Origin of the sequence: Haemophilus sp. SZY H8, from assembly GCF_018829755.1 — a bacterium.
Lineage (GTDB): Bacteria > Pseudomonadota > Gammaproteobacteria > Enterobacterales > Pasteurellaceae > Haemophilus > Haemophilus haemolyticus_K.
The window spans coordinates 173,015-230,685 of sequence record NZ_JAHKJY010000001.1 but is presented as its reverse complement, the minus strand read 5'-3'; the positions used below and the strand labels follow the sequence as shown (position 1 = coordinate 230,685).

54 protein-coding genes and 1 riboswitch (1 of these 55 cut by a window edge) are annotated in these 57,671 nt (G+C 36.6%); of the genes, 36 read left to right on the top strand and 18 right to left on the bottom strand.

From position 1 onward, the window contains the following. The 11 genes from KKW16_RS01075 to fdhF form a co-directional block, all read left to right on the top strand. Positions 1 to 870, top strand: the 3' portion of a protein-coding gene (locus KKW16_RS01075) for a 2-hydroxyacid dehydrogenase (protein WP_215767800.1). It extends 78 nt beyond the left edge of the window; 870 of the gene's 948 nt are visible here — the last part of the coding sequence; the start codon falls outside the window, past its left edge; it ends in the stop codon at positions 868 to 870. Continuing rightward, positions 870 to 2,051 (top strand): lipoprotein-releasing ABC transporter permease subunit, encoded by a 1,182-nt coding sequence (locus tag KKW16_RS01070; protein WP_215767799.1) that lies wholly within the window; start codon positions 870 to 872, stop codon positions 2,049 to 2,051. Before KKW16_RS01075 ends, KKW16_RS01070 begins: the two co-directional genes overlap by 1 nt. 21 nt (positions 2,052 to 2,072) lie before the next feature. After that, complete coding sequence (bioA, locus tag KKW16_RS01065; RefSeq protein ID WP_215767904.1) at positions 2,073 to 3,362, top strand: adenosylmethionine--8-amino-7-oxononanoate transaminase; 1,290 nt, start codon at positions 2,073 to 2,075, stop codon at positions 3,360 to 3,362. Between the two features lie 8 nt (positions 3,363 to 3,370). After that, positions 3,371 to 4,513, top strand: a complete 1,143-nt coding sequence (gene bioF, locus KKW16_RS01060; protein WP_215767798.1) for an 8-amino-7-oxononanoate synthase — start codon at positions 3,371 to 3,373, stop codon at positions 4,511 to 4,513. Between the two features lie 9 nt (positions 4,514 to 4,522). After that, positions 4,523 to 5,170 carry a pimeloyl-ACP methyl esterase BioG family protein gene (locus KKW16_RS01055; RefSeq protein ID WP_215767797.1) on the top strand — a complete coding sequence of 216 codons (648 nt, stop codon included), beginning with the start codon at positions 4,523 to 4,525 and terminating at the stop codon, positions 5,168 to 5,170. Further along, positions 5,158 to 5,937 (top strand): malonyl-ACP O-methyltransferase BioC, encoded by a 780-nt coding sequence (bioC, locus tag KKW16_RS01050; protein ID WP_215767796.1) that lies wholly within the window; start codon positions 5,158 to 5,160, stop codon positions 5,935 to 5,937. Before KKW16_RS01055 ends, bioC begins: the two co-directional genes overlap by 13 nt. A 12-nt stretch (positions 5,938 to 5,949) precedes the next feature. Beyond that, positions 5,950 to 6,591 carry a dethiobiotin synthase gene (gene bioD / locus KKW16_RS01045; protein ID WP_215767795.1) on the top strand — a complete coding sequence of 214 codons (642 nt, stop codon included), beginning with the start codon at positions 5,950 to 5,952 and terminating at the stop codon, positions 6,589 to 6,591. Between the two features lie 81 nt (positions 6,592 to 6,672). Then, positions 6,673 to 7,356, top strand: coding sequence for a lipoprotein-releasing ABC transporter ATP-binding protein LolD (gene lolD, locus KKW16_RS01040; RefSeq protein WP_215767794.1), 684 nt, complete (start codon positions 6,673 to 6,675; stop codon positions 7,354 to 7,356). Next, positions 7,356 to 8,606 carry a lipoprotein-releasing ABC transporter permease subunit LolE gene (gene lolE, locus KKW16_RS01035; protein WP_215767793.1) on the top strand — a complete coding sequence of 417 codons (1,251 nt, stop codon included), beginning with the start codon at positions 7,356 to 7,358 and terminating at the stop codon, positions 8,604 to 8,606. Before lolD ends, lolE begins: the two co-directional genes overlap by 1 nt. 193 nt (positions 8,607 to 8,799) lie before the next feature. Beyond that, the gene (locus KKW16_RS01030) at positions 8,800 to 9,945 is read left to right on the top strand and encodes a 5-methyltetrahydropteroyltriglutamate--homocysteine S-methyltransferase (RefSeq protein WP_140518806.1); all 1,146 of its coding nucleotides are present in this window, start codon (positions 8,800 to 8,802) and stop codon (positions 9,943 to 9,945) included. A gap of 205 nt (positions 9,946 to 10,150) precedes the next feature. After that, positions 10,151 to 12,310 carry a formate dehydrogenase subunit alpha gene (gene fdhF / locus KKW16_RS01020; RefSeq protein WP_252347856.1) on the top strand — a complete coding sequence of 720 codons (2,160 nt, stop codon included), beginning with the start codon at positions 10,151 to 10,153 and terminating at the stop codon, positions 12,308 to 12,310. Positions 12,311 to 12,411: 101 nt separating this feature from the next. On the opposite strand, the gene hypA is transcribed toward fdhF, so the two are convergent. The 5 genes from hypA to htrB form a co-directional block, all read right to left on the bottom strand. Further along, the gene (gene hypA / locus KKW16_RS01015; protein ID WP_005633520.1) at positions 12,412 to 12,753 is read right to left on the bottom strand and encodes a hydrogenase maturation nickel metallochaperone HypA; all 342 of its coding nucleotides are present in this window, start codon (positions 12,751 to 12,753) and stop codon (positions 12,412 to 12,414) included. A 94-nt stretch (positions 12,754 to 12,847) separates the two neighbouring features. After that, on the bottom strand, positions 12,848 to 14,062 hold the full coding sequence (gltS, locus tag KKW16_RS01010; RefSeq protein ID WP_118854990.1) for a sodium/glutamate symporter: 1,215 nt from the start codon (positions 14,060 to 14,062) through the stop codon (positions 12,848 to 12,850). A 29-nt stretch (positions 14,063 to 14,091) separates the two neighbouring features. Further along, positions 14,092 to 16,347 (bottom strand): DNA topoisomerase IV subunit A, encoded by a 2,256-nt coding sequence (gene parC / locus KKW16_RS01005; protein ID WP_215767792.1) that lies wholly within the window; start codon positions 16,345 to 16,347, stop codon positions 14,092 to 14,094. A gap of 67 nt (positions 16,348 to 16,414) precedes the next feature. Continuing rightward, on the bottom strand, positions 16,415 to 18,313 hold the full coding sequence (gene parE / locus KKW16_RS01000; RefSeq protein WP_215767791.1) for a DNA topoisomerase IV subunit B: 1,899 nt from the start codon (positions 18,311 to 18,313) through the stop codon (positions 16,415 to 16,417). A 73-nt stretch (positions 18,314 to 18,386) separates the two neighbouring features. Further along, positions 18,387 to 19,322, bottom strand: coding sequence for a lipid A biosynthesis lauroyl acyltransferase HtrB (htrB, locus tag KKW16_RS00995; protein WP_215767790.1), 936 nt, complete (start codon positions 19,320 to 19,322; stop codon positions 18,387 to 18,389). A 96-nt stretch (positions 19,323 to 19,418) separates the two neighbouring features. Between htrB and hldE the strand changes: the two genes are divergently transcribed. From hldE to rpsO, 3 genes are all read left to right on the top strand, one after another. Further along, positions 19,419 to 20,849 carry a bifunctional D-glycero-beta-D-manno-heptose-7-phosphate kinase/D-glycero-beta-D-manno-heptose 1-phosphate adenylyltransferase HldE gene (hldE, locus tag KKW16_RS00990; protein ID WP_215767789.1) on the top strand — a complete coding sequence of 477 codons (1,431 nt, stop codon included), beginning with the start codon at positions 19,419 to 19,421 and terminating at the stop codon, positions 20,847 to 20,849. A gap of 124 nt (positions 20,850 to 20,973) precedes the next feature. Continuing rightward, on the top strand, positions 20,974 to 21,819 hold the full coding sequence (modD, locus tag KKW16_RS00985) for a ModD protein (protein ID WP_215767788.1): 846 nt from the start codon (positions 20,974 to 20,976) through the stop codon (positions 21,817 to 21,819). A 135-nt stretch (positions 21,820 to 21,954) separates the two neighbouring features. Next, the gene (rpsO, locus tag KKW16_RS00980; RefSeq protein WP_005628925.1) at positions 21,955 to 22,224 is read left to right on the top strand and encodes a 30S ribosomal protein S15; all 270 of its coding nucleotides are present in this window, start codon (positions 21,955 to 21,957) and stop codon (positions 22,222 to 22,224) included. Positions 22,225 to 22,279: 55 nt separating this feature from the next. Here the strand turns inward: rpsO and KKW16_RS00975 are convergent, their stop codons facing one another. Then, positions 22,280 to 22,942: an NAD(P)H-dependent oxidoreductase gene (locus KKW16_RS00975; protein WP_215767787.1), complete on the bottom strand. Its 663-nt coding sequence runs from the start codon at positions 22,940 to 22,942 to the stop codon at positions 22,280 to 22,282. A 109-nt stretch (positions 22,943 to 23,051) separates the two neighbouring features. Between KKW16_RS00975 and siaB the strand changes: the two genes are divergently transcribed. Beyond that, positions 23,052 to 23,726: a 5-acetyl neuraminic acid cytidyl-transferase gene (gene siaB, locus KKW16_RS00970; RefSeq protein WP_065264726.1), complete on the top strand. Its 675-nt coding sequence runs from the start codon at positions 23,052 to 23,054 to the stop codon at positions 23,724 to 23,726. Positions 23,727 to 23,763: 37 nt separating this feature from the next. Here siaB and KKW16_RS00965 read toward each other — a convergent pair whose 3' ends face one another. Then, positions 23,764 to 24,498, bottom strand: coding sequence for a YdcF family protein (locus KKW16_RS00965; protein ID WP_215767786.1), 735 nt, complete (start codon positions 24,496 to 24,498; stop codon positions 23,764 to 23,766). A 133-nt stretch (positions 24,499 to 24,631) separates the two neighbouring features. Here KKW16_RS00965 and lsgA point away from each other — a divergent pair, with 133 nt between their 5' ends. Genes lsgA through KKW16_RS00930 form a run of 7 tightly spaced genes read left to right on the top strand, consistent with a single transcriptional unit; the run spans position 24,632 to position 31,405 of the window. Next, positions 24,632 to 25,837: a lipooligosaccharide flippase LsgA gene (gene lsgA, locus KKW16_RS00960; RefSeq protein WP_215767785.1), complete on the top strand. Its 1,206-nt coding sequence runs from the start codon at positions 24,632 to 24,634 to the stop codon at positions 25,835 to 25,837. Beyond that, positions 25,834 to 26,748, top strand: a complete 915-nt coding sequence (gene lsgB / locus KKW16_RS00955; RefSeq protein WP_215767784.1) for a lipooligosaccharide biosynthesis sialyltransferase LsgB — start codon at positions 25,834 to 25,836, stop codon at positions 26,746 to 26,748. Before lsgA ends, lsgB begins: the two co-directional genes overlap by 4 nt. Before the next feature lies 1 nt (position 26,749). Beyond that, entirely contained in the window at positions 26,750 to 27,811 is a 1,062-nt protein-coding gene (lsgC, locus tag KKW16_RS00950) for a lipooligosaccharide biosynthesis family 4 glycosyltransferase LsgC (protein WP_215767783.1), read from the top strand. 11 nt (positions 27,812 to 27,822) lie between these two features. Then, a complete protein-coding gene (gene lsgD / locus KKW16_RS00945) occupies positions 27,823 to 28,596 on the top strand; it encodes a lipooligosaccharide biosynthesis galactosyltransferase LsgD (protein WP_215767782.1) in 774 nt (257 codons plus the stop codon). 11 nt (positions 28,597 to 28,607) lie between these two features. Further along, positions 28,608 to 29,489, top strand: coding sequence for a lipooligosaccharide biosynthesis N-acetyl-glucosamine transferase LsgE (gene lsgE, locus KKW16_RS00940; protein ID WP_215767781.1), 882 nt, complete (start codon positions 28,608 to 28,610; stop codon positions 29,487 to 29,489). 9 nt (positions 29,490 to 29,498) lie between these two features. Then, positions 29,499 to 30,302: a lipooligosaccharide biosynthesis galactosyltransferase LsgF gene (gene lsgF / locus KKW16_RS00935; protein ID WP_215767780.1), complete on the top strand. Its 804-nt coding sequence runs from the start codon at positions 29,499 to 29,501 to the stop codon at positions 30,300 to 30,302. Positions 30,303 to 30,310: 8 nt separating this feature from the next. Further along, entirely contained in the window at positions 30,311 to 31,405 is a 1,095-nt protein-coding gene (locus tag KKW16_RS00930) for a lytic murein transglycosylase (protein WP_215767779.1), read from the top strand. 273 nt (positions 31,406 to 31,678) lie between these two features. Here KKW16_RS00930 and KKW16_RS00925 read toward each other — a convergent pair whose 3' ends face one another. Next, positions 31,679 to 32,815 (bottom strand): IS1595 family transposase, encoded by a 1,137-nt coding sequence (locus KKW16_RS00925; RefSeq protein ID WP_215767778.1) that lies wholly within the window; start codon positions 32,813 to 32,815, stop codon positions 31,679 to 31,681. 479 nt (positions 32,816 to 33,294) lie between these two features. On the opposite strand from KKW16_RS00925, the gene KKW16_RS00920 reads away from it, so the two are divergent. The 3 genes from KKW16_RS00920 to KKW16_RS00910 are packed head-to-tail and all read left to right on the top strand — an operon-like array spanning position 33,295 to position 37,200. After that, positions 33,295 to 34,269, top strand: coding sequence for a nucleoid-associated protein (locus KKW16_RS00920; RefSeq protein ID WP_049381850.1), 975 nt, complete (start codon positions 33,295 to 33,297; stop codon positions 34,267 to 34,269). Next, on the top strand, positions 34,266 to 35,435 hold the full coding sequence (locus KKW16_RS00915) for a hypothetical protein (protein ID WP_049363920.1): 1,170 nt from the start codon (positions 34,266 to 34,268) through the stop codon (positions 35,433 to 35,435). Before KKW16_RS00920 ends, KKW16_RS00915 begins: the two co-directional genes overlap by 4 nt. A gap of 13 nt (positions 35,436 to 35,448) precedes the next feature. Then, a complete protein-coding gene (locus KKW16_RS00910) occupies positions 35,449 to 37,200 on the top strand; it encodes a restriction endonuclease FokI recognition domain-containing protein (protein ID WP_049381851.1) in 1,752 nt (583 codons plus the stop codon). Here KKW16_RS00910 and KKW16_RS00905 read toward each other — a convergent pair. Together KKW16_RS00905 and KKW16_RS00900 are read right to left on the bottom strand one after the other, a co-directional pair. After that, on the bottom strand, positions 37,197 to 39,134 hold the full coding sequence (locus tag KKW16_RS00905; protein ID WP_215767777.1) for a Dam family site-specific DNA-(adenine-N6)-methyltransferase: 1,938 nt from the start codon (positions 39,132 to 39,134) through the stop codon (positions 37,197 to 37,199). The two genes, KKW16_RS00910 and KKW16_RS00905, sit on opposite strands and share 4 nt — an antisense overlap. A gap of 204 nt (positions 39,135 to 39,338) precedes the next feature. Then, positions 39,339 to 39,674, bottom strand: coding sequence for a helix-turn-helix domain-containing protein (locus KKW16_RS00900; protein ID WP_005629088.1), 336 nt, complete (start codon positions 39,672 to 39,674; stop codon positions 39,339 to 39,341). 106 nt (positions 39,675 to 39,780) lie between these two features. On the opposite strand from KKW16_RS00900, the gene KKW16_RS00895 reads away from it, so the two are divergent. Continuing rightward, positions 39,781 to 40,818, top strand: coding sequence for an IS1595 family transposase (locus KKW16_RS00895; protein ID WP_049381853.1), 1,038 nt, complete (start codon positions 39,781 to 39,783; stop codon positions 40,816 to 40,818). A gap of 4 nt (positions 40,819 to 40,822) precedes the next feature. Continuing rightward, positions 40,823 to 41,245: a hypothetical protein gene (locus KKW16_RS00890; protein WP_049381854.1), complete on the top strand. Its 423-nt coding sequence runs from the start codon at positions 40,823 to 40,825 to the stop codon at positions 41,243 to 41,245. 21 nt (positions 41,246 to 41,266) lie between these two features. Here the strand turns inward: KKW16_RS00890 and KKW16_RS00885 are convergent, their stop codons facing one another. The 4 genes from KKW16_RS00885 to KKW16_RS00870 all read right to left on the bottom strand — a co-directional run bounded on the left by KKW16_RS00885 (position 41,267) and on the right by KKW16_RS00870 (position 44,451). Further along, positions 41,267 to 41,731, bottom strand: coding sequence for a hypothetical protein (locus KKW16_RS00885; RefSeq protein WP_049381855.1), 465 nt, complete (start codon positions 41,729 to 41,731; stop codon positions 41,267 to 41,269). 110 nt (positions 41,732 to 41,841) lie between these two features. Next, positions 41,842 to 43,140, bottom strand: coding sequence for a 3-phosphoshikimate 1-carboxyvinyltransferase (gene aroA / locus KKW16_RS00880; RefSeq protein ID WP_215767776.1), 1,299 nt, complete (start codon positions 43,138 to 43,140; stop codon positions 41,842 to 41,844). Next, positions 43,140 to 43,976 (bottom strand): formyltetrahydrofolate deformylase, encoded by an 837-nt coding sequence (purU, locus tag KKW16_RS00875; protein ID WP_215767775.1) that lies wholly within the window; start codon positions 43,974 to 43,976, stop codon positions 43,140 to 43,142. The genes aroA and purU overlap by 1 nt, the downstream gene beginning before the upstream one ends. A 70-nt stretch (positions 43,977 to 44,046) precedes the next feature. Continuing rightward, entirely contained in the window at positions 44,047 to 44,451 is a 405-nt protein-coding gene (locus KKW16_RS00870; protein WP_048952598.1) for an H-NS family histone-like protein, read from the bottom strand. A 224-nt stretch (positions 44,452 to 44,675) separates the two neighbouring features. Then, positions 44,676 to 44,853, top strand: a riboswitch (Lysine riboswitch). A 57-nt stretch (positions 44,854 to 44,910) separates the two neighbouring features. Here KKW16_RS00870 and KKW16_RS00865 point away from each other — a divergent pair. The 3 genes from KKW16_RS00865 (at position 44,911) to ilvN (ending at position 48,911) form a co-directional block, all read left to right on the top strand. Further along, complete coding sequence (locus KKW16_RS00865) at positions 44,911 to 46,431, top strand: Na+/H+ antiporter NhaC family protein (RefSeq protein WP_215767774.1); 1,521 nt, start codon at positions 44,911 to 44,913, stop codon at positions 46,429 to 46,431. A 267-nt stretch (positions 46,432 to 46,698) separates the two neighbouring features. Then, on the top strand, positions 46,699 to 48,420 hold the full coding sequence (locus tag KKW16_RS00860; protein WP_065264739.1) for an acetolactate synthase 3 large subunit: 1,722 nt from the start codon (positions 46,699 to 46,701) through the stop codon (positions 48,418 to 48,420). Beyond that, positions 48,420 to 48,911 (top strand): acetolactate synthase small subunit, encoded by a 492-nt coding sequence (gene ilvN, locus KKW16_RS00855; protein ID WP_048952595.1) that lies wholly within the window; start codon positions 48,420 to 48,422, stop codon positions 48,909 to 48,911. Before KKW16_RS00860 ends, ilvN begins: the two co-directional genes overlap by 1 nt. Positions 48,912 to 48,960: 49 nt before the next feature. Here ilvN and cmoB read toward each other — a convergent pair whose 3' ends face one another. Both cmoB and putP read right to left on the bottom strand, forming a co-directional pair. After that, the gene (gene cmoB, locus KKW16_RS00850) at positions 48,961 to 49,926 is read right to left on the bottom strand and encodes a tRNA 5-methoxyuridine(34)/uridine 5-oxyacetic acid(34) synthase CmoB (protein ID WP_215767773.1); all 966 of its coding nucleotides are present in this window, start codon (positions 49,924 to 49,926) and stop codon (positions 48,961 to 48,963) included. Continuing rightward, positions 49,923 to 51,437 (bottom strand): sodium/proline symporter PutP, encoded by a 1,515-nt coding sequence (putP, locus tag KKW16_RS00845; RefSeq protein ID WP_215767772.1) that lies wholly within the window; start codon positions 51,435 to 51,437, stop codon positions 49,923 to 49,925. The genes cmoB and putP overlap by 4 nt, the downstream gene beginning before the upstream one ends. A gap of 115 nt (positions 51,438 to 51,552) precedes the next feature. Here putP and rng point away from each other — a divergent pair, with 115 nt between their 5' ends. Continuing rightward, a complete protein-coding gene (gene rng, locus KKW16_RS00840; protein WP_215767771.1) occupies positions 51,553 to 53,028 on the top strand; it encodes a ribonuclease G in 1,476 nt (491 codons plus the stop codon). Between the two features lie 66 nt (positions 53,029 to 53,094). Here the strand turns inward: rng and KKW16_RS00835 are convergent, their stop codons facing one another. Continuing rightward, the gene (locus KKW16_RS00835) at positions 53,095 to 53,412 is read right to left on the bottom strand and encodes a hypothetical protein (protein WP_215767770.1); all 318 of its coding nucleotides are present in this window, start codon (positions 53,410 to 53,412) and stop codon (positions 53,095 to 53,097) included. Positions 53,413 to 53,522: 110 nt separating this feature from the next. On the opposite strand from KKW16_RS00835, the gene KKW16_RS00830 reads away from it, so the two are divergent. Further along, complete coding sequence (locus KKW16_RS00830; protein ID WP_106013269.1) at positions 53,523 to 54,068, top strand: sigma-70 family RNA polymerase sigma factor; 546 nt, start codon at positions 53,523 to 53,525, stop codon at positions 54,066 to 54,068. A 9-nt stretch (positions 54,069 to 54,077) separates the two neighbouring features. Further along, positions 54,078 to 54,251, top strand: coding sequence for a zf-HC2 domain-containing protein (locus KKW16_RS00825; RefSeq protein ID WP_005636028.1), 174 nt, complete (start codon positions 54,078 to 54,080; stop codon positions 54,249 to 54,251). Between the two features lie 101 nt (positions 54,252 to 54,352). Here the strand turns inward: KKW16_RS00825 and KKW16_RS00820 are convergent, their stop codons facing one another. Further along, the gene (locus tag KKW16_RS00820; RefSeq protein WP_215767769.1) at positions 54,353 to 55,216 is read right to left on the bottom strand and encodes a DMT family transporter; all 864 of its coding nucleotides are present in this window, start codon (positions 55,214 to 55,216) and stop codon (positions 54,353 to 54,355) included. A 178-nt stretch (positions 55,217 to 55,394) separates the two neighbouring features. Between KKW16_RS00820 and msrAB the strand changes: the two genes are divergently transcribed. From msrAB to KKW16_RS00805, 3 genes are read left to right on the top strand one after another with little or no spacing between them, the layout of a single operon-like run. Next, a complete protein-coding gene (msrAB, locus tag KKW16_RS00815; RefSeq protein WP_215767768.1) occupies positions 55,395 to 56,453 on the top strand; it encodes a bifunctional peptide-methionine (S)-S-oxide reductase MsrA/peptide-methionine (R)-S-oxide reductase MsrB in 1,059 nt (352 codons plus the stop codon). 11 nt (positions 56,454 to 56,464) lie between these two features. After that, the gene (locus KKW16_RS00810; RefSeq protein ID WP_005628783.1) at positions 56,465 to 57,106 is read left to right on the top strand and encodes a cytochrome c biogenesis protein CcdA; all 642 of its coding nucleotides are present in this window, start codon (positions 56,465 to 56,467) and stop codon (positions 57,104 to 57,106) included. Between the two features lie 41 nt (positions 57,107 to 57,147). Next, a complete protein-coding gene (locus tag KKW16_RS00805; protein WP_065264747.1) occupies positions 57,148 to 57,618 on the top strand; it encodes a redoxin family protein in 471 nt (156 codons plus the stop codon). Positions 57,619 to 57,671 lie beyond the last annotated feature (53 nt).

Here is a 57,671-nt window from a genome sequence, read left to right as displayed (position 1 = left end):
ACTGAATATGAGCATACTTCTTCTGCTGAAACGATTGAACGATCGAAAGATGCTGATATTGTTATTACGAGCAAAGTCATTTTTGATCGAGAAACGTTAAAACAATTACCTAAGTTAAAGTTGATTGCGATTACTGCAACCGGTACCAATAATGTTGATCTTGTGGCTGCAAAAGAAATGGGCATCGCCGTGCGTAATGTGACAGGTTATTCCAGCACAACCGTGCCAGAACACGTAATCGGTCTGATTTTTTCTTTAAAACACAGCTTTGCAGGTTGGTTACGCGATCAATTGGAAGCAAAATGGCCTAAAAGCAAACAATTTTGTTATTTTGATTACCCAATTACAGATGTGCGCGGTTCAACATTAGGCGTATTTGGTAAAGGTTGCTTAGGGACAGAAGTGGGGCGTTTGGCGAATGCCGTGGGAATGAAAGTGCTTTATGCAGAACATAAAGATGCCGCTGTTTGCCGTGAAGGTTATACGCCTTTTGATGAAGTATTAAGACAAGCGGATATTGTGACATTGCATTGTCCATTAACTGAAACAACAAAGAATTTAATGAATGCAGAAACCTTATCCAAAATGAAAAAAGGTGCATTTTTGATTAATACAGGGCGTGGACCTTTGATTGATGAACTTGCATTAATTGATGCGTTAAAAACGGGGCATTTAGGCGGAGCAGCTTTGGATGTAATGGTAAAAGAGCCGCCAGAAAAAGATAATCCGTTAATTTTAGCTGCAAAAACGATGCCTAATTTAATTATCACCCCGCATATTGCTTGGGCGAGTGATAGTGCAGTGACAACATTAGTTGGCAAAGTAATGCAAAACATCGAAGAATTTGTACAACAATTAAATCAAAAATAATGAATTTTCCTATTTCTCTTTATATTGCACTACGTTATTGGCGTGCGAAAAGTGCGGATCGTTTTGGACGATTAGTGACTAATCTTGCAAGCATAGGGATTGTGCTAGGTGTGATGGCATTGATTATCGTGCTTTCTGTGATGAATGGATTAGAAGGTTATCAAAAACAACAGGTGCTATCTTCCATTCCTCACGCGATTGTGAGTGAAGAACAGTCCATTTCTACAGAAAAAACATTAGAAAATTTACCACACTTTGTCCAAAAAGCCGTGCCGATTAATACAACAAATGTGATTTATCAAACGACAAAAGGCGTGAGCGCAGGACAAATCATTGGTATTCAATCATTTTCTGATGATCCTTTGGTTGAATCTTTTGATCAGACTAAATTTAATGAAATTTTACCGACTGGTGAATTTAAACTGGTCATTGGTGATCAACTGGCGCAAAAATTGGGCGTGAATGTTGGAGATAAAATCCGTTTGATGATTACGGAAAATAGCCAATATACACCATTCGGTCGCGTGCCAATGCAGCGTTTATTTACGGTTAGCGATATTTATTATGATTATGGCGAAGCATCGGGTTACGAAGCCTTTGCTAATATTACAGATATTGGTCGCTTAATGCGTATTCAACCACAGCAAGCGCAAGGTTATCGTTTATTTTTGAATGATCCGTTCCAAATTACAGAACTCCCACAACATTTCCCAACACAAAAAATCACGGATTGGCGTGTCCAAAAAGGTGAATTTTTCCAAGCGGTGAGAATGGAAAAAAATATGATGGGATTGTTGATTAGTTTGATCATTGTCGTGGCGATTTCCAATATTGTCACCTCATTAAGTTTAATGGTGGTGGATAAGCAAGGGGAAATAGCGATCTTGCAAACTCAGGGCTTAACAAAATCTCAAGTGCGTTCAGTATTTATTTATCAAGGATTACTGGTGGGATTTGTTGGCACATTGCTTGGTGCTATTTTAGGCGTTTTAGTCACCTTGAACTTAACGGATATTGTAAGTGCGGTAAATCCACAAGGTGTTTTTTTACCGACAGAATTGTCATTTATTCAAATGATTTTTGTCATTGGATTTTCCTTGTTGCTTTCTTTGCTTTCTACCCTTTATCCCGCTTATCGAGCAGCGAAAGTCGAACCTGCCGCTGCCTTGCGATACGAATAAGTTTTTAATGGTAAATAAATGATGGATGAACAATCACTTTTAGCTTTTGATACACAACATATTTGGCATCCTTATTCTTCAGTTTCTTCTGATATGCCACTTTATGCGGTAGAACGTGCTGATGGCGTGATAATAACCTTAAAAGATGGTAGTCGTTTGATTGATGGCATGTCTTCTTGGTGGGCAGCGTTGCATGGTTATAATCATCCTCGTTTAAATGCAGCGGCACAGAATCAGTTGGCAAAAATGAGCCATATTATGTTTGGCGGTTTTACCCATGAACCCGCGGTGGAATTAGCTCAATTATTGATACAAATTTTGCCAAATAGCTTAGATAAGATCTTTTTTGCTGATAGTGGTTCTGTTGCTGTGGAAGTGGCGATGAAAATGGCTATTCAATATCAGCACGCTCAAGGGGAAGTAAAACGGCAAAAATTCGCTACCATCCGTTCTGGTTACCATGGCGATACTTGGAATGCGATGTCGGTGTGTGATCCAACCACTGGGATGCATCATTTATTTCATCATAGCCTGCCCGTACAATATTTTCTTCCTCAACCCAATATTCCATTTAATGAGTCTTGGAATGGTCGTGCCATTGAACCTTTAGCTGATTTACTTAAGGAAAAAGGTAGCGAAATCGCCGCACTTATTTTAGAGCCTGTCGTGCAAGGTGCGGGCGGTATGTATTTTTATTCGCCAACTTATTTAGTGAAAGCGCAAGCGCTTTGTAAACAATATGGTGTATTGCTAATTTTTGATGAAATTGCCACGGGTTTTGGCCGTACAGGGAAATTATTTGCAGCCGAGCATGCTGGGATCTCGCCAGATATTATGTGCATCGGTAAAGCCTTAACAGGTGGTTATTTAACTTTATCTGCAACCATTACGACCACTGAAATTGCGCAAACTATTTGTCGCGGTGAGGCTAAATGCTTTATGCACGGACCCACTTTTATGGCAAATCCGTTGGCCTGTGCAATTGCGGTAGAATCTATCCGTTTATTGTTGGAAAGCCCTTGGCAGCAAAATATTCAGCGAATTGAGTCTTCCTTAAAACAACAGCTTTCGCCTTTAGCTGAAAAAGATTACGTCAAAGAAGTTCGCGTATTAGGGGCGATTGGGGTGGTCGAAATGAAAAGTGCGGTAAATATGAAAACTTTAGTCCCACGTTTTGTGGAACAAGGTGTTTGGATTCGACCTTTCGGAAAATTGGTTTATGTGATGCCACCATTTGTGATTAAAGATAATGAACTTCAGAAATTAACGGAAGGCATGATTCTGGCTCTAACGCAGGAATATGAACATTAGGATGAAAAATGGATGCTTTTAAACAGCAACTGGAAAAGCTTAGCGCACAAAATCAATATCGTTCAATTCCTGATTTAGTTCATCAAGGGCGATATATTACGCGAGAAAATCGCAAAATGCTTAATATGTCATCTAATGATTATTTGGGTTTGGCATCAAATGAAAATTTGCGCCAGTCTTTTTTACAGCAATATGGCGATAATTTTCCCTCTTTTACCAGTTCATCGTCTCGTTTATTAACGGGAAATTTTCCTATTTATACCGATCTTGAACAGCTCATTGCTCAACGTTTCCAACGAGAAAGCGCTTTATTATTTAACAGTGGCTATCACGCCAATCTTGGTATTTTACCGGCGTTGACGACAACAAAAAGTTTAATTTTGGCAGATAAATTAGTGCATGCCAGTATAATTGATGGTATTCGTTTAAGCCAATGTGAGTTCTTTCGTTATCGTCATAATGATTATGAACATCTAAAGAGTCTGCTCGAAAAAAATTCTGGAAAATTTGACCGCACTTTTATTGTGACAGAGTCCGTTTTTAGTATGGATGGCGATGTAGCTGATTTGAACTATCTTGTTCAATTAAAAAAACAGTTTCTCAATACTTATCTTTATGTGGATGAAGCCCATGCAATAGGCGTTTACGGTAAAAACGGATTAGGTATTGCCGAACGAGCTAATGTGATAGCTGATATAGATTTATTGGTTGGCACTTTTGGCAAAGCCTTAGCTTCAATGGGGGCTTATGTAGTCTGTGATCAAATATTAAAAGAGTGTTTGATTAATCAAATGCGCCCATTGATTTTTTCAACCGCACTTCCGCCGTTTAATGTGGCTTGGACTCATTTTATTTTTGAACGATTGCCACAACTTTCAAAAGAAAGAACGCATCTTGAGCAGTTAAGTGCATTTTTACGCCAAGAAGTGGGGTATAGAACCCAAATAATGCCAAGCCAAACTTGCATCGTTCCCTATATTTTAGGCGGGAATGAAGCCACCCTTGCCAAAGCGGAATACCTGCAAAGGCAGGGTTATTATTGCCTGCCCATCAGACCGCCGACAGTACCCAAAAATACATCCAGAATCCGCCTGTCTTTAACGGCAGATATGACAATGGATGAAGTAAAACAGTTTGTGGCATGCTTATAAGGAAATAATGTGAAAACGAAATTTTATGATCATCAAGGTGAGCATTTAATAGTTTATTTTGCTGGTTGGGGGACACCTCTTGATGCGGTAGCTCATTTGATTTTGCCAACAAATCACAATTTATTAATTTGCTACGATTATCAAGATTTGAAGTTAGATTTTGATTTTTCAGTCTATCAGCAAATTCGTGTAGTAGCATGGTCAATGGGTGTTTGGGTGGCAGAGCGAGTGTTACAAGGAATCACCTTACAATCAGCAACAGCAGTGAATGGTACAGGTTTACCTTGTGATGATAGCTTCGGTATTCCCTACGCTATTTTTAAAGGTACGCTAGATAATCTCGCAGAAAATACCCGTACAAAGTTTGAACGTAGAATCTGTGGTGATAAAGTATCTTTTGAACATTATCAACAATTTTCTGCGCGACCATTTAACGAAATTCATCAAGAACTCACCGCACTTTTTGCGATGATTCAGCAGGATAAACGCACAGATCTTATTCACTGGACAAATGCATGGGTTAGTTCTCGCGATAAAATTTTTATACCAGCTAATCAGCACCAATATTGGGCATCCCGTTGTGCCGTTCAGGAAATAGAGGGTGAGCATTATGTGTTTTCAAGATTTACCCACTGGTCGGCATTATGGAATCATTAACTTCCGTAAATAAATCGCGCATTCAACAAGCCTTCCAAAAAGCCTTAAATAGCTATGATGAACATGCGTTAATTCAACAAAAAATGAATATTAAGTTAATGATGCATTTGCAAGACTATTTACCAAATGGGTCACTAGATAGCGTTTTGGAACTTGGTTGCGGTTCTGGTATGTTGAGTACGTTGTTGCAAAAACAGATTTCAGCGAATTATTGGTTATTGAATGATTTGTGTGATGTGCGCGCTCTACTAACTGAAAAGCTGATTCAACCCTTTGATTTTTATTGTGGTGATGCGGAAAACTTTCCTTTTCAACGACAATTTGACTTGATTGCAAGTGCATCAGCCGTGCAGTGGTTCCATCATCCTGACAATTTTATTTCTCATTGTAAAACAGGATTGAAACCTAATGGGTTATTAGCGATTACGAGCTTTGGTGAAGATAATTTAAAAGAGATTCGCCAAATGACTAATGTGGGGTTAAGTTATCCAAATTTATCTCAATGGCAAAATTGGTTAGCCAATGATTTTGAGCTTTTATGGCATGACGATGTTAATGTAATACTAGACTTTGATACGCCATTGGATGTACTCAAACATCTGAAATATACAGGTGTAACAGCGACTAACCAGAAAAATTGGACAAGAAAAAATCTCAACAAATTTATTGATGATTACTTACAGGCTTTTAGGTTGCCATCGGGTAAAGTGCGGTTAACTTATCATCCATTGTTTTTTATCGCACGTTATTCTCGTGCTGGAAATTAGTAAGGCGTATTTATGGGCAAGGTTATTTTTGTATCGGGCATTGATACCGATGTAGGTAAAACGGTTGCAACAGGCATTTATGCTAAAAAGTTGATGGAACAAGGCTTTTCCGTTATTACACAAAAAATGATTCAAACAGGCTGTAAAAATATTGCTGATGATTTGCTTGTACATCGAAAGATTCAAGGCATGGATTTGACGGAAGAAGATTTACAAGGTAAAACCTGCCCTTATCTTTTTGAATACCCTTGTTCTCCTCATTTAGCTGCAAAGCTTGAAGGGCGAAAAATTAATGAAAAAATTATTGAAAAATCCACCGCACTTTTGGCAGAAAAATATGATTATGTATTGCTGGAGGGAGCGGGTGGGTTAATGGTGCCTTATTGCGAAGAGGCGACGACGTTAGATTATATCCAGTCAAACAATTACCCTTTGATTTTAGTCACATCGGGAAAATTAGGTAGCATCAACCACACATTATTAAGTTTAGAGGCTTGTCGTTCTCATGGTGTGTCAGTGCTAAGTGTAATGTATAACGGTTATCCTGAATACGATCCTATTATTAGTCAAGAGACACAAGGTTATTTAAAGGGTTATCTTAAAAAATATTTTCCTGAAACGGGGTTTGAATACTTTGAGCGCATTGAAATTTAAGCTCAGGGAAAAGTGTGATAGACTCGCGAAAGTTTTTAATGAGATGATTTGCTGCTAAAGTACGGTTAAAACGAGTAAAAAATGAATAACTATTTATTAAAATGCGAAAACATCAATAAATTTTATCAAGAAGGTGAAAATCAAACGCAAGTATTAAAAGGCGTTTCTTTTTCTATGGAACCTGCAGAGTTGGTTGCGATTGTGGGAAGCTCTGGTTCAGGGAAAAGTACTTTATTGCATACTTTGGGTGGCTTAGATCAGCCAAGTAGTGGGGAAGTGTTTATTAATGGACAATCCTTGCAAAAAGCATCTGCTAATGAATTAGCTGCTTTGCGTAATCGTTATTTAGGATTTGTGTATCAATTCCATCATTTAATGGCGGACTTTACCGCACTTGAAAATGTGATGATGCCGATGTTAATTGGACGTCAAAATAAAACAGAAGTGAAAGATCGTGCCGAAAAAATGCTAAGTGCGGTGGGATTAAGTCATAGAATTACGCATCGTCCATCAGCGCTTTCTGGTGGGGAACGTCAGCGTGTGGCGATTGCGCGGGCTTTAGTGAATAATCCATCGTTAGTTTTAGCGGATGAGCCCACAGGGAATCTCGATCATAAGGCCACAGAAAGCATTTTTGAACTCATTCAACAACTTAATCAAGAACAAAATATTGCCTTTTTATTAGTCACTCACGATATGGAGCTTGCTGAAAAATTATCACGCCGTTTAGTGATGCAAGATGGTATTTTGAAGGAAGGTGTGTGATGAATACGCCGTTTTTTATTAGTTGGCGTTATCAACGTGGCAAGCAGAAAAATCCTTTGGTTGCATTAATTGCAAAATTTTCTGCAATTGGCATTGCGCTGGGGGTTGCAGTTTTAATTGTTGGCTTAAGCGCGATGAATGGTTTTGAGCGTGAGCTTAATCAACGAATTCTTGCTGTGGTTCCTCATGCAGAGATTTTATCTGCTCCTAATGCGATGGATCCAACCATTCACCATTGGCAAAATTTGGAAACACGCTTACAACAAAATGCCCAAATTAAAGGTATTTCGCCTTTTGTTAGTTTTACTGCATTGGTAGAAAATAGCTCAAAACTGAAAGTGGTTCAGGTGAAGGGCGTTGAAAAACAAGCAGAAGATCGTGTGAGTTCTCTTGGTAATTTCGTACAAGAGCAAGGCTGGGATAAATTTGGTAAAGAAGGTGGATTAGTCTTGGGATCGGGGATTGCTAGAGAACTCGATGTAAAAGCGGGGGATTGGGTTACTTTACTTATTTCTCAGCAAAACGGCGATGAACAACTTGCTCAACCTACTCGTGAACGCGTGCAAGTCACTGCAATCTTACGTTTAGATGGGCAACTTGATTACAGTTATGCCTTATTGCCGCTTGCTCAAGCACAAGAATTTTTAACTTATAAACCTGATCAAATAACAGGTGTTGAATTGAAATTAGATGATCCTTTTTCTGTGAAAAATTTGGATTTATCTATGCTTAATGATTATCCACAGATGCTTTATATTCAAAACTGGATTGGTAAATTTGGTTATATGTATCGCGATATTCAACTTATTCGAACAGTGATGTACATCGCGATGGTGCTCGTGATTGGGGTGGCATGTTTTAATATTGTTTCTACGCTGATTATGGCGGTAAAAGATAAGCAGGGCGATATTGCCATTATGCGCACGCTTGGAGCGAATAATGCTTTCATTAAACGTATTTTTATTTGGTATGGCTTACAGGCTGGAATGAAAGGTTGCTTAATTGGTATTGTGTTAGGCATTATACTTGCATTAAATCTGACAACTTTTATTCAAGGCATTGAGTGGGTTATCGGTAAGAAATTGTTATCGGGAGATGTGTATTTTGTCGATTTTTTGCCAAGCGAGTTACATTGGTTGGATGTTTTGATGGTTTTAGTTGCAGCGCTTGCATTGAGTTTAATTGCTAGTCTTTATCCAGCAAGCCGAGCAGCTAAATTACAACCAGCCCAAGTATTAAGTAGCTATTAATTTTGTGAATACCGCATGAAAGTGCGGTATTTTTAATATTGTAAGAATCTGCTTTCAATGACTTATATGAAATTTATTTCTTAAAACCATAAAGAAAATTCATATACATCTAGATGGCTAAAACTTCAATCGCTAGATATTCTTTGTTAGAATCGACTACATTTCATTTAAAATTTAATTATAGGAAAGCATTATGAGCAAATTATTTCCAAATGCCAAAACTCGAACTCAAGCCCCTTATCGTTTTGATATTGTCGGGAGCTTTTTACGCCCAGAAACATTAAAACAAGCACGCCATCAATGTAGCTGTGGCGACATTTCTTGCGCCGACTTAACTCAAGTAGAAGATAGTGAAATTTCAAAATTAGTTGAGCATCAAAAGTCAGTGGGATTATCTGCTGTAACAGATGGGGAGTTTCGTCGAACTTTCTGGCATCTTGACTTCTTAGCCGCTTTAGATGGTGTAAAAGAAGTAGATGTAGAAAAATTTTCGGTACAATTTAAGCATCATAGTGTCCGCCCAAAAACTTTACGCATTGTTGATAAAATTGATTTTTCTGAGAATCATCCATTCATAGCACATTATCGTGCTTTACAAAAAATCTCAGGTGAAACAGAAGTAAAATTAACCATTCCTTCTCCTTCCATGTTGCATTTAATTTGTACAGTACGTGAAACAGATTATCATCCTATTGCACATTATCAAGATAATAATCAATTATTACTTGATGATATTGCTGATGCTTATATTAAAGCTATGAATATCTTCTATGCTGCAGGCTGTCGCAATTTGCAATTGGATGATACAAGTTGGGGTGAGTTTTGTGCTGAAGATAAACGCAAGGCCTATACAGAGCGAGGTTTAGATCTTGATCAAATCGCAAAAGATTATGTCTATATGATTAATAAAATTGTTGCGGCTAAACCAGCTGATCTAGCCATTACAATGCATATTTGCCGAGGTAATTTCCGTTCTACTTGGTTCTCTGCTGGTGGTTATGAACCTATAGCAGAAATCTTATTTGGTCACTGTAATGTAGATGGTTTCTTCTTAGAATATGATAGTGATCGTGCGGGTGATTTTAAACCGTTACGTTTTATTAAGAATCAGCAAGTTGTTCTAGGATTAGTGACATCCAAATCAGGTGACTTAGAAAATCGTGATGAAATTATTGCACGCATTAAGGAAGCAACACAATATGTCGATATTAATCAGCTTTGTTTAAGCCCTCAATGTGGTTTTGCTTCTACAGAAGAAGGCAATATTTTAACTGAAGAACAACAATGGAAAAAATTAGAGTTTATCCGTGACATCTCTGAAGAGGTCTGGGGAAAATAAATATATTTATTTCCAATGTTATATAAAAATAGCCGCATAAAGTGCGGCTATTTTTTTACTTGTTTTAAATATTCTAAAAAATTGCTTAAAACCTGTTTTATATCAAAAAATCCACATAATTTATAAGTCTATGTTCTTTATTTAGGCGTATTATATTACTCGGAATGAGTAATTCATTCTGGTTATCTAAAATAAGGACATTACTATGACAATTAAAAAAGTGATTACTGTCTGTCCGTATTGCGCTTCAGGTTGTAAGATCAATCTATTGGTTGAGAACAACAAAATTGTGGGTGCTGAAGGTGCAAACGGTAAAACAAACGAACGGGAGCTTTGCCTGAAAGGATATTATGGTTGGGATTTCGTGCATGACACAAAAATCCTCACTCCTCGCCTAACTCAACCGATGATTCGCTACAAACGTGGAGAACCGTTCACGCCAGTGAGCTGGGAAGAAGCAATTTCCTATTCAGCAAAACGTTTACAAGAAATTAGAGAAAAATATGGCAACGAGTCAATTATGGTAACGGGTTCTTCTCGTGGACCAGGTAACGAAGTGAATTTCGTTATGCAAAAATTTGCTCGTGCGGTATTAGGCAATAACAACATTGACTGTTGTGCACGTGTCTGACATGGCCCATCTGTAGCAGGTCTGCTCAAATCAGTGGGTAATGGCGCGATGTCCAACTCAATCGTTGAGATTGAAGACACTAAATGCGTATTTATCTTTGGCTATAATGCCTCAACGTCTCACCCTATTGTGGCGCGTCGTATTAACCACGCAAAAGCAAAAGGGGCGAAGATTATTGTTTGTGACCCTCGTAAAATTGAAACCGCTCGTATTGCTGACATTTATGCGCCACTTGCTAACGGCAGTAACGTCGCATTTTTGAATGCAATGATGAACGTGATTCTTGAAGAAGGGTTACAAGATCAAAAATTTATTGATGAACATACCGAAAATTTCGATGCGTTCTATGAAACTGTAAAAGCTTATACACCTGAATCAACTCAACATATCACTGGCGTTGAGCCTGAAATGTTGAGAGAAATTGCCCGCACTTATGCAAAAGCAGAAACTGCGACAATCCTATGGGGTATGGGGGTATGTCAGTTCCGTCAAGGTGTGGAGACTGTACGTGCGTTGGCAAGTTTAGCAATGCTGACGGGTAATCTTGGTAAACCAAATGTTGGTGTAAACCCTGTGCGTGGTCAAAACAACGTACAAGGCGCATGTGACATGGGGGCTTTATATAATACTTTACCTGGTTATCAAAGCTATGCGGATCCAGAAATCAACGCTAAATTTGCGAAAGCATGGGGTGTACCGTCTATCCCAACCAAACCAGGTGTACCATTGAGTGAAGTGCCACATGCAGTGGCAGAAGGTAAACTCAAAGCATTCTATATTATGGGTGAAGATACTTTACAAACTGAACCTGATTTAAATGCAATGAAACAAACCTTTAAAGATCTTGAGTTTATTATTGTTCAAGATATCTTTATGACTCAAACTGCAGCGGAAGCGGATGTGATTTTACCAGCAACATCTTGTGCAGAACATGAAGGTGTTTATAGTGCGGCTGACCGTGGTTTCCAACGTTTCTATAAAGCGGTAGATCCTGTTGGTGATGTGAAAGACGACTGGGAAATCATTAGTCTTATGGCACAAGCTTTGGGTTATCCAATGCATTACAACAACACCAAAGAAATTTGGGATGAGTTGCGTGAGCTTTGCCCAATTTATAAAGGCGCAACTTACGAAAAAATGGAAGGCTTGGGTTATATTCAATGGCCATGTACAGATGAAGGCCCTGAAGATCAAGGCACTACATACTTATATGAAGGTCAAATCTTCGACCGTCCAAATGGTAAAGCTGAATTCTTTGCTTGCGATTGGGAACCACCAATGGAAGAAGTCTCTGAAGAATATCCATTAGTGCTTTCTACCGTGCGTGAAGTTGGTCACTATTCTTGCCGTTCAATGACGGGTAACTGCCGTGCACTTGCTGCATTGGCTGATGAGCCAGGATTTGTTCAAATGAACGACCAAGATGCGAAAGCGTTAGGCATTAAGAATAATGAGCTTGTTTGGATTTCTTCATCTCGTGGTAAAGTGATATCTCGTGCTGATGTAAGTTCTCGTACTAACAAAGGTGCGTGTTATATGACTTACCAATGGTGGATCGGAAAATGTAACGAACTCACCGCTGAACATTTAAATCCGGGATCTCGTACTCCGGAATATAAATACAGCGCAGTGCGTATCGAAAAAATTGAAGATCAACGTTGGGCTGAGCACTATGTTGTCACTGAATATACTAAGCTCAAATCTCGTTTAAAAGAAACCGCACTTGTGGCTTAATAATATTTATCATGATGAGGACAGGCTTTATGCCTGTCCTTTTTTATGTCTAATGAAATATGATATGGGTAAGAATATTGGAAATGTTAAAAAAGAGCGGCTTATTCAAAGGCAATTTCTTTAATACGCAATTCATCACCGCTTTGTCGTTGTAAGTGTATGCTGCCACAATTTGGACAAGAATCATGATGAGCTTGTATCTCAACTAATTTTTGACACTGCCAACACCAGGCTTGCGCTGCAATAGGAATTAGATGAAGTTTACAGCCTTCAGCAGCCGTACCTTGAAAGGTTATATCAAAACAAAATTCTAATGCATCAGGTTCTACACAAGAGAGCGCGCCAATTTCTAGCCAAAGATCCGTAACTTTTTTTATATCGTGACTCTTGCATTGTTGTTCTACTATTTCCAGCATATTTTGACAAAGAGACAATTCGTGCATAATTTTTCCTTTTGTTTTTCTTCCTTAAAACAAATGCCTTTATCAATTCAAGATAAAGGCATTTCTCTAAAACATTGTCAATTTCAACCGCACTTTACACGAGCATATTTACAACTGCAAATGAAACTTTTAATAGCGCAGCGTTGATTAAGTCGATAAAGAATGCACCGACCATTGGAACGATTAAAAATGCTTTGTGTGATGGCCCAAAACGGCTGGTAATGGCTTGCATATTTGCAACGGCTGTTGGGGTTGCACCTAAACCGAAACCACAGTGACCAGAGCTTAATACAACCGCATCATAATCTTTACCCATTGCGCGATAAGTAACATAGATGGCAAATACCGCCATAAAGACAACTTGTACTGCAAGGATGATTAATACATCTACCGCTAAGCCTGCAAGTTCCCAAAGTTTTAATGACATTAGGGCGATAGCTAAGAAGATAGATAAACCCACGCTACCTAATACATCAATAGCCGAATCCGCTACTTGGAAACGGAAGATATTGGTTAAAATATTGCGGATAATTACACCGGTAAATAAACACCATACAAATGTTGGTAATTGGAATGCGGTGCCTTTTGTTTGTGCATCTAAATATTGACCGATAAGCAAACAGATAGACATCATTGCAATAGTTTCAATTAACGAACGTGAAGTAATTTTACGTTTGTAAGTTGGATGTTCAAAGGCTTCTTGAATATCATCTACTTCATCATTTTCAGGATTTTCACCTTGTTTTTGACGATTTAATAAGAAACGTGCAACAGGGCCACCAATGATACCACCGAAGACTAAACCAAAGGTTGCACATGCCATAGCAATTTCAGTTGCGCCTTGTAGATTAAATTGGTGAACAAATGTATCAGCCCATGCAGCACCAGTACCATGACCGCCAGTTAATGTGACAGAACCTGCTAATAAACCGTATGCTGGGTGGATACCTAATGCTAATGAACCTACGACACCAATAACATTTTGGCAAATAATTAGCAAACCAGCGACGAATAAAAATACGATAAGTGGTTTTCCGCCTTTAATTAAACGGGAAAAGTTTGCGCTTAAACCAATGGAAGTGAAGAACACTAACATCATGGTAGTTTGCAAATTTTTATCGAAGTTAAAGGATGTACCATCTACTTTATTCCAAATTAAAAGACCAATAGCAACAATAAAACCACCAACAACCGGCTCAGGAATGTTGAATGTTTTTAAGATGCTGATTCGTTTAACGAGGAAAAAGCCCAAAAGCAAGACTAAGCTTGCCAGTGCAAGGGTTTCATACGTGCTAAATGTATAGCTCATAAATTGGATCTCCCTATGTTGTGTTTAAGTTATGTGTTGTGTTGCGGTTCGATTACCACTATTTCAATATTGGTATGTAATCCGCGTGGTAATGTCGAACCTTTTCTGCCTCGTTCAGCACGGAACTTCTGCAGATCTTCCGGTTTTAATACAATTTTTCGTTTTCCGGAATGAAATTCAAGACTAGCTTGATCTGAAATGAGCAATAATTTTACTAACAATTCACTGCGTTCTTTTGCATTTGCGGCAGGAATTGTCACAATTTTATTGCCTTTGCCTTTTGATAATGCCGGTAAATCTTTTGCCGGAAAAATCAACATTCTGCCAGCGGATGTCATAGCGACAACAAGTGCAGCGGCATTCGACAGCGTCTTAGGCTCCATCACTTTGGCATTTTCCGGTAAAGAAATCAAGGCTTTTCCTGCTTTATTGCGTGCAATTAAATCTTCAAATTTACAAATAAAACCATAACCCGCATCAGAAGCCATCAATAATTCTTGCTGTTCACTGGCCATTACGACATATTCAATGGTCGCACCAGCTGGTAAATTTAGTTTACCTGTGAGTGGTTCACCTTGCGAACGCGCGGAAGGTAATGAAAGCGGATCGAGTGCATAACTCCGCCCCGTACTATCAATGAATACAACGGCTTGATTACTCTTGCCACAAGCATGAGCTCGATAATTATCACCCGCTTTGTAGCTTAATGATTTAGGATCGATATCATGTCCTTTAGCGCAACGTACCCAGCCCATTTCTGATAAGATGACAGTGACAGGCTCTGCTGGCGTCATGTCACTTTCAGAGATCATTTTGGCTTCTTCACGTTCGACCAGTTGAGACATACGTGGACTTGCATATTTTTTCGCATCTTCTTGAATTTCTTTTTTGATAAGCGTATTCAAACGGCGTTCTGAGCCTAAAATTGCTTCTAAATTTAACCGCTCTTTTTCAAGTTCATCTTGTTCAGCTTTGAGTTGGTTTTCTTCTAATTTTGCTAAATGACGTAAGCGTAAATTTAAAATTGCATCGGCTTGTTCATCGCTTAAATTAAAGCGTGCCATCAGCTCTGCTTTAGGATCATCTTCATGACGTATAATTTCGATAACTTCATCAATATTTAAAAAGGCTATCATCAAACCTTCTAAAATATGCAAGCGAGAGAGCACTTTATCCAAACGATATTGAAGGCGACGAGTTACCGTTGTGCGACGGAAGGCAAGCCATTCATTTAAGATTTCTAATAAGCCTTTTACCGCAGGTTTATGATCAAGTCCGATCATATTCATATTTACACGGTAGCTTTTTTCAAGATCTGTGGTAGCAAATAAATGTGCCATTAACGCATCAGTATCGACTCGGTTTGATCGAGGGACTAGCACAATGCGAATTGGATTTTCGTGATCGGCTTCATCACGAATATCTTCTAGCATTAGCAGTTTTTTTGCCGTCATTTGTTCGGCTATTTGGGCAATAACTTTGGATGGCGAAGATTGATGCGGAAGTGCTGAGATAATAATTTCACCGTCTTCTTTTTTCCAAGTTGCACGCATTTTTATTGAGCCACGGCCTTGCTCATAAATTTTACGAATTTCTGATTTTGGCGAAATAATTTCCGCTTCTGTTGGAAAATCTGGGCCTTGAACAATTTCAAGTACATCATCTAATCCCGCTTTAGGATTATCTAACAACATTACTGCCGCATCAGCAATTTCGTTAATATTGTGTGGTGGAATATCTGTGGCCATCCCTACCGCAATACCTGTTGTGCCGTTCAATAAAATATGTGGTAAACGAGCAGGTAAATATTGTGGTTCAGCCAAGGTTCCATCAAAGTTTGGTTGATAATCAACTGTTCCTTGTCCAAGTTCACTCAACAAGATTTCAGAGATTTTAGATAGGCGAGATTCCGTATAACGCATGGCAGCGAAGGATTTTGGATCATCTGGTGCCCCCCAGTTACCTTGACCATCTACAAGTGGATAACGATAAGAGAATGGTTGTGCCATTAACACCATCGCTTCATAACAAGCAATGTCTCCATGTGGATGGAATTTACCGAGTACATCACCGACGGTACGGGCAGATTTTTTGTATTTTGCCGTGGCATTCAAGCCAAGTTCAGACATCGCATATACAATACGGCGTTGAACGGGTTTTAAACCATCGCCGATAAAAGGCAACGCACGATCCATGATGACATACATGGAATAGTTGAGATAAGCCCTTTCGGTGAAGGTACGTAGAGGCATTTGTTCAATGCCTTCATAATTGATATTTGTCATTTTGGTTTCTGTTAATTGAATATATTCTTAATTTATTGAAATTCGGATTTGCTGAGATTAATTTAGTCTAAACAGATAAATCAACCTGATCGCCTTTCGCTTGCAACCAATTTTTACGGTCTTCGGAACGTTTTTTTGCTAACAACATATCCATGAGTTCTAATGTATCCGCGCCTTGGTCTTCTTCTAAATCATAAGTTAATTGAACAAGGCGACGAGTGTTAGGATCCATTGTTGTTTCACGCAATTGCGATGGATTCATTTCACCCAAACCTTTAAAACGTTGAACATTCGGTTTGCCTTTTTTATTTTTCAACCGATCTAAAATCGCCTCTTTTTCACTTTCATCTAATGCGTAGAAGACTTCTTTATTTAAGTCAATGCGATAAAGTGGTGGCATAGCCACATAAACGTGACCGTCTTGTACCAATTTCGGAAAATGGCGTAAGAACAGGGCGCAGAGTAGGGTGGCAATATGCAGACCATCGGAGTCAGCATCCGCGAGAATACATACTTTACCATAGCGAAGTTGTGATAAATCATTGCTATCAGGATCGATCCCTAGAGCCACGGCGATATCGTGAATTTCTGTTGAACCTAATACTTGATCAGGTGACACTTCCCATGTATTTAAGATTTTTCCACGTAACGGCAAAATAGCTTGATATTCGCGATCACGCGCTTGTTTTGCTGAACCGCCCGCAGAGTCGCCCTCCACTAAAAATAATTCCGTTTTTTCTAAATCCTGTGAACCGCAATCTGCTAATTTTCCCGGTAATGCAGGGCCGCTAACGAGTTTTTTTCGCACGACTTTTTTTGCTGCGCGTAATCGGCGTTGTGCAGAACTGATTGCAATTTCTGCTAATTTTTCAGCGTCTTGTACATTTTGATTTAGCCATAGACTGAACGCATCTTTTAAAACACCGCTGACAAACACCGCACTTTGGCGTGATGATAAGCGTTCCTTAGTTTGCCCTGCGAATTGTGCATCCTGCATTTTAAGGGAAAGAATGTAAGAACAACGATCCCAAATATCATCAGCGGTAAGTTTTACGCCGCGTGGTAATAGATTTCTAAATTCGCAAAATTCTCGAATGGCATCTAATAAACCTTGGCGTAAGCCATTAACATGTGTTCCGCCTTGAATTGTTGGAATTAAGTTTACATAGCTTTCGCCAATCAGCTCGCCTCCTTCTGGCAACCAAAGTAATGCCCAGCTAACGGCTTCATTTGTGCCTTTAAATTCACCAACGAATGCTTTTTCCGGAAGCGTTTCAAAGCCATCAACTGCTTCGATAAGGTAATCGGAAAGACCATCTTCATATAACCAAATGTCTTGAGTATTGTTTACTTTATCAATAAATTTGATTTCAAGCCCTGAGCAGAGTACCGCTTTCGCTCTTAATAAATGGCGTAGACGGCTAACGGAAAATTTTGCGCTGTCAAAATATTTGGGATTTGGTTTGAAGTGAACGGTTGTTCCCGTTGTGCGTCTGCCACAAGTCCCAATAACTTCCAATTCTTCTACTTTACTGCCGTTTTCAAAGGCAATTTTATACACTTCACCATTGCGTTTGACTTGAATATCCACGCGTTCAGAAAGTGCATTCACCACAGAAATCCCCACACCGTGTAAACCACCGGCAAATTCATAATTTTTATTGGAGAATTTACCACCAGCATGTAATTTAGTCAGAATTACCTCTACGCCGGAAACGCCTTCTGTAGGATGAATATCCACAGGCATACCTCGACCATTATCTGTGACTTCAATGGATTGATCTGGGTGTAAAATTACTTCAATTTTTGTAGCAAAACCCGCAAGCGCCTCATCCACGCTGTTATCAATAACTTCTTGTGCAAGATGATTCGGACGAGTGGTGTCTGTATACATACCGGGGCGAATTTGCACCGGCTCGAGATCTTTAAGAACGGTAATTTCTTGAGCTGAATAATTGGTTGTCATGGTTAGATGAGTCGTTAATTTTTTAAATTTGAGAAAATTCTATCAAAAAGTGCGGTGATATTCGACCGCACTTTTAATCGTATAAACTAGGCGTATTTTCATCTGGGCGCGTTTTAAAACGGCGATGTAGCCACATATATTGTGATATGCCCTTCATGATTTCCTTTTCAACGATTTGATTCATTCGCGCAGCAATCGCCGTTTCATCTTGTAAATCTGTAAAATCAACAGGCGCTGAAATACTCACGGTATAGCCTGAACCATCTTTATTGCGTAATGGCGCAAATGGAATCACTTTGCTGTTTTGTGAGGATTTCAATAAATAATAACTACCAGTGGTTGTGCAAGCATCGGGCACCGCAAAAAATGGTACAAAAACGGCATTTTTTCTGCCGTAATCGTGATCAGGCGCATACCAAATGGTTTCTTCGTGACGTAAAGCTTTGATCATTCCGCGTAAATCTTTACGATCAAGCATATCTTTATTAGAGCGTAAACGACCTTGCGTTTGTAGCCAATCAAGCAAAGGATTATCATTTGGACGATAAACGCCAATTCCGGGATGGTGCAAACCAAGAATGCGTGCGCCAAGTTCTAGCGTTAAGAAATGAACACCGACGAGAACAATTCCATCTTTTTGATTTTCTTTTAGATAATGTAAGCCTTCAACTTTTGACCATTTTTTGATACGTAAATCCGACCAAAACCAAGCCATGCCAGTTTCGATAATTGCCATGCCTACTGAGCGGAGATTTTCTTGCAAAATCGCCTCACGCTCATTCTCTGGCATGTTAGGGAAACAAAGTTCAAGATTACGGTGTGCAATGGCAGCTCGACGTTTACCCACTTTTAAATGTGAAAATAGCCAACCGAGACCATTACCAATATGACGCAAAATAGGATAGGGAAGACATAAAATACTTCGCCAAATTGCCACGCCTAACCAAAACAGCCAGTATTTTGGGGCTAAAAAGTGCGGTTGAAATTGAGGGAGTTTTTCGTTTTTCATTGTTCTTTCCACGTAAGTTAGGGGCGTAGTTTATCGTAAATTTGAGTTGTGGTAAAATCGCCACAATTTTGGTTATTCAAATAGAGAGATTTTAAAATGGCTCAATATTCAGCAGAATTTAAGCAAACAAAAGTACTTGTATTAGGCGACGTGATGCTTGACCGTTATTGGTTTGGCGCAACCAACCGTATTTCACCAGAAGCACCAGTGCCAGTGGTTCGTGTACAGGAAAATGAAGAGCGCGCGGGTGGTGCTGCCAATGTAGCGATGAATATTGCTTCACTCAACGTACCAGTTCAATTAATGGGATTGATTGGACAAGATGAAACTGGTTCTGCGCTTTCCCACTTATTAGAAAAACAAAAAATCGATTGTAATTTTGTTGCATTAGAAACCCATCCAACCATTACTAAATTACGTATTTTATCCCGTCACCAACAGTTACTTCGCCTTGATTTTGAAGAAGATTTCAATAATGTAGATTGCAAGGATTTATTAGCGAAGTTAGAAAGTGCGGTGAAAAATTACGGTGCTTTAATTCTTTCTGATTATGGTAAAGGCACGCTTAAAGATGTTCAGAAAATGATTCAAATTGCACGTAAAGCGAATGTTCCTGTGCTAATCGATCCAAAGGGAACTGATTTTGAACGTTATCGTGGTGCGACATTATTAACACCAAATATGTCTGAATTTGAAGCCGTTGTGGGTAAATGCAATACAGAAGAAGAGATCATTGAGAAAGGTTTAAAATTAATTTCTGATATTGAATTAACCGCACTTTTGGTGACGCGTTCTGAAAAAGGCATGACATTATTACGCCCAAATCAAGAACCTTATCATTTGCCAACTGTTGCAAAAGAAGTGTTTGATGTGACGGGCGCCGGTGACACTGTTATTAGCGTATTAGCAACGGCATTAGCAGATGGGCGTTCTTTCGAAGAATCTTGTTACCTAGCCAATGTAGCCGCTGGAATTGTGGTGGGTAAATTAGGGACTTCAACTGTTTCGACTGTGGAACTTGAAAATGCTATTCATGCTCGCCCTGACACTGGATTTGGCATTATGAGTGAAGCTGAATTAAAAGATGCTGTCGCACAAGCTAAAGCGCGCGGTGAAAAAATTGTGATGACTAATGGCTGTTTCGATATTTTGCATCCAGGGCATGTTTCTTATTTAGAAAATGCACGTAAATTGGGCGATCGTTTAATTGTTGCGGTAAACAGCGACGATTCCGTTAAACGCTTAAAAGGTGATAGTCGCCCAATTAACAATCTTGAAACTCGAATGGCTGTGCTTGCTGGTTTGGCATCCGTGGACTGGTTGGTGCCATTCACTGAAGATACACCACAGCGTTTAATCGGTGAAATTCTACCAGATCTTTTAGTTAAAGGCGGAGATTACAAACCCGAAGAGATTGCTGGCGCAAAAGAGGTTTGGGCAAATGGCGGCGATGTTAAAGTGCTAAACTTTGAAAATGGTTGTTCAACAACAAATGTGATTGAAAAAATTAAATTATTGAAAGATTAAGTGAAAGGTTGGGTCGTCCCCACCTTTTTTGTTGCTTTAATATTTACATGAAATTATCACAGAAAGCACTGTTTTTAAGTAACAGGTTTATTTATATCAAGGACAACTAATTTAAGGAGTAGCGATGATTTATTTTTCAGATAAAGAACTGGATGATTTATTGCTTGAGGATATTTATCGTGGTGATTTAACCACTCATGCCCTTGGTATTGAAAATATTCCGGCAAAAATTCTTTTTAAGCGGAAAAATGCAGGAATTGTAGCGGGCGTTTCTGTTGCAGAAAAATTATTAAAAAAACTGGATATTCAACCGCACTTATATGTAAAAGAAGGGGAGTGGGTTGAATCAGGTACTTTGTTGATCAGTGCGGAAGGAATATCTGAACAATTACATCAAGCTTGGAAAGTGGTGCAATTGGTACTTGAATGGTCATGTGGGGTTGCTCAATATACGGCAGAAATGATAGCCAATGCCAAAGCGATTAACCCAAATGCTGTTGTGGCTTGTACGCGTAAAAGTATTCCCAATACGCGTAAACTTGCAACGAATGCTGTATTCGCCGCTTGTGGGCATATTCATCGACAAGGCGTCAGCGAAACTCTTTTGGTTTTTACTAATCATCGAAACTTACTTTCTGATCCAAATGATTGGACGAAAATTGTGGATAGATTACGTCAAGAAGCGCCTGAAAATAAGATTACCTTAGAAGCAGATAATTATGCTCAATTTGAGCAAATGTATGTAGCAGAGCCTGATATTATTCAACTTGATAAATGGTCATTAGATGATGTGAAAAAGGCTTTAGCGCTACTTCAATCAAAACAGAAAGATATTCTGCTTTCTATCGCAGGAGGAGTAAATAAAAATAATGTATCAGATTACGCCAAATTGGGTATTCGTTTGTTTATCACTTCTGCACCTTATTATGCACAACCAGAGGATATAAAGGTGGTGATTGAAAAGATATAATGTTTTTCAATTTTATTTTTTAGCTTTAAACCTTGCATTTGAGCTTATTCATCGCTAGAATGCAGGCTCCTTGTCATCGCTGAGTTAGAGATCGGCGAATGATGTATTAACAACACTACCTTTTAGGAGTAAAAAATGTCTCTAAGTACTGAAAAAAAAGCAGCAATCGTTGCTGAATTTGGTCGTGATGCGAAAGATACAGGTTCTTCTGAAGTTCAAATCGCATTATTAACTGCACAAATCAACCACTTACAAGCTCACTTTGCAGAGCACAAAAAAGACCACCATGGTCGTCGTGGTTTATTACGTATGGTTTCTCGTCGTCGTAAACTTTTAGACTACTTAAAACGTACTGATCTTGCTTTATACCAAAGCACTATCGCTCGTTTAGGTTTACGTCGCTAATTTTGAATGCTAAAAATAAAGCTCCCAAGTTGGGAGCTTTTTACTTTATACAGGACTATTCTACCCACTGTATGATTTCATCAAATTCCTTTCGAGATTTTTTAGTAATATCACGTGAGCGATAACCAAAGGTGGCTGCAACAGAAACGCCGTATTCATTAGGATCCAATAGACCTTCTTGAGCTAAGCATTCATTCATTTTATCATAATTGAATCCTTCAATAGGGCAGGAATCAATACCAAGTGCGGTTGCCCCAGTTAACATATTGGCAAGGGCAATATAGGTTTGTTTGCTACACCAATCAAATAAAGCACGTTCATTTTTAAGTAATTTCATGTCTTCTTCTTGAAAGCTTTTATATTTTTCTAGTGCCGCATGTTGTTGTTCTATATTTAGACCTTTACGTGTCATTACATCGGTAAAAAACTCACTATCATAACGTGCATTTTTCTTTGCAAGGATGATCACTAGATGGCTACAGTTATCTAATTGATTGCTCATTCCCCAGCTGAATGGTTTCATTTTTTCGCGTAAGGTTTTATTTTGGATGACTAAAAATTTCCAAGGCTCAGAACCAACAGAACTTGGTGATAATCTTGCGCATTCTAAAATAGATTGAAAATCTTCGTTGCTAATTTTTTTGTTTGGATCGTAATAGCGTGTAGAGCTACGTTTATTGAATAGTTCAATAAGTTGTTCGCGAGTAAGTTGAATCATTTGTTTTCCTTTTATTAGCAAATAGATGAGGATATGTTAAAGATTAATTTTTGCTAAAACAAGAGAAACATTCTAGAATGAAAGACACTTTGTCATGTGGAGCGAAAAAATGAAAAGAATTGCAATTATACCTGCTAGGGCTGGTTCAAAAGGAATTAAAGATAAAAATTTGCAGCTTGTTGGAGGTGTGTCTTTAGTTGGTCGTGCCATTTTAGCTGCACAAGAATCAGGAATGTTTGATCAGGTTGTTGTAACCTCTGATGGGGAGAAGATTCTGAAAGAAGCAGAAAAATATGGTGCAATTTCGGTGGCTCGCCCTGAGAGTTTAGCACAAAGTGATACTCGCACAATTGATGCTATTTTACATTGCTTAGAAAGCCTAAATATTTCTGAGGGAGTAGCTGTTTTGTTACAGCCAACAAGTCCATTACGCAATGCTTTAGATATTCGTAATGCGATGGAAATTTTCCTAGGAGGAAAATATAAGTCGGTCATATCAGCTTGTGAATGCGAACATCATCCTTATAAATCATTTACTTTAGAAAATGAAGATGTAAAACCTATTCATGAGATAAGTGATTTTGAAGCACCGCGTCAAAAATTACCTAAATCTTACCGTGCAAATGGAGCTATTTATATTAATGATATTGAGCGTTTATTTGTAGAAAAACGTTTTTTTATTGAGCCTATGCGTTTTTATTTAATGCCAACTTATCGCTCGATTGATATTGATTCAACTCTGGATTTACAATTAGCTGAAAGTTTAATATCAAAAGAATTTTAGAAGATTGGTCGCATTTTGCGACCTTTTTTATATCAGATTAATGAACTTTCCAATAACCAATCCACTCTTTTAATAAGACCATATTGCTATTTAACGCACCTAAGTCAGGAACAAAAGATTTTGCAGATAGATTTCCTTTGCTGCCATAGCTTGCCGCTGCCGCAGGAAGTACATCGAATCCTTGTTTTTCAAAAAGGTATTTGGCTCGTTTCATATGCCATTGATTTGTTACCAAAATAATTTTTTGAATATGATCTTTAACTAAAATATTTTTACTGAAACTGGCATTTTCTTCCGTATTACGGGCTTTATTTTCGATCCATTGTGTTGGCACATTAAAGAATTGGTTAAGTTCTTTTGCCATTAAGTCGCCTTCAGAAATGCCTATCAAAGAATAGCCAGTAGTTAAAATAGGCAAGCCCGTTTCTTTTTGTAAAAATGCCGCATAACGTAAACGTTCTAGTTGCGGTGCGCCAGAAGCCGTTTCTGCATAAAGTTCTTTAGTGGGATAAGATCCGCCGCCTAATATGACGATGGCTTGAGCTTGTTTATAGTCATCTAGGGTAAGAGCTGGAGTGTCATCATTATCTGTTAGCAATAAACCAGTAAAAGGCGCACTCATGACATAAAGCCAAGTGAAACTGATAATCGCAATAAATTTGGCTAATTTTTTAAAATGAACACGATAAAGAATCCCTGCAATAATTAGTAATACAAAGGTATTGAGAGGTGGCGCGATAAGTGCGGTAAGAAGTTTTCCTAGTTCCAACATAGATAAGATCCTTGATATAGAGCGGTTTCATTATAATGATTAGTCATAGCTTGTCTATGTTGATTTTGTTAAAATAAGCCCCTTATTTTTTGATAAACAAACCCTCGAATTCACAAAAAGTGCGGTTATATTTATGAAAGTTTTTAAAGACAGTGTCATTTACCTTGTTGGGGAATTATCGTCAAAGTTAGTTCCTTTTTTACTTTTGCCTTATTTGTCGCGTAAATTGGGCGTAGAAGGGTATGGCTCACTTTCTTATTATCAAACTTTTTTAAGTTTATTTTTAATTGTGGTTTCTTTAACTCAAGAGGGCGCAATTTCCCGTTATTTTTATTTTTACGGAAAACGTTCATTAAATTTAGTGGTAAATACTGGCTATGCTTATACCACGATAATTGGCTGCATTATTTTAATGGGGTGTTGGATTGCTCAGTCAGAAATATTATTTTATGCCGCACTTTCCTCAATTTTCCAATCTTTCTTAAATGTTCAGTTAAGTGTAAGACAATGCCAGAAAAAGGCTTGGTCTTATGCTTTTATTCAATTTTCACTCACTGTTACTGGTGCAGTATTTACCGTCGCATTGCTCGAGTATTATAAAAATGATCTTGTTGAAAAAAGAATTTTGGCCATTTTATTGAGTAATTTAGTCGTTTGGTTTTTTTCTTATTTTCTTTACAGAAAGAGTGCGACATCTAAAAAATATCAATTTAAACATTATCAATCTGCATTATTTTATATTTTAGGATTTGGATTACCGCTCATTTTGCATCATGCGAGCTTTTTCTTAAAAGGGCAGTTAGACCGTATTTTTATTTATCACAAATTCAGTGAAACAGATTTAGGGCTTTATGCCATGGGCGCTCAACTTGCTTTGGTGGTTTCTATTGCTATTCAAGCTCTTAATAAAGCGATTCTTCCTTATTTTTATGAAGCTTTAAAACAAAAAAAATTAGTGATTCAACAGTTATATAAATGGGCGCTATTTTCCTTTTTGCTGATCCCTATTCCCGCTTTAGTTATGTGGATTATTCCTGAAGATGTGCTCGTTTGGATTTTAGGAAGTCAATTTGTGGGAACGAAATATTATTTTATTTTATTTTTAATTTCGACCACATTAAGTATTCCTTATTTGATTTTAGTTAATTATCTTTTCTATTATGGAAAAAATAAACTTATTTCCCAATGTTCGGTTTTATCTACAATCATTTATGTAGCGAGCCTTGTGGCTTTAACTTTTACAGAAATTAAATATATCCCTTATGCTGGAATTATTGGTTCGCTTTCCATTATTCCTATTCTTTATTTTATGACATCTAAAGTGAGTAAAACCCTATGAATCTCATTCTTTGTTGCACACCATTGCAAGTATTAATTGCGAGAAAAATCATTGAATTACATCCTAACGAGCAATTCTTTGGCGTCATGTTTGGTGGTGTATGGGATAAAAAAAGAACCTTATACGCGAGTAAATTAGCGGAAGTTTGTAATGATTCTATGAACATTGATACGGGAAAAGATCTAAAAGGTTTCGATTCTCTCAAGTTAATGCGCCAGCTTAAGAATAAAATTACGCATAAAAGTTTTGATAAGGTTTTTCTCGCCAATCTTAATTCATTATGGCTACAAACTTATCTTAGTCATGTTTCATTTAAAGAGCTTTATACTTTTGATGATGGCTCAGATAATATTTTCCCACATCCTAATTTATTGAGAGAGCCTGATACATTTAAATACAAACTGATTAAAGTTTTTATTGGCGATAAATATAATGTGCATAAATTATTTAACAAAATAAAAAAACATTATACGGTTTATCCTAATTACAGAAATATTGTTCCCAATATTGAACCCATTTCCTTATGGGATAATAAAGTCAATTGTGATATAGATGGCGAAGTCTCATTTTTTATTGGACAACCCTTGTTAAATACAAAAGAGGAAAATATCTCATTAATAAAAAAATTAAAAGATCAGATTCCTTTTGACTATTATTTCCCTCATCCAGCAGAAGATTACCGAGTAGACGAGGTAAATTATGTTGAATCAGAACTCATTTTTGAAGATTACGTATTTAAGAATTTATCGGATAAAAAGGTGATTATTTACACGTTCTTCAGTTCTGTTGCGTTTAATTTATTAAGTCATCCTAATGTAGAAATTCGTTTTATTAGAACGAGTATTCCAAGATGGCAATTCTGTTACGATTCATTCCCAGAGCTTGGATTAACGATTTATAAGGAAATTTAAGATGAAAAAAATTGGTTTCTTTATTATGAATATTGAAAGTGCGGGGGGGACAGAGCGAGTTTCTATTAATGTTGCTAATGCTCTTGCTAAACAGGGATATGATGTTTCTTTTATTAGCATTGGCGGTAATAAGCCTTTTTTCCAAGTCGATGAAAAGATTAATATTTACGCAATGAATAAATTGCCCTATTCATTGAAAAAAGATTATTTTTCTATCACAAAAAATTTAAGAGAATTGGTTAAAGAATTGCAGCTGGATACTTTAATTGTGGTTGATGGTGCGATTATGCTCTTTTCTGCTTTGGCGTTGGTCAATTTACATGTAAAGCATATTTTGTGGGAGCATTATTCTTTTAACTTTACTGGCAATCGTCTAGTTCGCACTCTCGGTAAATATTTAGCTTCAAAAAGATGTGATAAAGTCGTTACATTAACCGAGTCAGAAAAAACGCTGTGGCAAGAAAAATTTAAAACGAACAATATAATCAGTATTGCTAATCCAAATACGCTTTTGCCAAAGAATAAATTAGCAAAATGGGAAAATAAAACTATTTTATCTGTAGGGCATTTATTTTCTTATAAAGGTTTTGATTATTTATTAAAAGCCTGGCAAGTTTTAGCAAAAAATCATCCAGATTGGAATTTAAAAATAGTGGGATCGGGTGAGGAAGAAGAGAATTTAAAAAATCTTGCTAAAGCCTTGAATATTGAAGATTCAGTTAATTTTATTCCTCGTACCAATGATGTCGCTTTTTATTATGAAAGCAGTTCAATTTATTGTTTACCTTCACAAACAGAAGGGTTGCCTTTAGTCGTTATTGAAGCAATGGCATTTGGCTTACCTATTGTTGCCTTTAATTGTTCTCCTGGCGTCAAGCAATTAGTGGAGCATAAAGAAAATGGCTTTCTTTGTGAAAAAAATAATATTGAAGAAATGGTTAACGGTTTAGATTTATTAATGAATAATCCTGAACTTTATCAACAAATGTCAGACAAATCTCGTGTAATGAGTGAAGATTATGGCATTGAGAAAATTATTGAAGAATGGAAAGCGATTTTATAAGGAATAATTGTATGTTAAAAAAATATTTGATCTCTTTAGACAAAGATATTCAGCGTCGGGAATTATTCTTTTCTCAAAAAAATACTGAGGATTTCCAAATTTTTTCTGCTATTAATACCATGCAAAAAGATTGGGATGAATTAGTCTCTATTTTTAATATTGAACAATTTAAAGCACATTATGGCCGTAATGTCACTAAGGGCGAAATCGGCTGTACATTAAGTCATCTTTCTGTGTATCAAAAAATTGTTGAAGACAATGGCATCGCTGAAGATAGTTATGCGTTAGTCTGTGAAGACGATGCTTTATTTCACTCAGATTTTCAGCAAAATTTAACCGCACTTTTATCAGAAAAACTTGAGTCTGAAATTATATTGGTTGGGCAGTCAAAAATTAATGATTTCAATGATGCTGATTTAGAAATTAATTATCCGACAACTTTTTCTTTTTTATGCAAAAAAACAGGCAATGTAAATTATGCTTTCCCTTATAAAAGTTATTTTGCCGGCACAGTGGGCTATCTTATTAAAAAATCAGCTGCAAGAAGATTTATTCAGCAAATTTCTCAAAACAAACCATTTTGGTTAGCGGATGATTTTTTACTCTTTGAACAGGATTTTAATATAAGAAATAAAGTGGTTCGCCCTCTCATGGTAATTGAAAATCCTGTATTGATAAGCAATTTAGAAAGTATTCGTGGATCTTTATCCAATAATTTGTTTAAAAAATTAATGAAATATCCATTGAAAAAAATTTTTGCGATTAAGAAAAATTTGGCTAATTAAAGGAAGGAATTATGTTAAGCATTATTGTGCCTTCTTATAATCGAAAAGCAGAAGTGCCTGCTTTATTAGAAAGTTTAACTCAACAAACATCGACTTATTTTGAAGTGATTATTGTGGATGATTGCTCAAAAGAAAAAGTTGTCGTTGAGCAACGCTATTCTTTTCCTGTTACAGTGATTCGTAATGAAACCAATCAAGGTGCAGCAGAAAGTCGTAATATTGGCGCGCGTGCATCAAAGGGAGATTGGTTGCTGTTTCTCGATGATGATGATCGATTTATGCCGGAAAAATGTGAAAAAGTACTACAAGTGATTGAGCAAAATCCGAATATTAATTTTATTTATCATCCAGCTAAGTGTGAAATGGTCAATGAAGGGTTTACTTATGTGACTCAACCGATTGAACCCCAAGAAATCTCGACAGAACGTATTTTATTAGCCAATAAGATTGGTGGTATGCCAATGGTTGCGATTAAAAAAGAGATGTTTTTAAAAATAGGCGGATTATCCACCGCACTTCGTTCTTTGGAAGACTATGATTTCTTGTTAAAACTGTTACAAGAGCCGAGTTTTAAACCTTATAAAATTAATGAGCCACTGACTTATTGTACTTTCCATACTAAACGTTCAAGTGTGTCTACTGATACTACCAACACGCAAAAAGCGATTGATTATATTGGTGAGCATTATGTGAAAACGGTAGAGCAAGCTCGTAATTTTGATATTAACGCGAGTTATATTTTGGCTTATCCCCATATCATGAATTTATCGCGTAAAGCGGTAAAATATTATTTTGATATTTTTAAGAAAACAAAAAGCATTAAACAATTCATTATTACGTTGGTTATTTTAATTTCGCCAAAATTAGCCATTAATTTAAAACGGTTTATGTAGGAAAATAAAATGAAATTTTCAGTCCTTATGTCCTTATATATTAAGGAAAATCCTCAATTCTTGCGGGAGTGTTTTGAAAGTCTTGTGGCACAAACTCGTCAAGCAGATGAAATTGTATTGGTTTTTGATGGCGCAGTAACGCCAGAATTAGAATCTGTTGTGACGGAGTTTGAAACAAAACTGCCATTAAAATTAGTTAAATTGCCGCAAAATCGAGGTTTAGGTAAAGCCTTGAACGAAGGTTTATTGCATTGTGATTATGACTGGGTTTTCCGTATGGATACCGATGATATTTGCGTGCCTGATCGTTTTGAAAAACAAGTTGCGTTTATTGAACAGTACCCTGAAACCATTATCTTTGGCGGACAAATTGCCGAATTTGGTGAAAATGTAAATGATATTGTGGCATATCGTAATGTGCCAACGTCAGCTCAAGAAATTATCAAATTCACGCAAAAACGTTGTCCGTTTAATCATATGACGGTGGCATATCAAAAAAGTGCGGTCATTAATTGTGGTGGATATGAAGATCTTCAAGAAGATTATTATTTGTGGATAAAACTTGTCGCACAAGGTTTGCATGTCGCGAATTTGCCAGATATTTTAGTTTATGCGCGAGTAGGAAATGGCATGGTGAGTCGCCGTCGTGGTGTCAATCAAGCCAAAGCAGAATGGCGTTTGTTCAAATTAAAATATCGTTTGGGAATTCAAGGATTGTTATCTGGATTATTTACTTTTGCATTGCGTTTTGGTTCTCGTTTATTGCCAACCTCGTTATTAAAAAATCTTTACCAAACTTTTTTACGTAAATAGGAAATACGATGAAATTGAATATGTTATTTAAAATTTCTACATTATCCACCGCATTTTTTTTAGTAGGTTGTTCTAGTTCGCCTGATATTAAGCCAGTGGTCAATAGCACCAGTTATACTAAGCAAAGAACGCCAGAAAATTTTAATGATTATGTTCAATTTTTAAAAGGTAAAGCCGCCGCTGAAGGTGTGTCATTATCGGTATTGAATGCCCAAAATAATATTCTCTATATGCAAAAGGCAGTAGATTTAGATCGTGAACAAGCGGGTAAAATTCGTAAAAGAGATCCTAATTCACCTCCAGTGGCTAATCCTAATGGCACGAGCAATTATCTCAATAGAGTGCTAACTCAAAATAAAGTGAATGTCGCGGGGGAGCGTTATTGGGAAGTGCAAGCGCCATTGCAAAAAGCAAGCAAAAAATATGGTGTTCAGCAGGAGTATTTGCTTGCGTTATGGGGAATGGAAAGTAGTTTCGGGCATTATCAAGGCAAATATGATGTACTTTCTGCAGTGGCAACGTTGGCTTTTGAAGGTCGTAGAGAAAAATTATTTACGAAAGAATTTATCTCAGCCATGAAAATGCTTGAAAAAGATCATATTCAACGTGAACGTATGTTAGGTTCGTGGGCAGGCGCAATGGGACAAACTCAGTTTATGCCAAGCACTTTCTTACGTTATGCGGCCGATGGAAATAATGATGGCGTAAAAGATATTTGGAAAAACCAGTTTGATACTTTCGCTTCTATTGCAAATTATTTGCATACAGTAGGCTGGGATAATACTTTGCCTTGGGGCGTAGAGGTGATGCTCACCCAACCTATTGATTTGAGTTATTCTGGTACAGAAAGCAATAAAGCTCGCTCTTTAAAAGATTGGCAAACGATGGGGCTAATTTTAAAAAGCGCCAATCCACAGGAGCAAGCCAAGTTAAGTACACTTGAAAATGCTCAGCTTTGGTTAGTTCGCCCTGATCGTGAAGTGGGTAGAGCGTTTTTAGTTTCAAATAATTTCCGTACTATTTTGGATTGGAATAAATCTAATTATTTTGCGTTGAGCATCGGCATGTTTGCTGAACGGATTAAAGATAATGTAGGATTATAATGTACGAAAAGTGCGGTCATATTTTTCGGTATTATGTAGCAGTTGCACAAAGTCCGAAAATTGACTAATTTACCGCGTAAATTTAAATGCCTTTCCGAATGAAAATTGTGAAAGGCATTTCTTTTACCTCAAATTCTAACTTCAACCTCGCAATTTTCACATTAAATTTCCATTTTTTTAAACTCAAGGCATAGCTATTCCGCTCAACCTTCATTCAGGTAAGCTATTTCTTTCTATATAATTCTATCTAAGTCTATTAACGCCTATACGATTCTATGCTGCCATCAGAATTTCATCGTATGCAGCTTGTTCTTCAAGTCGCTTAAAGTAGTGTGATGAAATTTCGTTAGGTGCAAAGGCTTTCATACCGAGAAGCTCACCTTCACGATGATTTCCTTGCCAGTAACCGATCCACTCTTTGAGCGGCAATACCCATAAGCAACGTTTGAGGACATCTTCAAAGAGTTCCCCATTTGATTTACGGCGGTTATCTGAAAAGAATGCAGCTTGATTAGCATAATGTAAGGCATATTTATTATCGGTTTTATGATGTGTGCCACGCATTAAATCACGCATTCTGGCATTAAAGGATTCTGCTAGATTGTTGTTTACACCTTTCGCACTATAAGCCTCTTGATGATTCACCGACCAACGGGTGTAGTGAAAATCAAGACTTTTATAAGCAGGGTTTTCATCACACATAATATCACTGCCTGCTTTCACAAAGCGTTGATTCAATGCAAAAACAGTATCCGCATTTTCGGTGTAATCCATTGCAACAATGGTACGATTTGCTCCAGATATATTACTATCATTTGCAGCACGTTGTGTAATAGCGAATAGACAACGTTTAGTCGTTCTAAATTTAGGATATTTGCGACCTTTCTCATCGGCTTTTTGACGTTGTTTATGATTGTTTTTACGAAAATTAGTTGGACGCAAGGTAAAGTTGATCCACATTCCATCTTCGTGAATTTCGCCTGACAATGAACTTAAATCGCGCGTTTTAAATAAAGCTTCGCGAACTTTCCCACAAAGTACAAATGCCGTTTTGTAGTTCAAATTAAGATGACGACTAACATCAATCGCACTAATGCCTTTTGAGCTATTTACCATCATTAAGATGACAGCAAGAATATCGACTAAATCAACTTTATGAAAGGCAAAGGCTGTATTCGTTGTAATATAAAAATGGCGTTTGCAATGTTTACAACACCAACGTTTACGAGAAGAAAGGAAATAGGCTTCGTGGCGAATACCACAATGTGGACAGCATACATCACGAACATTATCAGGGTTTCCCCAACGGTGAGTTTTTAAAAGGTGAAAAGCATCTTCTTCAGTAAGACGTAAAATATCTTTTAAATTGATGTTTTTTGATTTGCTTGAAAGTAAATAATGTTGAGCCATTGCGAATTTCCTTGTGTAGTACAAGGCATTCGAGATTTGCTAAACGCCAGACATAAAAAATCGCCCACTTGAAAATTTCAAGTCGGCTCAAAGCGTTTATGCCTCGAATACCGTACTGTCACAAGAAAATTTGTGAACTAAGCGCCTAGACAAACTCATTGCAGCATTCGCCCATAATGTGCAAGATGCTCAATTTTTGCGGTTTATCTATCTTCCCCATTTTAAGGGAAGCTAAAGGCAAAATAATTATTTCTTTGGCAAATTGTAGTCATTCTCGGAGGGAGTTTTTCCCTAAAGAATGAGATTTGAATGTAATCCTAAATTACGGATTCGTCAAGTAAAACAATTCCTTTGAGGGGATATCTTATTTTACTACCTACCTTTTAGTATTTTTAATTAACTATTTAGTTAATATATTTTTAAATTAGCTTATAATGCAATGAAACCTCAATTTTTTCATGGCAAGATAAGATACGATTATGACAATAAGACATATTACTTACCACATCTTACATAAAGAGCAAAACGGTGAAGCTAAGTTAGAGCTTAACCCTAGTCCGCTTACCCCAAATGAAGCTCATCACAATTTCTTAGAAACATTAACAAAAGCATATAGAGTACGAGCAGGTAAAGGGTTTGGTTCATTTGATAGTGATGAAGACAATTTCCCAATGCCTAGATTCTTAAATGATTATTTGGGAAATGATAACTTTCAACGCTTAACAGTAAGAATGATGAATACTCTTCTAGTAAAGATTCAAAGCCAACCTTTTGCAACAGGTGGAAAAGTATTTATCGCGCATTATGAAAATCAAGACAGCAATTACCTATTAATTGCCATTTTAGCTGACCGTGTTGGTTTCTCTGCTCAAAACTGGGAAATGTTAGAAAATGAAATGCTGGATATTGAGCATCTCAAATACGCTGGACGTATTGATTTAACTGCTTGGCAAGCAAATGAAACTCGTTATATTAGTTTCCTTAAAGGACAAGGTGATGTATCTGTTTACTTTAAAGAGTTTTTATCTTGTAACGATGCTCTTGTTGCACGAGAAGAAACTAAAAAATTGATAGTCTTGCTTGAAGAATTTACTCGTGAACAAGGTTATGAGTTAGAGCAAAAAACAGCATTCTTTAATGACATAAAATCTTATTTAACAGATATTAGTAATAATGGCGGATCATTTAATACTGAGGAGTTTACTAATCGAGTCTGTCCAAGCAATCCGCAGATTTTACAAGAAAAATTAAGTGATTTAGAACATGGTGTACAAGATGGATTTACGCCAGATAAAGTTTCACTTAAACGATTAGTTACTTTTGTAGGAAAAACAAGAAATTGGCGGTTATCATTTGATCGAAATGCGATGTCAGAAGGTGATATTACTCGAGAAAATGGTAAAATCATTATACATAACCCAACACCTGAATTATTAGAAGCATTTAACGAATGAGCGTAACTTTTTCTGATTTAATACAAATTTATCGTAGTTCTGAACCTGTAAATGGTTCAGATATGCGTGCTTTTTATATTCAAACAGAAGAAGAGTTAAATTTGCTTAATCAATTATTATCTGATGAAAATTACGATAATACTGCATTAACATCTGACAAAACACCTCAGCTTGATATGGTGATTAACCTCACTTTCGGAACGCCTAAACTTCAATTTGGACGTTTTTTTGACAAAATAGAAAACTTAATAAAAGGTGACATAGCTCAATTTAATAATACTTTACTTTCTCAATCTCCTTATTTTATAAAATCTGAAAACATTGCTTCATTTGATCAAAATATCTCTATTTTAGAATCCTATCAAGTTGTTAAAGAATTTTTGCAACAACTGATTTTAATGGATTCATATACAGATGTTGTAAATAAAAAACTTGTATTTTTTAGTAAAAAGACGTTTGAATTATCCATTGACGTAACAAATAAATTAAGTGAGTTTGTTCAGATTATTAAAAATCTTGACATCAGCAAGCGTAAACTGATTACCGACTTTCAAGAATGGATGAATGATGAGTCCACCAGTAGCCATATAGATGAAAAGAAATCAATTTTAGCCTTTGTCTTATCAGATTCTTTATCACAAGAGGCTAATTTGTTAGATGTAATTCAGAATATTCAACATATAAGTAAATCAGTACAAGCACAATATGCTTTATACTTAGAAAACTTTAGTTATGAGAAATTTGTTAAAAAATTAGAGGAAAATACAGAAAAATTTGTATCAAAAATCAATGACACAATTAGTAAAGTTCTTCCTCAATTTTTAGGATTACCATTTCTTACTGCCGTACCATCAGCTTTAAAATCAGGTGATAATTGGCTTATCTATCTTGCCCTCATTATATATTGTTTAATATGCGGATATGGATTATCTAATCAGAAATTGATTTTAGACAATCTTAGACAAGATGTAGATAGATTTGAAGAAAAAGGGAAGGTTCCTGAAAAGTTAAAAGAACAATGGAAAGAAGATAAAGATAGAATAAGTAAGTTACTTCTAAAACAAAGACACCTATATCGAATACTCTTTATTTCTTTATTATTCTTTTTATCTTACGGTATTTATAAATTTATATCTATTATATATAGTTCATTTGTTTGTAACTAATGGCGAGTGCATTATGAAAATTAGAACCTATGGCTGGATTCAAAATCCATCGTCTTTTCAATCATTAAAAAAGGTAGTTCAAATCTTTGATACTGCATCACAGCATTATCAAAACTTAAAGGATAATTTAATTAACTCAATCTATAATGAAGTAATTCGTAATAACTTGAAAGATAAGTTAATTAATAATGAAAATGAATTTACTTACCTTGAATTGGTAGGAACTTCTAAAAACAAACAAGGTAAACCGCCTTCATCAAGAAAAGATGCAGTAGCTGATGCACTTATTCAAATTAGTATCGAGCCACAGCAAATAAAATCGACAGGGAAAACTTGGACAGATAACTGGACCGCCGATGGTTTTCTAAGATGGGCTGTTAGTTTTAATTTTATCAAAGTAGATAGAGAGAAAGATACTTTTAGTATCACTGAAAAAGGTCTAGCTTTTTCACAAGCCAATGATGAAGAACAAGAATTAGATATACTCAGAACAGCTTTACTTGAGTATCCACCTGCAACTCAGATTCTATCGTTGTTAGAAGAGAATGGTGATTATTGTACAAAGTATTATCTAGGTTCTAAATTAGGTTTCCGTGGTGAAAAGGGATTTACTTCATATAATGAAGATATTATGTATGATTGGCTTGCATCTTCATCAGCTGTTGAGAAAAAGAAAATTAAATCGGATATTGAAGGAACAAGTGATAAGTATGCCCGTGGAATCTGTAACTGGTTAAAAAATGTCGGTTTTGTCCAAACAAAACAAGTGAAAAGAAAATTTCAAAATGGACAAGAAGAAAGTCTTCAAGGATATAAAATTACTGGCAGAGGAATCATAGCTTTACACCGTTCAATGGGGCATTCTAGCAATCAGCGTATTGAAAAATTCATTATGTGGGAATTTTTTGCCACCGATGGACATAACAGGGATTACATAAGGTCTCGACGTGCTAATATTGTAAAATTATTAATATCAACTATTTCATTTAAAAATTTAGTCTCTGAAATGAGAAATAATGGCTTTCAAGATCCAGAGGATATATTTTTATCTGATATTGATGGTTTAAGATTATTTGGTTTACGTATAGAGCTTAAAAACAATAAGTTTAGATTACTAGATAAAATTTGTGATTTTTCTATTCCAAAATTAAATTTAACAGAAGAGCTACGCGATAAAGTGATAGAAGAGCAAAAAGCGATTTTTTTACAAAAAACTAAATTGCCACTTTCATATATAGAACTTCTTGAAATTGCTAGGGATGGTAAACGCAGTAGGGATTTTGAGTTTATTACAATGGAATTATTTAAAAATATATATAAAATCAATGCCCGTATATTGGGTGGTGCTCGCAAACCTGATGGCGTTTTGTATATGCCAGAATTTGGGGTCATTGTTGATACAAAAGCTTATGCAGATGGATATTCGAAAAGCATTGCTCAAGCCGATGAAATGATACGTTATATCGAAGATAACAAACGTCGAGATCCAAGTAGAAACTCAACGAAATGGTGGGAACATTTTCCTACATCAATTCCTGCAAATAACTTTTACTTTTTATGGGTATCGAGTGTATTTGTGAATAAATTTCACGAACAACTTAGCTATACAGCACAGGAAACCCAAACAGTAGGTGCAGCACTTAGCGTTGAACAGCTACTGTTAGGGGCAGATTCTGTTCTTAAAGGTAATTTAACAACTGAGAAATTCATAGATTCGTTTAAGAATCAAGAAATTGTTTTCGCACCTTCAATATTGCATAGTTAGTAGTTTGTAATGAGCACTTCTACGCTTTCCTGCTTAGAAGTGTTATATGAAGCATTACCATAATGAAAATCTAAGTAATGAACTTTAAAGTCATGTTTCGAAATGAAGTCTTTCAGCATATCATGGCTTTTACCTTTATGCTCTAAAACATTACTTAAAGCAAAACGAATACCTTTTTCGTTTAATCTAAGTATTACTTGGTACATTTCTAATTCCTGCTCTTCACCCCAGTCTTGAAATCCTCTATTTCCATCGTTATAACTACCTGTTGTGATAAGATAAGGAGGATCGAGATATACAAAATCCTGTGTATTCAGTTCACTTATATCAAATTCATGAATAAAATTATCGGTAAATGTTGCATTAAGCCCTTTCAAGCGTTGAGTGAAGTAACATAAGTTTTCTTTCATCCTTTCGTTGAAGCTACTTCTATTCCTACCAAATGGATTATTAAATTGCATTTTGCTATTAAATCGGAATTGATAATTATAACTAAATGAAGATAAAACATATAAATCAAGAGGATTAGGGTTGTTATTATAATCTGATCTAAATTTAAGAAATCCTTCTTCATTAGTTTTACTTAATTGATATTGACTAATTCTATACTCAATTGAGGATAGAATAGTTTCTATTGGCATTTTTTGGAATAATCTGAACATATCATTGATAAGATAATTCATATCATTAAAAATATATTTCTCAGCTTTAACATTAATGCCAACATTAGCTCCACCACTCAATAGATCAACAAAAGTTTTTATGTTTTTAGGAAATAATGGTAGAATTTGTTTTAATAATCTATACTTCCCTCCAATATAATTTAATGGACTTTTTACCAACTTTTTTTGAGGAAAATAATCTTGAGTTAGTTTAAATTCTTCGTCATTAGGTATAGTTTGTTTTTCTTTAAGAGGTTTTTTTTGAATATAAAATAGTAATTCACATAATTCAGTATCTAACGGTTTATTTTTTGATTTATACTTTCTATATGGTATTCTTTCTAATTCAACATGCTTATTTATAGAATATTTCTTTAATAATTCCAATAGTTCTTTTTCTGGAATAATGCCTTCAGTGTTATAACTTAATAAGATATGTGTAGCATCAATATTTGAGATTAAATCTTCCATTGCACTTTTAGCACTTTTTGCTGTTGAAAAATCACTTTTAAGCTGGCTCCAATCGAAAATTTTAGTTTTACCTTTTAAAGTAGGCTTAGTATGTCTAGCTACATTTTCCAATAAATGATAATTTGAAGCGTATTGGCGGTTATTATAAGGCGTATCAATATAGGCTATATCGACGCTAATTTTTTTTATTAGTTCGTTAGCATTCTCATTAAATGAACGATTAGGACGATTATTATCTATAACAGATGGGAATATTAAATCTAACTTGTTTAAAGAACGTTTATCCCAATGTTTCAGATAAGCGCCGTAAGTTCCAGTGATATTACTAACAGATGGCAAAGCTTCAATAAGTGAGTTTAAAAGATATAAGTATTCTTGTTGATTTACATAAGCATCTTTTTTCCAAGAATCTAATGTTGAATGGATAAAATCTATTCTTTTAGCATTTTCCACAGTAAGATACATAGCATCCCCAGTGGGAGAATAGCTAGATTCATAGTATCCGATAGGTAAGTGATTTATAGGGGTATCTGCTAAATATGATAGCGGGTCATTAATGCCAATTTGTTTTAATCCTTCAAAAGTAGGACGAGAATTGCCCTCAATTAAAACCTTTGCATTGATATGACTAAAATAAAGCAAATCATTACTATAAATAGTATAGTAAGGTTTAAAAAATAGCCCAACAGTATTTGTACCTGCGAACAAATCTAAGAAAGTTTCTTCTGTTCCATTAGTATGTTTATCCAACATATTTTTAATATGCTGTAATAATAGTTTTTTAGAACCGATATAGCGCATTTTAACATCCCTCAACATCCTACCTCCTAGTTTAACAGTGCTAAAGTTGCTTAGCAAGCAAGCCACTCTTGTTATGCTGCTAATAAATAAACAATAAGTAGGTAACTCTAGCAATTAGGTGATTTCTGTCGAGAAATGCGTTTCAATTTTTCAAGTTAGATCGCAAAAATAACATTTTTTCTCATCAAAAGTACGGTTTTATGATTATCTTTGCATTTCAGATAACACTTTAAACGATACATCAAACGCAGTTTGCATATCATTCGACATCATTCGGTAGTGATTGATAAGGGCTTGTTCTTTTGCTTCTAATTCATCATTAGGCAAGCTGCGGTACATTTTTCCTTCACCAGTCAGCAACCAAGTGATACTAATCCCTAGAGCTTCATAAATTTTAATTAACCCATCAACATTAGGATCACGCCCTTCATTTAAGTAATTCATCGCTGAACGATATGAGATCCCTGTTACGTTGGAAAACTCAGTAACAGTCATATTTTTAGCATCTAAGACCTGTTTTAAACGTTCTGATATGCACACTATTTCACATTCCTATTGAAAAAAGTAAATGATTGTGATATTTTATGCACAACCAATATGAATAATGTTTCATATTTTAGTTTAATCAAGGTGTGATCTCAATACTATGACCCAACATTTTCTTCTTTCTAGCAAAGCTCGCACGCTTTCTTCCTACGAGATTGCACAACTCTCAGAAGAAGAAGCGTATGATTTGCTTTGTGAATTAAGATGGGGTGGAAAAGAGTTTATCACTTGCCCTAAATGTGGAGTACAACACAAGCCTTATTATATTTCTACACGTAAACAATGGCGCTGCAAACATTGTACTCACACTTTTAGCGTCACTTCTGGCACCATTTTTGCTAATCGCAAGAAACCGATTAAGGTTTATCTCTATGCTTTAATGGAATGGGTAAATGCCGTCAAAGGCTTATCATCCCTTCAATTAGCACGTAATGCAAAACTTAATCCTCGCACGGCATTTGTTTTATCGCATAAATTCCGTAAAGCCTTACTTGAAAGCCGTGATATGAAACCCCTTTCAGGTGTAGTGGATATGGACGGTACTTATGTTCATCCTGCACCACGTAAAGCAAATAAGAAATCTGACCGCATTGACTATCGTTTAAAGGAAAATCAGAATCCAGATAAACGTTGTGTCATGGTTGCACGTGAGCATTATTCGCCAGAAGAAAAAGCCAGTAATGCACTGCATTGTGGGGCAAAACGCTCTCACGTTTTTCTGGCGCATACGGAATCGCAATCGGTAGTGAAAAGTTTTGCCGATAAGTTCATTAAACCGAATACGCAAATCAATACCGATGAAAGCACTGCTTATGATGTCTTGTTGCCTTACTATAACTTGAGAACTGTAAACCATAAAGAAGAATATCGTAGTGACTTAGGTGTAACAAACAATCAAGCAGAAAGTCTATTTAGTCGTTTCAAACGTATGTACTACGGACAAGTTCACCGTATCAGTAACGAATACTTACTTAACTATGCTAATGAAATTGCGTACCGTGAGGACAATCGCCGCACCTCAAATAAAGCGCAGTTTATTGACGTACTAAGCCGATGTTTGAAAACCACTAACGATAACAATGAATGGTGCGGTTATTGGCAACGTAAAATTATTTATCGAGAAGTGATTTGGCAGTAGATAGATGGCATATAACTTAGATAAGAAGCTCAAAGAATTTGAGTTTGAACGTAAACAGGTATTGCATCATCTTGCGTTACTCGATGCGAATATTGCCACATTAAAATGCGCTATTGAGCTTACTCAACAGGAAACTGATGTAGCTCTTTATAATACAGACAACTTTGTGTACCGTTCCAAGTATAAGCTCTTTAAAGGGAAAATTCGTAAATACATCGTACAAATGATGCGAGAAGCACCCAACAAAGCCTTTACAATTGCCGAACTCACGCAGCGCATTTTCGATATTGAACAAAATCCTGATACACCGTCCGAAAAACACCTTGATTCCGTTCGTAAACAACTGAATGAGTTTTATAAAAGAGAATGGATTGATAGAATTCAAATCAGCCGAAATGAGGTTCACTGGCAATGGAAACAAAAATAGCGGTATCTCTACCGCTATTTACTATCCTTGCTCAAGTGTTCTCAATCGCCAATGTTGTGAGTTATCTATTAAGCATTTTTCCACTAACGATTTATACTTTAAATAGTTTAATGTACAAGCAATCGTTTGTGATTGTTTATACGGTATGACTTCTTCAATCTCTTGCCCATCTAACTTCATCGCCTGATATGTAATCTCCTTCACACTTAACCATTTTGAAGGCTCTTGTTTTAGTACCTGAGCAATCAACTGTTGAGGCGAAGTTTGGAAACGAAGATTTCTAAATTTGGGGTTTGAAGGTAAAGGCGGTTCTTCCTGACCTTTTGCGTGATTTAATGCCACACGATAGTCTGAAATCTTCCGATCAAGATCTTTTAATTCTTTATGGAGTTGCTTGATTTGCGCTGCAATTTCTTTCTTTTCGGTTTCAATTTCTTCAATCGCTTCTTTAAGCGCATTTTCCAAAGTTGATTTTTGTTTTGTCATTGACTATTCTTACCTTTCGTACATAAAAGATAAGAAAATGTAGCAGAAACAACAAATTAAATCTTTGTGCAACTGCTACATAATACCGATATTTTTGACCGCACTTTAAGTTAGTTTCTTATACAAATTTTCTCAAATTCATAGAAGAATTTCGGAAATGTTTTGCTTGTACACTTAGGATCAAGTATTGAGACTGATGTATTTGAAAGTGCAATTAACGAAAAGCACATTGCCATGCGGTGATCGTTATAAGTCTCAATATCAGCATGTTTAAACTGATTGAATGCAAGTGGTTGAATACGAATAAAATCTTCGCCTTCTTCGACTTCTGCACCAATTTTACGTAGCTCAGTTGCCATTGCTGTTAATCGATCTGTTTCTTTTACGCGCCAGTTATAAATATTTCTAATGACGGTTTCACTATTGGCAAAGAGAGCAGTGGTTGCGATCGTCATTGCAGCATCAGGAATATGGTTCATATCCATATCAATACCGTGTAATTCATCATGTTCGGCTTGAATAAAATCCTCTCCCCAAGTGATTTTTGCCCCCATTTTTTCTAATACATCAGCAAATAAACGATCGCCTTGAATTGAGTTTTTACCAATGCCCGTTACTTTTACTTTTCCTTTAATAGCACCAGCTGCGAGAAAGTAAGAGGCTGATGAGGCATCCCCTTCTACTAAATATTTACCCGGTGAAATATAGGACTGATTGCATTTTACGTAGAACTTTTGATAATCATGATTTTCAACATGAACACCAAAATCTTTCATCATTGAAAGGGTGATGTCAATATAAGGTTTAGAGACTAATTCACCGATAATTTCAATTTCTGTATCATTTTCTGCAAGTGGAGCAGACATTAAAAGTGCGGTCAGAAATTGGGATGAAATAGAACCATCAATTTTGAGTTTTCCCCCTTTTATCCCACTGTTACGAATTGCGAGCGGAGGATAACCTTCATTTTCTAAGTAGCGAATCTCTGCACCCGCTTGGTGTAATGCATCTACTAAATGTAGAATTGGCCGTTCTTTCATACGAGGTTCACCTGTTAAGATGATTTCCCCCGTTTTTTGCCCCTTTAAACAAAGCGCGGCTGTTAAGGGACGCATTGCGGTTCCTGCATTGCCAAGGAAAAGAGAAAGTCCATTTTGAATATTAAACGAACCTCCTAAGCCTTCAATTTCGCAAATTGTTTTATCATCAGAAAGTTGATATTTCACGCCCAAGGAGCTGAATGTATTAAGCATATGGCGAATATCATCGCTATCTAATAAATTGGCTACTTTTGTTGTGCCTTTAGCTAAGGCAGCCAAAAGTAATGCTCGGTTTGATAAACTTTTAGAACCTGGTAAATTAATTGTTCCTTCAACCGCAGTTATTGGAGAAAGGGTGATTTTTTCCATTACAGCACCACCGTTTTATTTTTATAAACAAAAATTTTATCGTGTAAAGCAAGATCAAGTGCGCGACTTAACACGGTTTTTTCTACATCACGACCAGCACGCATCATCGCTTCTGCGCTATAAGTATGATCCACATTAATGACATTTTGCATAATGATTGGGCCTTGATCTAATTCGTTATTAATGAAATGAGCTGTTGCACCGATAATTTTTACACCTCGTTCATAGGCTTGTTGATAAGGTTTTGCGCCAATGAAAGCAGGTAAAAATGAATGGTGGATATTAATCACTCGATTTGGATAACGAGCAACAAATTCGGGATTTAGTACACGCATATATTTAGCGAGAACAATATAATCTGGCGTATATTCATCAATTTTTTCAGCTAATAATTTGTCGTGCTCAATACGAGTTAAGCCTTCATGACTAACTAAATGAAATGGAATATTGAAGCGCTCAACGAGCTCGCGTAAATTATCATGGTTGCCGATTACGGCTGCAATTTCTACATCAAGCGCACCATAATAATTTTTCATTAAAATATCGCCGAGACAGTGAGCTTCCTTTGTGACCAAAATAACAATTTGTTTACGTTTTGCTCCAATTAATCGACAATGCGTTCCTTCGGGTAAGCTATATTTTAGATCTTCTAATAAAGTAGCTTCGTTAAAAATACCTTCCAATTCTGTGCGCATAAAGAAATGTTTGGTTTCAAAATCTACAAATTCATTATTATGCAGAATATTTAGTTGATGTTTGTAACAAATGTTAGTTATTTTAGCTATTAGGCCTTTATCATCGGGACAATCGGTGAGTAATATTTTTTTTTCGATCATAATGTTGCGTGCTAGGTTTAGATAAAAAAATAGAACCCATAAAAATGGGTTCTAGTTTCAAATAGAAAAATTAAATTTCGAAATCAGATAATGATTTACCTGAATTTAATGCATTTTGAATTGGGCGAGGTGTTCGGCCTTGACCAGTCCATGTTTTACGCTCGCCATTTTCATCAATAAAGGCATATTTTGCAGGGCGAGGTGCACGTTTAACTCTAGGCGCAACAGATGACACATTAAAAATAGCTTGGAATTCTTCAGCCGTTATACCATCTTGTTCCATTAATTCTTTATATTTTGCAATACGCTCTTTGCGTTCTGCTTCAGACTTAATCAATTCCTCTTCAGCAATACGTTTTTCTTCAATTACAGTTTGTAGCTTTTCAAGCGCGCTTTCTGCTTGTTCTAAAGTGAGTTCACGTACAGCAACACGCAAACTACGTAGATTCATTAATCCTTTTGTTAATTCATTCATTATAAACCTCATAGTAAAAATCAATGTTTGTTAATTTAAAATTGGCACTATTAATAATAGAGAAAGTTAAAAAATTTGTAAATACTGAATTTATATAAATATATTAAAATTAAATTATGTTAATATTTTGTTTTAAAATTAAGGTGTATTTATCTAAATTTATTATAAAAATAATATTATTTTTGTTGGCAATGCAAGATTTTTAAGGTAATCTTGTTAGACACTACAAAAGTAGAGGTGCAATTATTATAAGTATTTTTTCTGAGTGGATAACGATGAAGAAAAAAGAAAGGAATGATTGCCGAAATTAGTTGAAAGTCATTTCAGCTAGTTGGTGGCGTACTTGAAAGGGGCGTCACTGTCATAGTTTTTTTTGATTAACTATGGAGCGCTACGGTTGTTCTGGTCTTATTCTGTCCTTTGCTTTCCGTTCTCTCCATTAATTGTAGGTATCTCTTAATGGAACTTATCGATTTTTCATCCTCAGTTTGGTCAATCATCCCAGCTTTACTGGCGATTGTCTTGGCGATTGCAACTCGTCGTGTATTGGTGTCTCTCAGTGCAGGGATTATTGTTGGTGCGTTAATGTTAGGTGGCTGGAATATTGGCTCATCTTTCAGTTATCTATCAAGCAACGTGATTTCACTTGTTTATGCTGATGGCGCAATCAACTCTAATATGAACATTGTCTTGTTCTTATTATTGCTTGGTGTTTTAACCGCACTTTTAACTGTATCAGGTAGTAATCGTGCGTTTGCTGAATGGGCACAAAACCGTATTAAAGGTCGTCGTGGTGCTAAATTATTGGCGGCATCATTAGTTTTTGTTACTTTTATTGACGATTATTTCCACAGTCTCGCTGTAGGCGCGATTGCTCGTCCAGTAACAGACCGTTTTAAAGTTTCTCGTGCGAAACTTGCTTATATTTTGGATTCAACGGCAGCACCTATGTGTGTAATGATGCCAGTTTCAAGTTGGGGCGCATACATTATTACCTTAGTGGGCGGTTTATTAGCAACTTATTCCATCACTGAGTACACACCAATTGGCGCATTCGTGGCAATGAGTTCAATGAACTTCTATGCAATTTTCTCAATTATTATGGTGTTCTTTGTAGCATATTTTTCTTTCGACATCGCTTCAATGGCACACCATGAAAAACTAGCTTTAGAAAATACGGAAGATGAATTAGAAGAGGAGATTTGTGCAAAAGGTCATGTACGTAATCTAATATTACCGATTTTGGTTTTAATTTTCTCAACAGTTTCAATGATGATTTACACCGGTGCATCAGCATTAGCAGCGGATGGCAAAGAATTTAGCATTTTGGGTGCATTTGAAAATACGGTTGTTGGAACTTCTTTAGTTGTGGGGGGCACTTGCTCAATTCTAGTTTCTACTTTATTAATTATTATTGATCGTCAAGTAAGTGTTCCAGAATATGCACGTTCTTGGATCGTAGGTATTAAATCAATGTCTGGTGCAATCGCAATTTTATTCTTTGCGTGGACAATTAATAAAGTCGTTGGGGATATGCAAACTGGTAAATATTTATCTTCTCTTGTTTCTGGTAATATCTCAATGCAATTCTTACCTGTAATTTTATTTATTCTTGGTTCTGCAATGGCATTCTCAACCGGTACAAGCTGGGGCACATTTGGTATTATGTTACCAATTGCAGCGGCTATGGCTGCAAATGCTGCGCCAGAATTATTACTCCCTTGTTTATCAGCAGTAATGGCGGGGGCTGTATGTGGTGACCATTGTTCGCCAGTATCGGACACAACGATTTTATCTTCAACTGGTGCAAAATGTAACCATATGGATCATGTGACTACTCAACTTCCTTATGCTGCGACAGTTGCAACTGCAACGGCTATTGGTTACATCGTGGTAGGTTTTACTTATTCAGGTTTAGCTGGTTTTGTTGCGACAGCAGTTTCATTATTTTTAATCGTATTTGCAGTGAAAAAACGTTAAAAATGTGATCTAGTTCAAAAAACTGAATAAAAAATTAAATTTTGCTTAATTTATAAAATGCGACATATAGTCGCATTTTTTTTATTTAAAATTATTATTTTTTTATAATAATCTGAAATTTAGTGATTATTTAATTTTTTATTCTGTTTAAATGCTGTTTTTAGCTGTTATGTAGACTAGACAAAAACTTTTTGCTTAGTATGATGTAGATCATTGATAGAAAGCATGAGCACTTTTGAAAAGTGTGGTTCGTTTTAGGAGTAAAAGATGAAGAAGTTATCTGGCGCAGAGATGGTCGTTCAATCTTTACGCGATGAAGGCGTAGAGTATTTATTTGGTTATCCAGGTGGGGCAGTATTAGACATTTATGATGCAATCCATACACTAGGTGGTATTGAACATATTTTAGTTCGCCATGAACAAGCGGCTGTGCACATGGCGGATGGCTATGCACGTTCTACAGGTAAAGTTGGATGTGTGCTAGTGACTTCGGGGCCCGGAGCAACAAATGCAATCACTGGCATTTTAACGGCTTATACAGATTCTGTGCCTATGGTCATTATTTCTGGTCAGGTCATGAGTAATTTAATTGGCCGAGATGCATTCCAAGAATGTGATATGGTGGGGATTTCTCGCCCGGTTGTAAAACATAGTTTTATTGTGAAAAAAGCAGAAGATATTCCAGCGATACTAAAAAAAGCTTTTTATATCGCGTCAACAGGTCGCCCAGGCCCTGTTGTTGTAGATATTCCAAAGGATACAGTAAATCCTAATTTTAAATATCCGTATGAATATCCAAAATCTGTCGAGTTACGCTCTTATAATCCCACAGTAAATGGACATAAAGGCCAAATTAAAAAAGCATTAAAAGCACTTTTAGTGGCGAAAAAACCTGTGCTTTTCGTGGGCGGAGGGGCAATTTCAGCGGAGTGTAGTGAAGAATTAACAATTTTAGCACATCGTTTAAATTTACCTGTAACAGCCTCTCTAATGGGATTAGGCGCGTATCCAAGCACAGATAAACAATTCCTAGGCATGTTAGGGATGCATGGTACTTTCGAAGCCAATACGGCAATGCACGAAAGTGATCTTATTTTGGGGGTTGGTGTACGTTTTGATGATCGTACAACAAATAACTTAGAAAAATATTGCCCAAATGCCAAAGTGATTCATATTGATATTGATCCAACCTCGATTTCTAAAAATGTTCCAGCGGCGATTCCAATTGTCGGAAATGCGAAAAATGTATTGGAAGAATTTTTGAGTTTATTGAATGAAGAGGGATTAAAATCTCAAACAGATCTTGAAAGTTGGTGGCAAGAAATCAACCAATGGAAAGCAAAAAAATGTTTGGAATTTGACCGCACTTCTGGCGTGATTAAACCGCAACAAGTCATGGAAGCGGTATATCGTCTTACTAAAGGACAGGCGTATGTGGCTTCTGATGTAGGGCAACATCAAATGTTTGCTGCGTTACATTATCCATTTGATGAGCCTCGTCATTGGATTAACTCTGGTGGCGCTGGTACCATGGGATTTGGTTTGCCTGCTGCATTAGGCGTAAAATTGGCTCATCCGGAAGCAACGGTTGTTTGCGTTACTGGCGATGGAAGTATTCAAATGAATATTCAAGAGCTTTCTACTGCAACTCAGTATGGCATCCCTGTTGTTATTATTTGTTTGAACAATCATTTCTTAGGAATGGTAAAACAATGGCAAGATTTGATTTATTCTGGCCGCCATTCGCAAACCTATATGAATTCCTTGCCTGATTTTGTGAAATTGGCTGAATCCTATGGTCATGTCGGTATAAAAATTGCGACACCAGATGAACTTGAAAGTAAATTGCAAGAAGCATTCAGCATTAAAAATAAATTAGTATTTGTAGATATTAATGTAGATGAATCTGAGCATGTGTATCCAATGCAAATTCGTGGTGGCGCAATGAATGAAATGATTTTAAGTAAACCTCAAGAGGAGACAAACTAATGCGTAGAATTTTATCTGTTTTACTCGAAAATGAGTCTGGTGCTTTATCTCGTGTTGTTGGTTTATTCTCCCAACGTGCATTTAATATTGAAAGTTTGACAGTTGCACCAACGGACGATCCTACATTGTCTCGTATGACGATAGAAGCTGTGGGAGATGAGCAGGTTTTAGAGCAAATCGAAAAGCAACTTCATAAATTAGTTGATGTATTTAAAGTGATTAATTTGAGTGAGCAAGAGCATGTAGAGCGTGAAATAGTTTTGGTTAAAGTAAGAGCGGTCGGTTCATCTCGTGATGAGATCAAACGTTTAGCGGATATTTTCCGTGGGCAGATTGTAGATGTGACGCCAAAATCTTATACCGTTCAACTTAGCGGTACGAAAGATAAAATTGATGCTTTTATTAATGCATTAAAAGAGGAGGCAACATTGCTTGAAATAGTTCGTTCGGGATTAATTAGTTTATCCCGTGGTGAAAAGAATATTTTATAGTAGTAGGTAAAGATAAGGGGGAGAATATCCCCCTTTTTTGATTGAAAGCTTATTTATTCGCTAAAATGACCGCTCTTTTCGGTGCTTGATAACCTTCAATGGTTTTACTGTGATCATTTGGATCTAAGAAATCAATTAGGCTTTCATTTTCCAACCAATCAGTTTTACGCTGTTCCTCTAATGTGGTTGTCGCTACATCCACACAACGTACGTTGGTAAAGCCAACTTTTTCTAGCCAGTTAATTAGTGCAGCGACAGAGGGGATAAAATAAACATTTTTCATTTTCGCATAGCGATCTGTCGGTACGAGTACAGTATTTACATCGCCATCCACTACTAACGTTTCTAATACCAATTCACCACCTTTTACCAATTGATTTTTCAACTGGCTTAAGTGATCTAATGGGGATTTACGATGATAGAGTACGCCCATTGAAAATACAGTATCAAATGCTGCTAATGGTTGCATTTGCTCAATGCCAAGCGGGATAAGATTTGCTCGACGATCATTATTAAGCAGCTTGCGTACGGCTTCAAATTGGCAAAGGAAAAGCTCTGTAGGATCAATCCCGACGACCATTTTTGCGCCTTCTCCTACCATTCTCCACATATGATAACCGCTGCCACAACCCACATCTAAAATAGTGCGACCTTGCAGTGGAGCTAAATGAGGAAGAACACGATCCCATTTAAAATCTGAACACCATTCACAATCTACATGAATGCCGAAAAGATGATAAGGCCCTTTTCGCCATGGCATTAATTGTTTTAAATGATGGATAATTCGTTGTTTTTCACCTTCTGAAAGGGGAGAGGTGCGGTCAGATTTCACCGCACTTTTGAGATCGATTTCATCAGCATGTAAATCAGGTAGGAAATCAACAATTTTGCTCCATTTCGCATAATCGCCATGAGTTTGAGTTTCCCATTCTTTTAATTTGAGTGGTAAGGTTTCTAACCAGTCTGATAAATTTGTGGTCGCAATTTGTTGATAAAAAGGGCGAAAGTCGATCATTTTGCTTCCTTATAGGCCTTTTCTGCTTTGTCAAAGGTATCTAGAACATTTTGTTCCGGTTTGCTAGACAGCAATGAGATAACAATAATTGCAAGGCTACCGAAAGCAAAACCAGGGATCATTTCATATACTTTAAACCAATCGGTATCCGCTGGAACAACTTCTTTCCAAGCAAATACTGTCACTGCGCCTACCAGCATACCCGCCATTGCACCTGATGATGTCATTCGTTTCCAGAAAAGAGAGAAAAGCACCACTGGGCCAAATGCACTACCAAAACCAGCCCAAGCGAATTCGACAAGTTTTAATACTTTGCTGTTTTCATCTTGTGCGATCCAGATCGCAAGTGCGGCAATAACTAATACCATAATTCTTCCAAGCCATACGAGCTCTTTTTCAGATGCGTGAGGGCGAATGAAACCTTTGTAGAAATCTTCTGTGATTGAGCTAGAAGAAATTAACAATTGCGCACTTAATGTACTCATTACTGCAGCTAAAATAGCGGAAAGTAATATGCCCGCGATCCAAGGATTAAATAAAAGTTTAGCGAGTTCAATAAATACTTGCTCTGGTTCATTATTGACTGTGCCTGCAATGTTTGGATTGGCAAAGAAATAAGGAATCGCGAAGAAACCAATACCAATTGCACCACCTAAGCAAAGCACCATCCATGTCATACTAATGCGACGAGCTTTGATAAGTGATTTAACAGAATAAGCCGCCATAAAACGCGCTAAAATATGTGGCTGCCCAAAATACCCCAATCCCCAAGCGGCAAGGCTTAATAGACCAAGTGGCGTAGTGGCAGTAAATAAATCTGTAAAATCTTTATTGGCAGCCGCTTCAGCTTGCTCTAATACCGAGGAAAATTGAGCGGTATCACCAATGCTTAATAACACAAAAATAGGCGTTAAAAGCAGCGCAAAAATCATAAGAGTTGCTTGAATGGTATCTGTCCAGCTTACTGCTAAAAAACCACCAATAAAAGTATAAAGAATGGTGGCTAATGCTCCATACCAAAGTGCGGTGGAATATTCGACTGAAAATAAATTTTGGAATAATTTTGCACCTGCCACGACACCCGAAGCACAATAAATGGTAAAGAATACTAAAATAATCGTAGCAGAAACAATTTTTAATAATTTATGTGATGTGGCAAAGCGGTTGTGGAAATATTCTGGAAGAGTGAGCGCATTATTATTTAATTCAGTATAAACACGTAAACGACCAGCCACCAGAAGCCAGTTAAAATAAGCACCAAGCGTTAAGCCGATAGCAATCCAGCCTTCAACTAAGCCTGATAAATATACCGCGCCAGGTAAGCCCATTAAAAGCCAACCAGACATATCTGAAGCACCAGCAGACATTGCCGTGACAAAGCTGCCTAAACGACGTCCACCGAGAATGTAATCTGATAAATTATTCGTATAATAATAGGCTAGTACTCCAATCAGCAACATCCCGAAAATATAAATAGTAAAAGTAACAAGAGTTGGGTCGAATCCAAACATTTAATAAGTCCAAAATGGGTTGAAAATTTCAGAAAGGGTGCATTTTACCTTATTTCGGGCTATTATTCTATTTAGACTAAATATTTGATGAAATTTAAGAAATTAGGAATATAAAATGGATGCTGTAGAGTTATTGATGAACGTAACGCCTAACGAAACACGCATTGCGCTAGTAGAAACAGGAATGTTGCGCGAAGTGCATATTGAACGCCAAGCCAAACGAGGAATTGTCGGAAATATTTATAAAGGTCGTGTAACTCGAGTGCTACCGGGAATGCAGTCTGCTTTTGTTGATATTGGTTTGGAAAAAGCGGCTTTTTTACACGCTGCTGACATTGTATCCCACACAGAATGTGTAGATGAAAATGAACAAAAGCAATTTAAAGTTAAGAGCATTTCAGAACTAGTACGCGAAGGGCAGGATATTGTTGTACAAGTGGTAAAAGATCCCCTAGGTACAAAAGGCGCACGTTTAACAACAGACATCACATTGCCATCGCGTCATCTTGTTTTTATGCCAGAAAATAGCCACGTAGGCGTTTCACAACGCATTGAAAGCGAAGAGGAACGTGCCCGTTTAAAAGCATTAGTTGAACCTTTTTGTGATGAACTCGGCGGTTTCATTATTCGCACCGCAACAGAAGGGGCAAGCGAAGAAGAATTACGTCAAGATGCTGAATTTTTAAAACGCTTATGGCGTAAAGTCTTAGAGCGTAAATCTAAATATCCAACCAAATCAAAAATTTACGGCGAGCCAGCGCTTCCACAACGTATTTTGCGTGATTTTATCGGCACGAACTTAGAAAAAATTCGTATCGACTCTAAACTTTGCTTTGGCGAAGTGAAAGAATTTACCGATGAATTTATGCCTGAATTAAGCGATAAACTTGTTCTCTATTCTGGCAATCAACCTATTTTTGATGTGTATGGGGTTGAAAGTGCGATCCAAACAGCCTTAGATAAACGTGTTAATCTCAAATCGGGCGGCTATTTAATTATTGAGCAAACGGAAGCGATGACTACTATTGATATTAATACTGGCGCATTTGTGGGGCATCGTAATCTAGAAGAAACCATTTTCAATACTAATATTGAAGCAACTAAAGCCATTGCTCAGCAACTACAACTACGTAATCTGGGTGGCATAATCATTATTGATTTTATTGATATGCAAACAGATGAACACCGCAATCGAGTACTAGAATCTTTATGTGATGCGCTTTCTAAAGATCGTGTGAAAACCAATGTGAATGGCTTTACGCAATTAGGTCTTGTGGAAATGACTCGTAAGAGAACCCGAGAAAGCCTGGAGCATGTACTATGCGATGAATGCCCAACTTGTCACGGACGCGGTCGGGTGAAAACCGTTGAGACAGTTTGTTATGAAATTATGCGTGAAATTATTCGAGTTTATCATTTATTCAGTAGCGAACAATTTGTTGTTTATGCCTCGCCAGCGGTTTCCGAATATCTTATTAATGAAGAATCCCACGGTTTGCTACCAGAAGTAGAAATGTTTATTGGCAAACGAGTAAAAGTAAAAACAGAACAGTTTTATAACCAAGAACAGTTTGATGTGGTGGTGATGTAAACTCCTATTCAACAAAGTGCGGTGAAAAATTTTTGAGATTTTCACCGCACTTTTAAAAATATCTTTTTACATTTTTTCTTTTGTCATTTTCATTTTTTTATTTGGTTTCATCTTTTTATCAGATTTCATTTTCATATCAGATTTTATTTTCATATCAGATTTCATGCCCATTTCATCAGACTTCATCATATTGTCAGATTTCATCATGTGGTCAGAGTGCATTTGCATGTCATCTGATTTCATCATTTTTTTCATTGGGGTATTCATCATGGGTTCTGATTTCATTGGCATGGCGTCAGATTTCATTTCTTCTGCATAAACGGTTGTCATACCAAATAACATAGCCATACCTAAGATTGTGCTTTTCAATGTAATATTTTTCATTTTAAATTTCCTTGTTTGAGTGGTAAAAATAGTATTGAAAGAAATTGTTTCTTTCATGTTATTAGACGAAACACTTTTTCATTTCTTACAAAAATTTTAAAGGAATTAAAATGAATGCCATTTCTGATACGGAACTCCAACAAATTCGCACGCAGATGCTGAAATTTGCAACATTACAGTTGCACCATGCTGACCTTGCTGAGGATTTAGTACAAGAAGCATTTTTAAGTGCATTTAACAATCTCGCGAATTTTAAACATCAGTCTGCTTTTAAAACTTGGGTTTTTGCCATTCTAAAAAATAAAATTATTGATTACCTTCGTCAGAAAGGACGCTTTGTATTAGAAAGTGAAATTGAAGATGAACAGTCAACTAATACATTTTTTGATGATACAGGCCATTGGAAAATAGAATATTATCCGAGCGAATTACAGGGTGAGGAGGAAACGGTGTATTCTGATGAGTTTTGGTTGATTTTCGAAACTTGCCTTACTTGTTTACCTGCTAAACATGCTAAAATTTTTATGATGAGAGAGTTTTTAGAATTGTCATCGGATGAAATCTGTCAAGAAACTCAGCTTACCACCTCCAACTTGCATACCACACTTTATCGGGCCCGTTTGCAGTTGCAAAATTGTCTGTCAAAAAAACTTTAGGAGAAAATTATGCGTTGTATTCAAGCTACTCGAATAATTTCTGATTCTCATGAGCGACCATTAGAACTGCAAGAAAAAATGGGTTTAAAAATGCATTTGTTAACTTGCCCTCATTGCCGTCGTTTTCAACGAAATTGTAAAACCTTAAGTATGATGATGAAGAAATTTAAAGATTCACATTAGGAATTTTGACAGAGTGAAAAACACCATTACTTTTCACCGCACTTTATTGAGCCAGCTATAACCTAATCGTACTAAATTTAATATTCTGATAAATAAAGTGTTTATTTCTTCATTTTTGCCAATAAACTTACCGCTCCCACAATTACAACTGCGCCGAACCAAAAATAGAGGTTAGGCGTATGATGCCAAAAGAGCCAGTCAAAAACGCTAGAGAAAATGACACCAGTGAAAGCAAAAGGGGTAATAACGTTGGCTGGCGCATATCTGAAAGCGCGAGTGAGCAATAATTGGAAAATCAATCCAAATCCGCCCACCAATAGCAATAAACCAAGCTCGTATAAATTAGGGATTTTCCATTGATGAATAAAGAAGATTGGTAGCATGAGTGTGCCAATCAGATGAAAATAAAATACGATATTTTTTGGTGTGTTGTATTTGTTTAATTCTTGTAAGCCAATAAATGCCATTCCTGCCAATACAGCACCAAATAATCCAATCAGCACATAAATAGGATCAACATTGCCATTGTGATTAGTGAGTAAAATAATGGAAACGCCAAGAAAACCGATTAAGCTACACAAAAGTACATTAAGTGGTGTTTTTTGATGGAAAAAGAGCAATAAAATCGGGATAAATAGGGCAGAGGTATTCATCAATAAGACAGCGATGGAAAGCGGTAAGAACTTCACGACATAAAAGTTAATCAACATGCTCGATACACCCGCGGCATTCCGCAGGATTAAAAATTTCCATTGACGGGTATCTACTTTAAAGTCGCGATCTTTAATTACAAAAGGTAGTAAGAAAAGCAAGCCGATTAAAAAGCGTGAAAATAAGGTTTCACTTGCAGGGATTGTTTGAGAAGCGGTTTTGACAAATACATTCATCAAGGTAATGGAAAAGTACGCTGATACCATAAAACTAATCGCTTTGTGATAAAGCGAAGGAGTGGAATATGATTGCATATAGATCCTTTTTTACCTTAGAAAAGAGGGCGAAACAGTGTTTTTTAGCTCTTTATTATTGGTTATAACAATGGATTTTCATAAATTTCTTAAAAAATTTTACAAAAATTTGTAAGAAATCAGATTGTCCGCCGTCTAACCTTATGTAACGTTAATTTTCACATCATAAGGAAAAACAATGAAACTATCAAAAACATTTCTATTTATTACTGCACTTTGCTGTGCAACACCAACTTTAGCAATACAAAATTCAACATCATCTGGAGAACAAAAAATGGCAATGGAAAATACGCAAAACATTCGTGAAATTTATCTTGCTGGTGGCTGTTTCTGGGGTATGGAAGCATATATGGAGCGTATTCACGGTGTGAAAGATGCGATTTCTGGCTATGCCAATGGTAATACGGAGAAAACCAGTTATCAGATGATTGGGGTAACCGATCACGCAGAAACCGTAAAAGTGACTTACGATGCAAATCAAATTTCGCTCGATAAATTATTGCAATATTATTTTAAAGTGATTGATCCAACGAGTGTAAATAAACAAGGCAACGATCGGGGCAGACAATATCGTACAGGGATTTATTATCAAGATGGGGCAGATAAAGCTGTGATCGAACAAGCGCTCGCCCAGATTCAAACCAAATATAAAAAACCAGTACAAATTGAGGTGCAACCACTTAAAAATTTCATCGTAGCGGAAGAATATCATCAAGATTATTTGAAGAAAAATCCAAATGGTTATTGTCATATTGATATTACCAAAGCTGATGAACCCGTGATTGACGAGAAAGATTATCCGAAACCGACTGATGCAGAACTCAAAGCGAAATTGACACCGTTGCAATATTCCGTTACTCAAAATAAACATACTGAACGCTCTTTTAGTAACGAATATTGGGATAATTTCCAACCGGGTATTTATGTTGATGTCACCACAGGCGAGCCAGTTTTTTCTTCAAATGATAAATTTGAATCGGGTTGTGGCTGGCCGAGTTTTACGAAACCAATAGCAAAAGAGGTAGTGCATTATCAAACAGATAATAGTTTTAATATGCAACGTACCGAAGTGTTAAGCCGTGCGGGCAATGCTCATTTAGGTCATGTATTTGATGACGGCCCGAAAGATAAAGGCGGTTTGCGTTATTGCATTAACAGCGCATCAATTAAATTTATTCCGTTAGCTGAAATGGAAAAGGCAGGATACGGATATTTGATTCAATCAATTAAAAAATAAGGAGATGCAAGATGTTAGATCAACAACTCCTTATTGGAACTGTATTTTTAGCGGGGCTTGCTTCTTTTCTGTCGCCTTGTATTTTCCCGATTATTCCAATTTATTTTGGTATTTTGAGTAAAGGCGGTAAAAAAGTCCTAAATACTTTTTTATTTATTTTAGGGCTTTCCCTTACATTTGTCAGTTTAGGCTTTAGTTTTGGCTTTTTAGGGAATATTTTATTTAGTAACACCACCCGCATTATCGCTGGCGTTATCGTGATTATTTTGGGCATTCATCAACTTGGCATTTTCAAAATTGGCTTGTTGGAACGTACGAAATTGGTGGAAATAAAAACATCAGGAAAATCGACCGCACTTGAGGCATTTGTGCTTGGTTTAACTTTTAGTCTTGGTTGGACACCTTGTATTGGCCCGATTCTGGCTTCCGTGTTAGCTTTATCAGGCGATGAAGGCTCTGCACTTTACGGTGCATCGATGATGTTTGTTTATGTTTTAGGCTTGGCAACGCCTTTTGTACTGTTTTCGTTCTTCTCTGACAGCTTACTAAAACGTGCTAAAGGGTTAAATAAACACTTAGACAAATTTAAAATCGGTGGCGGAATTTTAATTATCGTGATGGGCATTTTATTGATTACGAATAATTTTTCGTAAAACATAACCTCAACAAAATAAATCTATAAAAGGAAAAAACAATGAAAAAACTACTATCAATATTTCTAATGGCATTCAGCCTAAACGCTTTTGCACAAACTAATTTAGCGGATGTGCAACTCAAAGATTTAAACAATCAGCCAGTTACTTTAAGCCAATATAAAGGCAAACCTGTGTATGTAAAAATGTGGGCATCTTGGTGTCCGATCTGTTTGGCAGGATTAGCTGAAATTGATGATTTAAGTGCGGAAAAAGATCGCAATTTTGAAGTAATTACCATTGTTTCGCCCGATCACAAAGGCGAAAAAGGCACTGCTGATTTTATTGAATGGTACAACGGGCTAGAATATAAAAATATTAAAGTCTTGCTAGATGAAAATGGTGAAATTATTGATCGTGTTCATGTTCGAGGTTATCCGTTTAATCTATTTTTAGATGCTGATTTAAATGTGAAGAAAACTGTGCCAGGACATTTAGGACGGGAGCAAATAATTAAGTTTATTGAGAAATAAAATCAAGCGGCTGGTAATTAAAATTTAACCAGCCGCTTTTTTATTTCTGGCAT

What these genes read in the sequence shown, in the direction of transcription:
- modD (WP_215767788.1), top strand. Translation starts at nt 20,974, where the DNA reads ATGATTTATTTTTCAGATAAAGAACTGGATGATTTATTGCTTGAGGAT.
- putP (WP_215767772.1), bottom strand. Translation starts at nt 51,437, where the DNA reads ATGTTTGGATTCGACCCAACTCTTGTTACTTTTACTATTTATATTTTC.
- bioD (WP_215767795.1), top strand. Translation starts at nt 5,950, where the DNA reads ATGGGCAAGGTTATTTTTGTATCGGGCATTGATACCGATGTAGGTAAA.
- KKW16_RS01070 (WP_215767799.1), top strand. Translation starts at nt 870, where the DNA reads ATGAATTTTCCTATTTCTCTTTATATTGCACTACGTTATTGGCGTGCG.
- KKW16_RS00810 (WP_005628783.1), top strand. Translation starts at nt 56,465, where the DNA reads ATGTTAGATCAACAACTCCTTATTGGAACTGTATTTTTAGCGGGGCTT.
- KKW16_RS00905 (WP_215767777.1), bottom strand. Translation starts at nt 39,134, where the DNA reads ATGCGCTATATCGGTTCTAAAAAACTATTATTACAGCATATTAAAAAT.
- ilvN (WP_048952595.1), top strand. Translation starts at nt 48,420, where the DNA reads ATGCGTAGAATTTTATCTGTTTTACTCGAAAATGAGTCTGGTGCTTTA.
- KKW16_RS00910 (WP_049381851.1), top strand. Translation starts at nt 35,449, where the DNA reads ATGAAAATTAGAACCTATGGCTGGATTCAAAATCCATCGTCTTTTCAA.
- aroA (WP_215767776.1), bottom strand. Translation starts at nt 43,140, where the DNA reads ATGGAAAAAATCACCCTTTCTCCAATAACTGCGGTTGAAGGAACAATT.
- hypA (WP_005633520.1), bottom strand. Translation starts at nt 12,753, where the DNA reads ATGCACGAATTGTCTCTTTGTCAAAATATGCTGGAAATAGTAGAACAA.
- KKW16_RS00920 (WP_049381850.1), top strand. Translation starts at nt 33,295, where the DNA reads ATGACAATAAGACATATTACTTACCACATCTTACATAAAGAGCAAAAC.
- bioF (WP_215767798.1), top strand. Translation starts at nt 3,371, where the DNA reads ATGGATGCTTTTAAACAGCAACTGGAAAAGCTTAGCGCACAAAATCAA.
- lolE (WP_215767793.1), top strand. Translation starts at nt 7,356, where the DNA reads ATGAATACGCCGTTTTTTATTAGTTGGCGTTATCAACGTGGCAAGCAG.
- KKW16_RS00865 (WP_215767774.1), top strand. Translation starts at nt 44,911, where the DNA reads ATGGAACTTATCGATTTTTCATCCTCAGTTTGGTCAATCATCCCAGCT.
- KKW16_RS00895 (WP_049381853.1), top strand. Translation starts at nt 39,781, where the DNA reads ATGACCCAACATTTTCTTCTTTCTAGCAAAGCTCGCACGCTTTCTTCC.
- KKW16_RS00835 (WP_215767770.1), bottom strand. Translation starts at nt 53,412, where the DNA reads ATGAAAAATATTACATTGAAAAGCACAATCTTAGGTATGGCTATGTTA.
- rng (WP_215767771.1), top strand. Translation starts at nt 51,553, where the DNA reads ATGGATGCTGTAGAGTTATTGATGAACGTAACGCCTAACGAAACACGC.
- KKW16_RS00805 (WP_065264747.1), top strand. Translation starts at nt 57,148, where the DNA reads ATGAAAAAACTACTATCAATATTTCTAATGGCATTCAGCCTAAACGCT.
- htrB (WP_215767790.1), bottom strand. Translation starts at nt 19,322, where the DNA reads ATGAAAAACGAAAAACTCCCTCAATTTCAACCGCACTTTTTAGCCCCA.
- lolD (WP_215767794.1), top strand. Translation starts at nt 6,673, where the DNA reads ATGAATAACTATTTATTAAAATGCGAAAACATCAATAAATTTTATCAA.
- KKW16_RS00830 (WP_106013269.1), top strand. Translation starts at nt 53,523, where the DNA reads ATGAATGCCATTTCTGATACGGAACTCCAACAAATTCGCACGCAGATG.
- lsgC (WP_215767783.1), top strand. Translation starts at nt 26,750, where the DNA reads ATGAAAAAAATTGGTTTCTTTATTATGAATATTGAAAGTGCGGGGGGG.
- gltS (WP_118854990.1), bottom strand. Translation starts at nt 14,062, where the DNA reads ATGAGCTATACATTTAGCACGTATGAAACCCTTGCACTGGCAAGCTTA.
- msrAB (WP_215767768.1), top strand. Translation starts at nt 55,395, where the DNA reads ATGAAACTATCAAAAACATTTCTATTTATTACTGCACTTTGCTGTGCA.
- lsgA (WP_215767785.1), top strand. Translation starts at nt 24,632, where the DNA reads ATGAAAGTTTTTAAAGACAGTGTCATTTACCTTGTTGGGGAATTATCG.
- lsgB (WP_215767784.1), top strand. Translation starts at nt 25,834, where the DNA reads ATGAATCTCATTCTTTGTTGCACACCATTGCAAGTATTAATTGCGAGA.
- KKW16_RS00930 (WP_215767779.1), top strand. Translation starts at nt 30,311, where the DNA reads ATGAAATTGAATATGTTATTTAAAATTTCTACATTATCCACCGCATTT.
- KKW16_RS00925 (WP_215767778.1), bottom strand. Translation starts at nt 32,815, where the DNA reads ATGGCTCAACATTATTTACTTTCAAGCAAATCAAAAAACATCAATTTA.
- hldE (WP_215767789.1), top strand. Translation starts at nt 19,419, where the DNA reads ATGGCTCAATATTCAGCAGAATTTAAGCAAACAAAAGTACTTGTATTA.
- KKW16_RS00870 (WP_048952598.1), bottom strand. Translation starts at nt 44,451, where the DNA reads ATGAATGAATTAACAAAAGGATTAATGAATCTACGTAGTTTGCGTGTT.
- KKW16_RS00885 (WP_049381855.1), bottom strand. Translation starts at nt 41,731, where the DNA reads ATGACAAAACAAAAATCAACTTTGGAAAATGCGCTTAAAGAAGCGATT.
- lsgD (WP_215767782.1), top strand. Translation starts at nt 27,823, where the DNA reads ATGTTAAAAAAATATTTGATCTCTTTAGACAAAGATATTCAGCGTCGG.
- cmoB (WP_215767773.1), bottom strand. Translation starts at nt 49,926, where the DNA reads ATGATCGACTTTCGCCCTTTTTATCAACAAATTGCGACCACAAATTTA.
- lsgF (WP_215767780.1), top strand. Translation starts at nt 29,499, where the DNA reads ATGAAATTTTCAGTCCTTATGTCCTTATATATTAAGGAAAATCCTCAA.
- KKW16_RS01030 (WP_140518806.1), top strand. Translation starts at nt 8,800, where the DNA reads ATGAGCAAATTATTTCCAAATGCCAAAACTCGAACTCAAGCCCCTTAT.
- KKW16_RS00860 (WP_065264739.1), top strand. Translation starts at nt 46,699, where the DNA reads ATGAAGAAGTTATCTGGCGCAGAGATGGTCGTTCAATCTTTACGCGAT.
- rpsO (WP_005628925.1), top strand. Translation starts at nt 21,955, where the DNA reads ATGTCTCTAAGTACTGAAAAAAAAGCAGCAATCGTTGCTGAATTTGGT.
- KKW16_RS00965 (WP_215767786.1), bottom strand. Translation starts at nt 24,498, where the DNA reads ATGTTGGAACTAGGAAAACTTCTTACCGCACTTATCGCGCCACCTCTC.
- KKW16_RS00825 (WP_005636028.1), top strand. Translation starts at nt 54,078, where the DNA reads ATGCGTTGTATTCAAGCTACTCGAATAATTTCTGATTCTCATGAGCGA.
- purU (WP_215767775.1), bottom strand. Translation starts at nt 43,976, where the DNA reads ATGATCGAAAAAAAAATATTACTCACCGATTGTCCCGATGATAAAGGC.
- bioA (WP_215767904.1), top strand. Translation starts at nt 2,073, where the DNA reads ATGGATGAACAATCACTTTTAGCTTTTGATACACAACATATTTGGCAT.
- KKW16_RS00890 (WP_049381854.1), top strand. Translation starts at nt 40,823, where the DNA reads ATGGCATATAACTTAGATAAGAAGCTCAAAGAATTTGAGTTTGAACGT.
- bioC (WP_215767796.1), top strand. Translation starts at nt 5,158, where the DNA reads ATGGAATCATTAACTTCCGTAAATAAATCGCGCATTCAACAAGCCTTC.
- parC (WP_215767792.1), bottom strand. Translation starts at nt 16,347, where the DNA reads ATGACAAATATCAATTATGAAGGCATTGAACAAATGCCTCTACGTACC.
- siaB (WP_065264726.1), top strand. Translation starts at nt 23,052, where the DNA reads ATGAAAAGAATTGCAATTATACCTGCTAGGGCTGGTTCAAAAGGAATT.
- KKW16_RS00975 (WP_215767787.1), bottom strand. Translation starts at nt 22,942, where the DNA reads ATGATTCAACTTACTCGCGAACAACTTATTGAACTATTCAATAAACGT.
- parE (WP_215767791.1), bottom strand. Translation starts at nt 18,313, where the DNA reads ATGACAACCAATTATTCAGCTCAAGAAATTACCGTTCTTAAAGATCTC.
- lsgE (WP_215767781.1), top strand. Translation starts at nt 28,608, where the DNA reads ATGTTAAGCATTATTGTGCCTTCTTATAATCGAAAAGCAGAAGTGCCT.
- KKW16_RS00820 (WP_215767769.1), bottom strand. Translation starts at nt 55,216, where the DNA reads ATGCAATCATATTCCACTCCTTCGCTTTATCACAAAGCGATTAGTTTT.
- KKW16_RS00915 (WP_049363920.1), top strand. Translation starts at nt 34,266, where the DNA reads ATGAGCGTAACTTTTTCTGATTTAATACAAATTTATCGTAGTTCTGAA.